Annotated in this window: 50 protein-coding genes and 3 pseudogenes (1 of these 53 cut by a window edge); 34 read left to right on the top strand and 19 right to left on the bottom strand. The window is 73.0% G+C overall.

Going from position 1 to position 52,752, the window contains the following annotated elements; translation table 11 throughout:
- The first annotated feature begins 204 nt into the window (after positions 1-204).
- The 3 genes from HF519_RS02405 (at position 205) to HF519_RS02395 (ending at position 3,005) form a co-directional block, all read left to right on the top strand.
- Positions 205-1,344, top strand: a complete 1,140-nt coding sequence (locus HF519_RS02405) for a glycerate kinase family protein (RefSeq protein WP_169409948.1) — start codon at positions 205-207, stop codon at positions 1,342-1,344.
- A 197-nt stretch (positions 1,345-1,541) separates the two neighbouring features.
- Entirely contained in the window at positions 1,542-1,910 is a 369-nt protein-coding gene (locus HF519_RS02400; protein WP_169409947.1) for a HesB/IscA family protein, read from the top strand.
- 159 nt (positions 1,911-2,069) lie between these two features.
- The gene (locus HF519_RS02395) at positions 2,070-3,005 is read left to right on the top strand and encodes a carbohydrate kinase family protein (RefSeq protein WP_169409958.1); all 936 of its coding nucleotides are present in this window, start codon (positions 2,070-2,072) and stop codon (positions 3,003-3,005) included.
- 290 nt (positions 3,006-3,295) lie between these two features.
- Here the strand turns inward: HF519_RS02395 and HF519_RS02390 are convergent, their stop codons facing one another.
- The 3 genes from HF519_RS02390 to asnB all read right to left on the bottom strand — a co-directional run bounded on the left by HF519_RS02390 (position 3,296) and on the right by asnB (position 6,452).
- The gene (locus HF519_RS02390; RefSeq protein WP_169409946.1) at positions 3,296-3,697 is read right to left on the bottom strand and encodes a helix-turn-helix domain-containing protein; all 402 of its coding nucleotides are present in this window, start codon (positions 3,695-3,697) and stop codon (positions 3,296-3,298) included.
- Between the two features lie 88 nt (positions 3,698-3,785).
- Entirely contained in the window at positions 3,786-4,223 is a 438-nt protein-coding gene (locus HF519_RS02385; protein WP_211169417.1) for an Hsp20/alpha crystallin family protein, read from the bottom strand.
- A 294-nt stretch (positions 4,224-4,517) separates the two neighbouring features.
- A complete protein-coding gene (asnB, locus tag HF519_RS02380) occupies positions 4,518-6,452 on the bottom strand; it encodes an asparagine synthase (glutamine-hydrolyzing) (RefSeq protein ID WP_169409945.1) in 1,935 nt (644 codons plus the stop codon).
- A 199-nt stretch (positions 6,453-6,651) separates the two neighbouring features.
- On the opposite strand from asnB, the gene ctaC reads away from it, so the two are divergent.
- Together ctaC and HF519_RS02370 are read left to right on the top strand one after the other, a co-directional pair.
- Positions 6,652-7,611: an aa3-type cytochrome oxidase subunit II gene (gene ctaC, locus HF519_RS02375; RefSeq protein WP_169409944.1), complete on the top strand. Its 960-nt coding sequence runs from the start codon at positions 6,652-6,654 to the stop codon at positions 7,609-7,611.
- Between the two features lie 24 nt (positions 7,612-7,635).
- The gene (locus HF519_RS02370; RefSeq protein WP_169409943.1) at positions 7,636-8,034 is read left to right on the top strand and encodes a cytochrome c oxidase subunit 4; all 399 of its coding nucleotides are present in this window, start codon (positions 7,636-7,638) and stop codon (positions 8,032-8,034) included.
- A gap of 286 nt (positions 8,035-8,320) precedes the next feature.
- Here HF519_RS02370 and HF519_RS02360 read toward each other — a convergent pair whose 3' ends face one another.
- Together HF519_RS02360 and HF519_RS02355 are read right to left on the bottom strand one after the other, a co-directional pair.
- On the bottom strand, positions 8,321-9,478 hold the full coding sequence (locus tag HF519_RS02360; protein WP_169409942.1) for an acyl-CoA dehydrogenase family protein: 1,158 nt from the start codon (positions 9,476-9,478) through the stop codon (positions 8,321-8,323).
- A gap of 99 nt (positions 9,479-9,577) precedes the next feature.
- Positions 9,578-10,255 (bottom strand): O-methyltransferase, encoded by a 678-nt coding sequence (locus tag HF519_RS02355; protein ID WP_169409941.1) that lies wholly within the window; start codon positions 10,253-10,255, stop codon positions 9,578-9,580.
- A 111-nt stretch (positions 10,256-10,366) separates the two neighbouring features.
- Between HF519_RS02355 and HF519_RS02350 the strand changes: the two genes are divergently transcribed.
- The 4 genes from HF519_RS02350 (at position 10,367) to HF519_RS02335 (ending at position 13,573) form a co-directional block, all read left to right on the top strand.
- Positions 10,367-11,170, top strand: a complete 804-nt coding sequence (locus tag HF519_RS02350; RefSeq protein WP_169409940.1) for an enoyl-CoA hydratase/isomerase family protein — start codon at positions 10,367-10,369, stop codon at positions 11,168-11,170.
- The gene (locus HF519_RS02345; RefSeq protein WP_169409939.1) at positions 11,167-12,036 is read left to right on the top strand and encodes an alpha/beta fold hydrolase; all 870 of its coding nucleotides are present in this window, start codon (positions 11,167-11,169) and stop codon (positions 12,034-12,036) included. The genes HF519_RS02350 and HF519_RS02345 overlap by 4 nt, the downstream gene beginning before the upstream one ends.
- Positions 12,037-12,145: 109 nt before the next feature.
- Positions 12,146-13,186 (top strand): S1C family serine protease, encoded by a 1,041-nt coding sequence (locus tag HF519_RS02340; RefSeq protein WP_169409938.1) that lies wholly within the window; start codon positions 12,146-12,148, stop codon positions 13,184-13,186.
- A 21-nt stretch (positions 13,187-13,207) separates the two neighbouring features.
- Positions 13,208-13,573, top strand: a complete 366-nt coding sequence (locus HF519_RS02335) for a hypothetical protein (RefSeq protein WP_169409937.1) — start codon at positions 13,208-13,210, stop codon at positions 13,571-13,573.
- Between the two features lie 9 nt (positions 13,574-13,582).
- Here the strand turns inward: HF519_RS02335 and HF519_RS02330 are convergent, their stop codons facing one another.
- Positions 13,583-14,176 carry a hypothetical protein gene (locus tag HF519_RS02330; protein WP_169409936.1) on the bottom strand — a complete coding sequence of 198 codons (594 nt, stop codon included), beginning with the start codon at positions 14,174-14,176 and terminating at the stop codon, positions 13,583-13,585.
- Between the two features lie 91 nt (positions 14,177-14,267).
- Here HF519_RS02330 and HF519_RS02325 point away from each other — a divergent pair, with 91 nt between their 5' ends.
- The 6 genes from HF519_RS02325 (at position 14,268) to HF519_RS02300 (ending at position 21,045) form a co-directional block, all read left to right on the top strand.
- A complete protein-coding gene (locus tag HF519_RS02325; protein ID WP_169409935.1) occupies positions 14,268-15,524 on the top strand; it encodes a CoA transferase in 1,257 nt (418 codons plus the stop codon).
- 168 nt (positions 15,525-15,692) lie between these two features.
- The gene (locus HF519_RS02320; RefSeq protein ID WP_169409934.1) at positions 15,693-17,423 is read left to right on the top strand and encodes an N-acyl-D-amino-acid deacylase family protein; all 1,731 of its coding nucleotides are present in this window, start codon (positions 15,693-15,695) and stop codon (positions 17,421-17,423) included.
- Between the two features lie 188 nt (positions 17,424-17,611).
- Positions 17,612-17,788, top strand: coding sequence for a putative endonuclease domain-containing protein (locus tag HF519_RS02315; RefSeq protein WP_169409933.1), 177 nt, complete (start codon positions 17,612-17,614; stop codon positions 17,786-17,788).
- A 244-nt stretch (positions 17,789-18,032) separates the two neighbouring features.
- Complete coding sequence (locus HF519_RS02310; RefSeq protein ID WP_169409932.1) at positions 18,033-19,652, top strand: AMP-binding protein; 1,620 nt, start codon at positions 18,033-18,035, stop codon at positions 19,650-19,652.
- A 173-nt stretch (positions 19,653-19,825) separates the two neighbouring features.
- The gene (locus tag HF519_RS02305) at positions 19,826-20,608 is read left to right on the top strand and encodes an N-acyl homoserine lactonase family protein (RefSeq protein ID WP_169409931.1); all 783 of its coding nucleotides are present in this window, start codon (positions 19,826-19,828) and stop codon (positions 20,606-20,608) included.
- Positions 20,608-21,045: a zinc ribbon domain-containing protein gene (locus tag HF519_RS02300; protein ID WP_169409930.1), complete on the top strand. Its 438-nt coding sequence runs from the start codon at positions 20,608-20,610 to the stop codon at positions 21,043-21,045. Before HF519_RS02305 ends, HF519_RS02300 begins: the two co-directional genes overlap by 1 nt.
- Here HF519_RS02300 and HF519_RS02295 read toward each other — a convergent pair.
- Together HF519_RS02295 and HF519_RS02285 are read right to left on the bottom strand one after the other, a co-directional pair.
- Positions 20,963-22,155: pseudogene (locus tag HF519_RS02295) on the bottom strand (LLM class flavin-dependent oxidoreductase). The gene HF519_RS02300 and the pseudogene HF519_RS02295 sit on opposite strands and share 83 nt — an antisense overlap.
- 198 nt (positions 22,156-22,353) lie before the next feature.
- On the bottom strand, positions 22,354-23,115 hold the full coding sequence (locus HF519_RS02285; protein WP_169409927.1) for an enoyl-CoA hydratase/isomerase family protein: 762 nt from the start codon (positions 23,113-23,115) through the stop codon (positions 22,354-22,356).
- A 633-nt stretch (positions 23,116-23,748) separates the two neighbouring features.
- Here HF519_RS02285 and HF519_RS33485 point away from each other — a divergent pair.
- Positions 23,749-24,087: pseudogene (locus tag HF519_RS33485) on the top strand (C40 family peptidase); the annotation flags it as partial.
- A gap of 1,122 nt (positions 24,088-25,209) precedes the next feature.
- On the opposite strand, the gene HF519_RS02275 reads toward HF519_RS33485, so the two are convergent.
- Positions 25,210-26,451: a glycoside hydrolase family 16 protein gene (locus HF519_RS02275; RefSeq protein WP_169409925.1), complete on the bottom strand. Its 1,242-nt coding sequence runs from the start codon at positions 26,449-26,451 to the stop codon at positions 25,210-25,212.
- A 167-nt stretch (positions 26,452-26,618) separates the two neighbouring features.
- Positions 26,619-27,371, bottom strand: a complete 753-nt coding sequence (locus HF519_RS02270) for an AfsR/SARP family transcriptional regulator (protein WP_169409924.1) — start codon at positions 27,369-27,371, stop codon at positions 26,619-26,621.
- A gap of 307 nt (positions 27,372-27,678) precedes the next feature.
- Here HF519_RS02270 and HF519_RS02265 point away from each other — a divergent pair, with 307 nt between their 5' ends.
- The 4 genes and pseudogenes from HF519_RS02265 to HF519_RS30840 all read left to right on the top strand — a co-directional run.
- Complete coding sequence (locus HF519_RS02265; RefSeq protein ID WP_169409923.1) at positions 27,679-29,040, top strand: sensor histidine kinase; 1,362 nt, start codon at positions 27,679-27,681, stop codon at positions 29,038-29,040.
- Complete coding sequence (locus HF519_RS02260; RefSeq protein WP_169409922.1) at positions 29,037-29,684, top strand: response regulator; 648 nt, start codon at positions 29,037-29,039, stop codon at positions 29,682-29,684. Before HF519_RS02265 ends, HF519_RS02260 begins: the two co-directional genes overlap by 4 nt.
- A gap of 329 nt (positions 29,685-30,013) precedes the next feature.
- Positions 30,014-30,799, top strand: coding sequence for a nucleotide sugar dehydrogenase (locus HF519_RS02255; RefSeq protein WP_169409921.1), 786 nt, complete (start codon positions 30,014-30,016; stop codon positions 30,797-30,799).
- A gap of 424 nt (positions 30,800-31,223) precedes the next feature.
- Positions 31,224-31,604, top strand: a pseudogene (locus tag HF519_RS30840) (C40 family peptidase); the annotation flags it as partial.
- Positions 31,605-32,680: 1,076 nt separating this feature from the next.
- On the opposite strand, the gene HF519_RS02245 reads toward HF519_RS30840, so the two are convergent.
- A complete protein-coding gene (locus HF519_RS02245) occupies positions 32,681-34,525 on the bottom strand; it encodes an NHL domain-containing thioredoxin family protein (RefSeq protein WP_169409956.1) in 1,845 nt (614 codons plus the stop codon).
- 114 nt (positions 34,526-34,639) lie between these two features.
- Between HF519_RS02245 and HF519_RS02240 the strand changes: the two genes are divergently transcribed.
- On the top strand, positions 34,640-35,446 hold the full coding sequence (locus HF519_RS02240; protein WP_169409920.1) for an Fpg/Nei family DNA glycosylase: 807 nt from the start codon (positions 34,640-34,642) through the stop codon (positions 35,444-35,446).
- Positions 35,447-35,489: 43 nt separating this feature from the next.
- On the opposite strand, the gene HF519_RS30835 is transcribed toward HF519_RS02240, so the two are convergent.
- Together HF519_RS30835 and pgi are read right to left on the bottom strand one after the other, a co-directional pair.
- Entirely contained in the window at positions 35,490-36,197 is a 708-nt protein-coding gene (locus HF519_RS30835) for a phosphatase PAP2 family protein (RefSeq protein ID WP_169409919.1), read from the bottom strand.
- Positions 36,198-36,238: 41 nt separating this feature from the next.
- Positions 36,239-37,924, bottom strand: coding sequence for a glucose-6-phosphate isomerase (gene pgi / locus HF519_RS02230; protein WP_312859848.1), 1,686 nt, complete (start codon positions 37,922-37,924; stop codon positions 36,239-36,241).
- Between the two features lie 675 nt (positions 37,925-38,599).
- On the opposite strand from pgi, the gene HF519_RS02225 reads away from it, so the two are divergent.
- From HF519_RS02225 to HF519_RS02180, 10 genes are all read left to right on the top strand, one after another.
- Positions 38,600-39,088: a DoxX family protein gene (locus tag HF519_RS02225; RefSeq protein ID WP_169409918.1), complete on the top strand. Its 489-nt coding sequence runs from the start codon at positions 38,600-38,602 to the stop codon at positions 39,086-39,088.
- 91 nt (positions 39,089-39,179) lie between these two features.
- Complete coding sequence (locus HF519_RS02220) at positions 39,180-39,635, top strand: DoxX family protein (RefSeq protein WP_169409917.1); 456 nt, start codon at positions 39,180-39,182, stop codon at positions 39,633-39,635.
- A 119-nt stretch (positions 39,636-39,754) separates the two neighbouring features.
- The gene (locus tag HF519_RS02215) at positions 39,755-40,192 is read left to right on the top strand and encodes a DoxX family protein (protein WP_169409916.1); all 438 of its coding nucleotides are present in this window, start codon (positions 39,755-39,757) and stop codon (positions 40,190-40,192) included.
- 169 nt (positions 40,193-40,361) lie between these two features.
- Positions 40,362-41,381, top strand: coding sequence for an iron ABC transporter substrate-binding protein (locus tag HF519_RS02210; protein ID WP_211169415.1), 1,020 nt, complete (start codon positions 40,362-40,364; stop codon positions 41,379-41,381).
- Positions 41,382-41,386: 5 nt separating this feature from the next.
- Positions 41,387-42,934 (top strand): ABC transporter permease, encoded by a 1,548-nt coding sequence (locus HF519_RS02205; RefSeq protein WP_211169414.1) that lies wholly within the window; start codon positions 41,387-41,389, stop codon positions 42,932-42,934.
- Positions 42,931-44,016, top strand: a complete 1,086-nt coding sequence (locus HF519_RS02200; RefSeq protein WP_169409914.1) for an ABC transporter ATP-binding protein — start codon at positions 42,931-42,933, stop codon at positions 44,014-44,016. Before HF519_RS02205 ends, HF519_RS02200 begins: the two co-directional genes overlap by 4 nt.
- 36 nt (positions 44,017-44,052) lie before the next feature.
- Positions 44,053-44,931 carry a HipA family kinase gene (locus tag HF519_RS02195; RefSeq protein WP_211169413.1) on the top strand — a complete coding sequence of 293 codons (879 nt, stop codon included), beginning with the start codon at positions 44,053-44,055 and terminating at the stop codon, positions 44,929-44,931.
- Positions 44,928-45,353: a DUF3037 domain-containing protein gene (locus tag HF519_RS02190; RefSeq protein WP_169409913.1), complete on the top strand. Its 426-nt coding sequence runs from the start codon at positions 44,928-44,930 to the stop codon at positions 45,351-45,353. The genes HF519_RS02195 and HF519_RS02190 overlap by 4 nt, the downstream gene beginning before the upstream one ends.
- A gap of 124 nt (positions 45,354-45,477) precedes the next feature.
- The gene (locus HF519_RS02185) at positions 45,478-46,539 is read left to right on the top strand and encodes a phosphotransferase family protein (RefSeq protein ID WP_169409912.1); all 1,062 of its coding nucleotides are present in this window, start codon (positions 45,478-45,480) and stop codon (positions 46,537-46,539) included.
- A gap of 206 nt (positions 46,540-46,745) precedes the next feature.
- On the top strand, positions 46,746-47,270 hold the full coding sequence (locus tag HF519_RS02180) for a DUF6069 family protein (RefSeq protein ID WP_246242185.1): 525 nt from the start codon (positions 46,746-46,748) through the stop codon (positions 47,268-47,270).
- Here the strand turns inward: HF519_RS02180 and HF519_RS02175 are convergent.
- Positions 47,267-48,067 carry a hypothetical protein gene (locus tag HF519_RS02175; RefSeq protein ID WP_312859847.1) on the bottom strand — a complete coding sequence of 267 codons (801 nt, stop codon included), beginning with the start codon at positions 48,065-48,067 and terminating at the stop codon, positions 47,267-47,269. The two genes, HF519_RS02180 and HF519_RS02175, sit on opposite strands and share 4 nt — an antisense overlap.
- Before the next feature lie 155 nt (positions 48,068-48,222).
- Between HF519_RS02175 and HF519_RS02170 the strand changes: the two genes are divergently transcribed.
- Positions 48,223-48,522, top strand: coding sequence for a hypothetical protein (locus HF519_RS02170; RefSeq protein ID WP_169409911.1), 300 nt, complete (start codon positions 48,223-48,225; stop codon positions 48,520-48,522).
- A gap of 29 nt (positions 48,523-48,551) precedes the next feature.
- Here HF519_RS02170 and HF519_RS02165 read toward each other — a convergent pair whose 3' ends face one another.
- Genes HF519_RS02165 through HF519_RS02155 form a run of 3 tightly spaced genes read right to left on the bottom strand, consistent with a single transcriptional unit; the run spans position 48,552 to position 50,949 of the window.
- Positions 48,552-49,223: a hypothetical protein gene (locus tag HF519_RS02165; RefSeq protein ID WP_169409910.1), complete on the bottom strand. Its 672-nt coding sequence runs from the start codon at positions 49,221-49,223 to the stop codon at positions 48,552-48,554.
- Positions 49,224-49,243: 20 nt separating this feature from the next.
- The gene (locus tag HF519_RS02160; protein ID WP_312859846.1) at positions 49,244-49,627 is read right to left on the bottom strand and encodes a PPOX class F420-dependent oxidoreductase; all 384 of its coding nucleotides are present in this window, start codon (positions 49,625-49,627) and stop codon (positions 49,244-49,246) included.
- Positions 49,624-50,949 (bottom strand): cytochrome P450, encoded by a 1,326-nt coding sequence (locus HF519_RS02155; RefSeq protein WP_169409909.1) that lies wholly within the window; start codon positions 50,947-50,949, stop codon positions 49,624-49,626. The genes HF519_RS02160 and HF519_RS02155 overlap by 4 nt, the downstream gene beginning before the upstream one ends.
- A gap of 138 nt (positions 50,950-51,087) precedes the next feature.
- Between HF519_RS02155 and HF519_RS02150 the strand changes: the two genes are divergently transcribed.
- Positions 51,088-51,984, top strand: coding sequence for a metallophosphoesterase family protein (locus tag HF519_RS02150; RefSeq protein WP_312859845.1), 897 nt, complete (start codon positions 51,088-51,090; stop codon positions 51,982-51,984).
- On the opposite strand, the gene HF519_RS02145 is transcribed toward HF519_RS02150, so the two are convergent.
- Positions 51,935-52,258, bottom strand: a complete 324-nt coding sequence (locus HF519_RS02145; protein WP_169409907.1) for a hypothetical protein — start codon at positions 52,256-52,258, stop codon at positions 51,935-51,937. The two genes, HF519_RS02150 and HF519_RS02145, sit on opposite strands and share 50 nt — an antisense overlap.
- A 57-nt stretch (positions 52,259-52,315) precedes the next feature.
- Positions 52,316-52,570, bottom strand: coding sequence for a type B 50S ribosomal protein L31 (locus HF519_RS02140; RefSeq protein ID WP_169409906.1), 255 nt, complete (start codon positions 52,568-52,570; stop codon positions 52,316-52,318).
- Positions 52,571-52,655: 85 nt separating this feature from the next.
- Here HF519_RS02140 and HF519_RS02135 point away from each other — a divergent pair, with 85 nt between their 5' ends.
- Positions 52,656-52,752 carry the 5' portion of a hypothetical protein gene (locus HF519_RS02135; protein ID WP_169409905.1) on the top strand. 299 nt of this gene lie beyond the right edge of the window, so 97 of the gene's 396 nt are visible here — the first part of the coding sequence; it begins with the start codon at positions 52,656-52,658; its stop codon lies beyond the right edge, outside the window.

Genomic DNA, 52,752 nt, shown 5'->3' with positions numbered 1-52,752 from the left:
GGCGGGGCCACGCCGCTTGGACTCCGCGTCGCGGCGCTTCGGCGTCGGACGGCCCTTGCCCACCGTGCGGGTGCCGTCGGTGGCCGGACCGGAGTCCGGGTTCTGCGCCGTGTCGGACCCGCCGGAGCCCACGGTGGCAGCGGTCTGTTCGGAGCGGCGCAGGAACCTCACGCGTTCCAGCGTACGGGCGATAGCCTCCGATGTGTGCAGGTGGTGGTGGCTCCGGACTCCTTCGGCGGGACGCTCAGCGCGCCCGCGGCGGCCGCCGCGATCGCCGAGGGGTGGCGCCGGGCCGCACCGGGCGACGAGCTGCACCTGCTCCCGCTGGCCGACGGCGGCACCGGTTTCGTCGAGGTGCTGCAGGCGGCGCTGGGCGGGGAGTTTCGCGAACGTACCGTGACCGGTCCCTTCGGCGACCCCGTTCCGGCCGGGTGGCTGCAGGTCGGGGACACCGCCTACCTCGAGTCGGCCGCGGCGTGCGGGCTGCATCTGGTGCCGCGCGAGCGGCGCACCCCGGCCACCGCCCGGCGGGTCACCACTCGCGGGGTCGGTGAGCTGATCACGGCGGCCCGCGACGCCGGGGCGGCGGAGATCGTCGTGGGGCTGGGCGGCTCGGCGACCACCGACGGCGGCGCCGGGATGCTGGCCGCGCTCGGCGCCGAGCCGGTCGACGGATCGGGGGCCCCGCTCCCGGATGGCGGCACCGCGCTGGCTCGCTGCGCCCGGCTGGACGGCCTGCCGAAGCTGGACGGGGTGCACCTGGTCGCCGCCGCCGACGTGGACAACCCGCTGCTCGGACGGCACGGCGCCGCTGCGGTCTTCGGGCCGCAGAAGGGCGCCGACGACGCTGCCGTCGCCGAGCTGGACGCCGCCCTCGCTGTGTTCGCCGACGTCCTGGCCGCGGCGGGACTGCCCGCGGGCGCCGACGTGCGCGACGAACCAGGCGCCGGAGCGGCCGGTGGGCTGGGCGCCGCACTCCTGGCGTGCGGGGCCCGCCGGGAGTCGGGTGCGGGGCTGGTCCGCCGGCTGGTCGGCCTGGACGCCGCGCTGGACCGGGTCGCCGCCGGTTCCGGACTGGCCGTGACGGGCGAGGGCAGCTTCGACTGGCAGTCCCTGCGTGGGAAGTTGATCACTGCGGTGGCCCGGGCGGCGGCCGATCGCGGGATACCGTGCCTGGTGCTGGCCGGCCAGGTGTCGGTCGGGCGCCGCGAGGCGGCCGCGGTCGGAGTGGACGCGGCCTACGCGGTGGCCGACGAGGCCGGCGGCGTCGAGGCGTCGATGGCCGATCCGGCCGGGACCCTCGCCGCGCTGGCCGAGCGGACCGCGGCACGCTGGAGCCGTTAGGGCGGCACGGACGGCCGGTGGTGCGGATCACCCCCGAAGGTGAGGCCGGGGCCTCTGCTGGGGGACCGGTGTCGGCCGGAGGGCCTACTATGGCGACAGCACGTGGGGCTCCCCGAGCGCTGCGATCGACCTGTGCGCCCGGGAATAAATCCACGGCATCTGGGAACAGCACTGCCCCGCCCGTTGTTGGGAGAGTCATGACCGTCGAGAACACCGTCCAGACCGACGCAGCGACCGAGACGCACGGCGTCGAGCTGACCGACGCTGCCGCACTCAAGGCCCGCGCGCTGCTGGACCAGGAGGGCCGCGACGACATGCACCTGCGTATCGCGGTTCAGCCGGGTGGTTGCGCCGGCCTGCGCTACCAGCTCTTCTTCGACGACCGCTCGCTGGACGGCGACCTGTTCCGCGACTTCCACGGTCTCAAGGTCGGGGTCGACCGGATGAGCGCGCCGTACCTGCAGGGCGCGGTCATCGACTTCGTGGACACGATCGAGAAGCAGGGCTTCACGATCGACAACCCGAACGCCGGCGGCTCCTGCGCCTGCGGCGACTCGTTCAACTGATCGGTGTCCCGCCGGTCTCCCGGCGGTCGTAGATCTTCGCTCCGGACCCCCGGTCCGCAAGGCCTGCGCGCCTTCGGACCGGGGGTCCGCTGCATGGCGCGGGTAAGGTGACGCTTCGTGCCTATCGCCGTCACCGGTTCCATCGCCACCGACCACCTGATGCACTTCCCCGGGAAGTTCAACGACCAGCTGGTGGCCGAGCAGCTGCAACGGGTCTCGCTGAGCTTCCTCGTCGACGACCTGGTGCTGCGCCGCGGCGGCGTGGCCGGCAACATCTCCTACGCCCTCGGCGTGCTCGGGCAGGCCCCGGTGCTGGTGGGTGCCGTCGGATCCGACTTCGCCGACTACCGGTCCTGGCTGGAGCGCCACGGCGTCGACTGCTCGGGCGTGCACGTGTGTGAGGACGTGCACACCGCCCGCTTCGTCTGCACCACCGACGACGACATGTGCCAGATCGCGACGTTCTACGCCGGCGCGATGTCCCGGGCCCGCGACATCGAGCTGGGTCCGGTGGCCGAGCGCGTCGGTGGCCTCGACCTGGTGCTGATCGGGGCCAACGATCCCGAGGCGATGCTGCGACACACCGACGAGTGCCGGCAGCGGGGGTACACGTTCGCCGCCGACCCGTCCCAGCAGCTCGCGCGCATGGAGGGTCCGGAGATCCGCCGGCTGGTCGAGGGCGCGAAGTACCTGCTCACGAACGACTACGAGTGGGAGCTGCTGCTCCGCAAGACCGGCTGGACCGCCGAGCAGGTCTCCGAGCTCGTCGACATCCGGATCACCACGCTCGGTGAGAACGGTGTGCACATCGTCGGGCGCGACGGCGTCGAGTTGAAGATCGGTGTCGTGCCGGAGACCGGCAAGGTCGACCCCACCGGCGTCGGCGACGCGTTCCGCGCCGGCTTCCTGGCCGGCGTCGCGGGCGGGCTGAGGCTGGAGCGCGCCGCGCAGCTCGGGTCGCTGATCGCGGTCAACGTGCTCGAGACCGACGGCCCGCAGGAGTGGACGTGGGACCGGGAGCAGGGCCTGGTGCGCCTGCGCGACGCGTACGGTCCCGAGGCTGCCGCCGAGATCGCCACCGTCCTACCCGCCTGACCCCGAAAGTCGCCCCCGAAGCCCCGCGAGTCGGGGTCCCCCCGCGCGCGAGTCGCGGCCTTCCCGTGCGCGAGTCGCGGTCCTTCGACCCGCGAGTCGGGGTATTCCCGTAGGCGAGTCGGGGTCCTCGCGCGCGTGTCGCGCTGTTCCGCGTGTGCGAGCCGCGGTCTCGGTGCGAGCCGGGGCGGTCCGTGGGCGGGCCGGCCCGCCTCGGCGTTCACCCGCGACCTGCCGTACGCCCTGCGGCCACGCGCGGCGTGGTGCGCGACGCCGGCGGGGGCCCCGGTTGCTCAATCGTCCCGGAGCGAGTCCAGCCGGCGGGTGAGGTCGGCGATATGTGTCTCGGCGTCGCGCAGTTCGCTGCGGGCCTGCGCCAGCTCGTCGGTGCGTTCGTCGAGATCGCTCTGCGCCTCGCGCAACTCGCGTCCGGCTCCGGCCAACTCGTCCTCCAGGGTGACGATCCGGTGCGCGGAGGCCAGCGTGTGTCCCTCGTCGAACAGGGCGCGCAGCCGCGCGGCGACGGACAGCTGGCGGCGCGAGTAGCGCCGGTGTCCACCGCCGGTGCGGTGCGGCCGGATCACGTCCCCGGCGTCCAGGCTGCGCAGGAAGGCAGGCTGGACGCCGAGGAGCTCCGCGGCCTGACCCATCGTCACGGCCGGGTAGTCCTCGTCGTCCAGCCTGTTCAGGTTCATCGGTGTCCTGCGATCTGTGATGTTGTCTCGTCTGCTGTCATCTGCCTCCCGATCGTCGACGGATCATGCCGGTCGGATCGCTCGGGGGTCAGGAATGCCCGGTCAAGGCCTGCTGCTCGCCCTCGTGGGAGATCGCGATGCGCCGGGGCTTGGCCCGCTCGGCCACCGGGATCGTGACGGTCAGGACGCCGTCGCGGTAGGTCGCGGCCAACTGATCGGTGTCCAGGCCACGGCCCAACATCAACTGCCGGCTGAAGGTGCCACGCGGTCGCTCGGCGACCAGCCAGTCCCCGGCCTCGTGCGGGGTGCTGCGCTCGGCGCGCACGGTCAAGTTGTTGCCCTCGACGGTGACGTCGATCGAGCCCGGGTCGACGCCCGGCAGATCGAAGGTGGCGATGAAGTGGTCGTCGAGCCGGTAGACGTCCATCGGCATGCCGGTGCGCGCAGGGTGTGCGGCCGAGCCGGCCAGCCGGTCCAGCAGGCGGAACGCGTCGACGTTCGCGAACGGCTCGTAGTTGAGCAGCATCGGGGCTTCTCCTCTCGTAGTGCTGCCAACCTGGCAGTGACCTGACGAGAAAAGTTATAGCGCTGACTTGAGATTGAGTCAAGCCCTGAATCAAGGTCGTGTGACGGTACTGCGTGACTCGCCCAGTCCTACGGAAACACGGCGCGATCGGGCCGGGACGAGGACGTGCTCGGGCCCGGAGCGGGCGTCGAGATCAGGCCACCCCGGACGAGCCGGCGGCGCCGGGCGCGGCGGCGCCCCGGACTCGTCCGAACCGGTGCGGAGGTCCCGCGACTCGCGTGGTGAGGGCGGGCCTCAGAGCCGGACCGGGTAGGCCGGCTCGGGGATCTCGGGACGGATCCGCTGCTCCACGAAGATGCCGTGCCAGAGCAGGAACACCAGCAGGGTCCAGATCCGCCGGCTGTGGTCGACCGGTCCGTCCCGGTGCGCGTCGAGCATCCGTTGCACCGCGAGCAGGTCCACGAGGTGGTCGGCCTGCGAGTCGCAGATGATGTCGCGCGCCCACGCGTACATCTCGTCGCGCAGCCAGTGCCGGATCGGCACCGGGAAGCCCAGCTTGCGGCGGTTCAGGACATGCGCCGGCACGATCCCGTCCAGCGCCCGGCGCAGTGCGTACTTCGTCGTGTTCTCGGTGATCTTCTGCGACAGCGGCAGTCCGGACGCGACGCCGAACACCTCGGGGTCGAGGAACGGCACCCGCAGCTCGAGCGAGTTGGCCATGGTCATCTTGTCGGCCTTGACCAGGATGTCGCCGCGCAGCCAGGTGAACAGGTCGACGTGCTGCATCCGGGCGACCGGGTCCCAGGCCGCCGAGTCGCGGTAGTGCGCTGCGGTGACGTCGGTGTGCGAGCGCCGCGGGTCGTAGCGGCGCAGCACCCCGGCCAGCTGGTCGTCGCGGAAGATCCGCGCGTTGCCGTAGTAGCGCTGCTCCAGCGACAACGCCCCCCGGCGCAGCAGGTCCTTGCCGCGCATCCCTTCCGGCAGCCGGGTCGACGCCCGCCCGAGCAGGCCGCGCAGCGCGCCCGGCACCTTCTCGAACGGAGCCAGCGACAACGGCTCGCGGTAGATCGTGTAGCCGCCGAACAGCTCGTCGGCGCCCTCCCCGGACAGCACGACCTTGACGTGCTGGCGCGCCTCGCGGGCGATGAACCAGAGCGGGACGAGCGCCGGGTCGGCCACCGGGTCGTCGAGGTACCAGACGATGAGCGGCAGCGCCTCCATCATCTCGTCGGGCTTGACGGTGCGGACGACGTGGCGCACCCCGATCGCGGCGGCCGACTCGGCGGCCACGTCGACCTCGGAGTAGCCCTCGCGCTCGAACCCGGTGGTGAACGTGATCAGGTCCGGGTTGTGCTCCTTGGCGAGCGCGGCGATCGCGGTGGAGTCGATACCTCCGGACAGGAACGCGCCGACCGTCACGTCCGCGCGCATGTGCTTGGCGACCGAGTCGCGCAGCACGTCGGCGATCCGCCCGTGCAGTGCGGCCACCGCGTGCGGGTTGGTGGGCGCCCCGGACGGAGGCGCGTCGAACGTCGGGACGAAGTAGCGCTCGTGGTCGATCTCGCCGCCGGGGCGCACCGTGACGTACGTGCCGGACTCGACCCGGCGGATCGCGCGGTGCAGCGTCGCCGGTTCGGGGACGTACTGCAGCAGCAGGTAGTGCTGCAGGGCCGCGGCGTCGAGGTCGCCGGTGGTCCCGTCGCCCAGCCCGAGGGCCGGGGCGATCTCGAGCAGGCTCTTCTTCTCGCTGGCGAACGCGACGCCCGCCGGGCCCGTCGCGAAGAACAGCGGCTTGATGCCGAACGGGTCGCGGGCGCCGAACAGCACCCGTTCCTGGCTGTCCCAGATCAGGAACGTGAACATCCCGCGCAGCCGGCGCACCGCGTCCGGGCCCCAGTGGTGGTAGGCCGCGACGATCGCCTCGGTGTCGCCCTCGGTGGCGAACGTCGCGCCGTGCCGGTCCGCGAGCTCGGCCCGCAGTTCCAGGTAGTTGTAGATCTCGCCGTTGAAGACGATGGTGTAGCGCCCGTCCGCGTAGTGCAGCGGCTGGTGCGAGTTCTCGACGTCGATGATCGACAACCGGTTGAACCCGAACACCACGTCGGCGTCGTTCCAGGTACCGCTCTCGTCCGGTCCGCGGTGCCGCTGGCAGCGCAGTGCGCGCGCCATCGGCTCGATCCGGTCGGCTGCGTCAGCCCCGGCGGTCAGCAGTCCCAGCAGTCCGCACACAGCGAGTCAGTATGCCGAGAGGGTGGGGGGAGCCCGAGCCACACCCGAGAGGCGATCCGGCGATCTGCTCGGCTAGGCTCTACGCCGGGTCGAAGACGTGTGCGCACGAGGTCGGCCCCGGCCCGTCCGGCGCTGTCGCCGTCGCGGCCGTTACGGGCGCACCACCACCACACGTACGAGGTCAGGGAGGCGGCGAGCAGTGGGCCGAGCACAGCGCGGGGGAGACCGCCGCCGCACCGGTTTCGGGCGGTCGGCGAAGCTGGCCGGGTTGTCCGCCCTGGTCATCCCGCTGACCACCGGCTGCTCGGTGGACGAGGTCCTCCGCTTCGGCTGGCCCGTCGGCGTCACGCCGCAGGCCGAGGCCATGCGCGAGCTGTGGACCTGGTCGGCCGTCGCGGCGCTGATCGTGGGTGTCATCACCTGGGGCGCGATGTTCTGGGCGGTGGCCTTCCACCGCAAGCGCAAGGGCGACGACGAGACCCCGCCACGCCAGACCCAGTACAACCTGCCGGTCGAGATCGTCTTCACGGTCGTGCCGACCATCATCGTGGCCGTTCTGTTCGGCTTCACGGTGAACGTGCAGCAGTACGTGGACAAGGGCAGCTCGACCCCCGACGTCCGGGTCGCGGTGACCGGCTTCCAGTGGAACTGGCAGTTCGACTACACCGGCACGCGCACCCCCGAGGGCGGGCCGATCGAGACGCTGGGCACGAGCTCCACCATCCCGATCCTGGTGCTGCCGACCGACCGCAGCATCGAGTTCACGATCGGGTCCAAGGACGTCATCCACAGCTTCTGGGTGCCGGAGTTCCTGTTCAAGCGCGACGTCTTCCCGATGCCGGAGAAGAACGACACCGACAACACCTTCGTGATCGACCGCATCGAGCGTGAGGGTGCGTTCGTCGGCCGGTGCGCCGAGCTGTGCGGTGCCTACCACGCAGCGATGAACTTCGAGGTCCGTGCACTGCAGCCGGCCCTCTACGACAGGTACATCGCGCTCCGCAGCCAGAACAACCCGCAGACGGGCGTCCCGTACACCGCGGGTGAGGCACTGCAGGCGCTGAACTGCGGTGAGTGGTGCGCGCCGGAGGCCATCACCACCTACCCGTTCGCCACCGACCGCACCCAGCGTGCGGCCACCCTGCCGACCAGCGGCTGACCGGGCGTAGAGGAGCATTCACCGATGAAGGTCGAGTCCCGGGTCTTCGAGATCTGCACCGCTTTCTTCTTCGTGGCGGCGATCGTCTACACGGTCCTGACCCAGGAGCCGGTCGGCGTGGCCGCGCTGTTCCTCACCGGCGGCCTGTCGCTGATCGTCGGCACCTACTTCCGGTTCGTCTCACGGCGGTTGGAGGAGCGCCCGGAGGACAACCCGGACGCCGAGGTCTCCGACGGGGCGGGCGAGGTCGGCTTCTTCTCGCCCGGCAGCTACTGGCCGGTGGCCGTCGCGGCGTCCGCGGCGCTGGTCGGTATCGGGCTGGCGTTCTTCTACGTCTGGCTGATCGTCATCGCCGTCGTGATCCTGCTGATCACGGTGGGCGGCCTGGTCTTCGAGTACCACATCCGGCCCGCCAACCACTGAGCTCACCCGAACGCCGGGTCCGCGCCATGTGCGCGGGCCCGGCGTTCTGCTGTCCCGGGGTGGTGTTCAGAGTTCGCGGTGCATGATGTGCAGCCCGACGGCCCCGGCCGTCGGATGCCGGAACGCGCGGGGCACCGTGCCGATCACCTCGAACCCGGGCGACCGCCACAGCCAGACCGCGCGTGTGGACCTCGACCACGGCGTTGAACTGCATCGCCCGGTAGCCGCGGCGGCGGGCCTCGTCGAGCACGTGCTCGGCGAGGCGCCGCCGGGAAAGGGGTGGAGGTCAGCCGCGCGCGGCCTTGCCCAGGGCGTGGCGGGCGATGATGACCTGCTGGATCTGGCTGGTGCCCTCGTAGATGCGGAACAGCCGGGCGTCGCGGTAGAACCGCTCGACGGCGACCCCGCGCATGTAGCCCGCGCCACCGTGCACCTGCACCGCCCGGTCGGCCACCCGGCCCACCATCTCGCTGCAGAAGTACTTGGCCGCCGACGGCCCGGCCACCTTGTCGGTGCCGGCGTCGAACGCCCGCGCGGTCTCCAGCACCAGTGCGCGGCCCGCGTAGTAGTCGGTCACCGAGTCCGCGATCAGGCCCTGCACCAGCTGGAACGTGGCGATCGGCTTACCGCCCGCCTGCCGGGTCTGGGCGAAGGCCACCGACTCCTCGACGAGCCGGTTCGCCATGCCGACGCACAGCGCGGCGATGTGCACCCGGCCGTGGGCCAGGCACTTGGCCGCGGTGAGGAACCCCTTGTCGATCCCGTCCTCGCCGCCGATGACGGCGTCGGCGGGGACGCGGACGTCATCGAGGTAGACGTCCGCGGTCCAGGCGCCGAACTGGCCCATCTTGTGGTCCTTGGGGCCGATGGAGAGCCCGGGGGTGTCGGCCGGGACCAGGAACGTGGAGATGCCGCGGTTGCCCGGGGCGTCGGGGTTGGTGCGGGCGAACACCATGATCACGTCGGCGACCGGGGCGTTGGTGATGTAGCGCTTCGAACCGTTGATCACCCAGTCCGAGCCGTCACGGCGGGCGGTGGTGGTGAGCGTGGACGGGTCGGAGCCGGCGTCGGCCTCGGTCAGCCCGAACGACGCGGTCACCTCGCCGCTGGCCAGCCGCGGGAGCCACGCCTTCTTCTGATCGTCGGTGGCGCCCTCGAGCAGCACGTGCCCGGCGATGCCGTTGTTCGTGCCGAACAGCGACCGCAGCGCCGGGGTGGTGTAGCCGAGCTCGAAGACGAGCTGGACCTCCTCGGCCGTGGTGAGCCCCAGGCCGCCGTACTCCTCGGGGATGGTGAAGCCGTAGAGGCCCATCGCCTTGCACTGCTCGACGAGCGAGGCCGGGATCTCATTCTGCTCGTCGATCTGCTCCTCGAGCGGCACGACCTCGGAGCGGATGAACTCGCGCACCGAGGACAGCACGTCGGCCAGGTCAGCGGGATCCACGTCGTTGTCTCACTCTCGTCGGGCGGTGGGCCGGTGGCGACGGTAGTCGGCGGCCCGCCAGGCCATAACCGTGATGGGGGTCGGGAACCGGCCGCCCGCTCAGGCCTCCAGGACCACGGCGAGGGCGAAGCCGTCGTGGCCCTTGCTGCCCACCGTCTGGATCTCGGTCGCGCTGACCCGGGTCTCGGCGGCGAGCACCTCGTTGAACCGGCGGGTGCCCTGCACCGCGGCGTCGTCGCTGTCCGCCTCGAGCACGCGCCCGCCGCGCACGACGTTGTCGACGATGATGACGCCCCGCGGCCGGGTCAGGCGCAGCGCCCACTTGAAGTAGTCGGCGTTCGACGGCTTGTCGGCGTCGATGAAGACCAGGTCGAAGGGCTCGTCGATGTCGTCGGCCACGCGGGGCAGCGTGTCGAGCGCGCGCCCCTGCCGGATCTCGACGATCTTGTCGAGCCCGGCGCGCGCGATGTTCGACGCGGCGACCTGGGCGTGCACGGGCGAGTACTCGAGAGTGATCAGCCGTCCGTCCGCGGGTAGCGCCCGGGCCAGCCAGATCGTGCTGTAGCCGCCGAGCGTCCCGATCTCCAGGATCTGGCGCGCGTCGATGGACCGGGCGAGCAGGTGCAGCAGCTTGCCCTGCGCGGGAGAGACGTCGATGGCCGGTAGGCCGGCCCGGGCGTTGGCCTCCAGCGCGGCGTCGAGCGCGGGATCAGGTCCGACGAGAAGATCGGTGATGTAGTCGTCGACCGCGCTCCACTGCGCCTGTCCGTCGCTCATGGCCTCCACCTTGTCACCGCGGGACCCGATGGTGACAAGGTGACGGGCGGCACGCACGCGGAGGGCTCGCCGGACAATCCGTTACCGAGGTCAGCGGTTAGGGTGCGACGCATGTCGGATGCTTACGCCAGGTTCTCCGCGCTGCGCTTCGAACGCCCGGAGGACGGGATCCTTCGGATCGTTCTCGACGGGCCCAACCTCAACGCGGTCGGTCCGGCCGAGCACGAGCAACTGGCGGACGTCTGGCCGGTGATCGATCGTGACGAGACCGTGCGTGTCGTGGTCGTCCAGGGCGCCGGCAAGGCGTTCTCCGCCGGCGGCTCGTTCGACCTGGTCACCGAGATGGCGAACGACCCGGTGGTGCGTACCCGGGCGCTGCGCGAGGCCCGCGACCTCGTCTACAACGTGATCAACTGCTCGAAGCCGATCGTGTCGGCGATCCACGGCCCCGCCGTCGGCGCCGGGCTCGCCGTCGCGCTGCTCGCCGACATCTCCATCGCCGGCCGCAAGGCCAAGATCGTCGACGGGCACACCCGGCTCGGCGTCGCCGCGGGCGACCACGCGGTGATCAACTGGCCGTTGCTGTGCGGGATGGCGAAGGCCAAGTACTACCTGCTCACCTGTGACGCGCTCTCCGGGGAGGAGGCCGAGCGGATCGGTCTCGTCTCGCTGTGCGTCGACGACGAGGAGGTGCACGACAAGGCCATGGAGGTCGCCCGCAAGCTCGTCGCCGGCGCACCGAGCGCGATCAGCTGGACGAAGTACGCGCTGAACAACTGGTACCGCGCCGCCGGCCCGTCCTTCGACGCGTCGCTCGCGCTGGAGTTCTACGGCTTCGGGCTGCCCGACGTGCAGGAGGGCATCGCCGCGCACCGGGAGAAGCGGGCCCCGAAGTTCACCGGGCCGACGGCGTGACGGAGGCGCCCGTCGCCGGTGAGAAGGTCGCGTTCGACGGCGCCGGGGTCCGGCTCGTCGGCGATCGTTGGCCGGCCGTGGGTGGCGCGTCGCAGGGCACCGTTCTGCTGCTGCACGGCGGTGGCCAGACCAGACACTCCTGGTTCCGCACCGCGGCGACACTCGCCTCCCGGGGCTGGAACTCGATCGCCCTCGACTCCCGTGGCCACGGCGACAGCGACTGGGCCCCCGACGGCGACTACTCGATCGGTGCGCTGGTCGCCGACCTCGCCGCGGTCGTGGCCGCGCTCGGGGAACGTCCGGTGCTGGTCGGCGCCTCGATGGGCGGGATGACCTCGCTCGTGGGGCAGGGCGAGCGGGGCGATCTGGCCCGGGCCCTGGTGCTCGTCGACATCGTGCCGAAGATCGAAGCGGCCGGCGTCGCCCGGATCACGGCGTTCATGCGGGCGCATCCCGACGGGTTCGGCTCCATCGAGGAGGTCGCGGAGGCGGTCCGCGCCTACAACCCGCACCGTACCCGGCCGTCCAGCCCGGAGGGCCTGCGCAAGAACGTGCGGCTGCGCGAGGACGGCCGGTGGTACTGGCACTGGGACCCGGCGTTCCTGCGGATCAGTGATGAGCCCACGCGGGAGGCGTCCTACGAGCGGGCCCGGGCGGCCGCTGCCCGGGTCCGGGTGCCGACCGTGGTCGTCCGCGGTGAGCAGTCCGACATCGTCAGCGACGACGGGGTGGCCGAACTGCTGGGGCTGATCCCCGGCTCCCGGTACGTCGACGTGTCCGCGACCGGGCACATGGTCGCCGGTGACGACAACGACGTGTTCACACGAAGGGTGCTGGAGTTCCTGACCGAGGTCACGGACGGCTGAGCCGCACGCCCCGGTGGGGCGAACGCCTCGGCCCAGGTCCGACCCGGCAGGACCAGGCCCGCCGCTGGCGGTGGGTGGCACGGTCGCCTCCGACCCGGGGAGGTGGGCGATGCGTCACTGGGGTGTGGTCGGACACGCGGTCCTCGCGATGGCGTTGGTGACCGGGCTGGCCACCGCATGCACCAGCAGCCCACCCGATCAGATATCTGCCGATCAGAGCGTCGGCGGGTCGCTCGAGCGGCAGTACACCGACGTCGTCAACAAGGTGCTGCCCTCCATCGTGGAGATCCAGAGCCCGGCGGGCACCGGGTCCGGTGTGGTCTTCGACTCCGACGGGCACATCGTGACCAACGCGCACGTGGTCGGCCGGGAGTCCCGGTTCAGCGTCCGGCTCTCCACGGGAACCCAGCAACTGCCGGCCACCCTGGTGTCCAGCTACCCGCCCGACGATCTCGCTGTCATCAAGATCGAGGGGGGCTCGAATCTGCGCCCCGCCCGGTTCGGGCGCTCCGCCGACCTGCAGGTCGGCGACATCGTGATGGCCATGGGCGCCCCGCTCGGCCTGGAGGCGAGTGTCACCGACGGCATCGTCTCGGCGGTGGGCCGCACGGTGCCCGAGCCGCCGAGCGAGGACTCGCCCGGCACCGTTCTGCGCCAGGCCATCCAGACCAGCGCTCCCATCAATCCGGGTAACAGCGGCGGCGCGCTCGTCTCCCTGGACAGCCAGGTGATCGGTATCCCGACGCTGGCGGCGACGTTGCCGCAGCTCGGCGGCACCGCACCGGGCATCGGGTTCGCGCTGCCCAGTGACCTCGTCACGGACCTGGCCACCCAGATCGTCGCCAACGGCCGGGTCGTGAACTCACACCGCGCCTCGCTCGGGGCGAGCGTGCAGACGGTCACCGATCCCGACGGCAAGCCGATCGGAGTGGGCATCGTCGCCGTCCAGGCGGGTGGTCCCGCGGCCACCGCCGGCCTGCAGCCCGGCGATGTCATCACCGCGATCGACGGCAACGCGGTCACCGACGTCATCACGTTGCAGGCCGTACTGGCCCAGCACGAACCGGGCGACACGGTGCAGGTCACGGTCCTGCGCACCGGCGGGGCGGTGACCGTCCCGGTCGTCCTCGGCGAACAGCCCGCGGCCTGACGGGAAGGAACGCCCCATCTCATGATCAGAGAGATCGCGCTGGACACGGTGGAGTTCCTGTGTCCGTGGGCCCATCCGAGATGGGTGGGTGAGTACCACGTCGTCCACTACGAGGACGCGGAGGGCGGCGAGTACGAGTTCTTCTCGGTCCAGGGGGTGCCGGTGCCCTCGCCCTACACCCTCGACGGTGCCCCGGCCTGCCCCCACTGCGGGGTGCTCGTGCCCGGCCGGCTGATCGCCCGACGCTATCTCGAGATGCCGAGCGAGGACCGCCGGCCGGACCGGAACCGCACGGGCGACGGCCGCGGCGGGCGTTCCACACCCGTCCCGGTCGACCGGCTCGGGACCTCGGAGCCGCCGCCGTACTGGCCGGGCCCGCCGAACTGAGGCGCCGGCTCAGATCCTGTCCAGCGCCACCTTCGCGATGGCGACCGCCGCGTCGCGCGTCCGGGCCTCGTCGCCGACGCCCTGCAGGGTGATGTCGATGGTGGAGCCGCCCCCGCTCACCAGCACTCCGCCGACGCCCTCGGGCAGGTCCGCGTCGCTGTAGAAGAACAGGGCGCGCTCGCCGAGGCCCGGGACCTCGGTGCCCGGGACTCCTACCGAGTTCCGCGAGGCCTCGGCCTTCGCGTCGAACCGGCTCGCGGGTTCGACGCCCACGCTCAGCCCGACGCCCCCGGAGGCCGTCGTGTCGAACGCACACACGCTGCGCCGTTCGTTGCCGGACGGGGACGGCTCGGCCAGGGCGAGCCCGCTCGCGGAGTTGATCTCGCCCGGGGGGACCAGGGAGCAGGCCTGCGGCAACCCACCGCCGGTGCCCACCGACCCCGCCGACCCGGTCGGTGCGGCCGGGTCCTGCGTCGCCGTCGCAGGACCCGGGGTGGCGGCGGTGTCCCCGCTCGCACAGGCCGTGGCCACGACCAGCAGAGCGGGTGCCAGTGCGAGACCGGCGAGCACACGGACCGAACGACGGACGGATCGGGCTGGCACGCGGGGACAGTAGCGTCGTATCCGAACGACGCCCGCGCCGGGGCCGTCCGTCCGGCCGAACCGCACCGGAGAGAGCCGAGGAGTGCATCGTATGAGCGCCGCGCAGAACCCCGATCCGCAGAGCCGGCCGCTGCCGCTGACCGGCATGCGTGTGGTCGAGGTGTCCTCCTTCGTCGCCGCACCCCTGGGCGGGATGACGCTTGCCCAGCTGGGGGCGGAGGTGATCCGGGTGGACCCGCTGGGCGGGGCGCCGGACCACCATCGCTGGCCGCTCGCGCCGTCCGGGACGTCGCTGTACTGGGCCGGGCTGAACAAGGGCAAGAAATCGGTGTCGGTCGACTTCCGGTCCGCGGAGGGCCAGGCACTGGTCACGCGGCTGGTCGCGGAGTCCGGCGCCGACGGCGGCATCGTGCTGACCAACGCGGTCGGTCGGGGCTGGCTGAGCTACGACGCGCTCGCCGAGCACCGCCCGGATCTCATCCACGTGCAGATCGAGGGCCACCACGACGGCACGCCTGCGGTCGACTACACCGTCAACGCCGCGGTCGGCTTCCCGATGGTCACCGGACCCGAGGGGCACGCCGACCCGGTCAACCACGTGCTCCCCGCGTGGGACATCGCCTGCGGGCTCTACTCCGCGCTCGGCATCCTCGGCGCCGACCGGCAGCGCCGGGTGACCGGTCGCGGGCAGCGGATGAGCGTGGCGCTCTACGACGTGGCGCTGGCCGCCGCCGGCAATCTCGGGTTCCTCGCCGAGGCCCAGGTAAATCGGGTGGTGCGCAAGCGCCTGGGCAACTACCTCTACGGCGGGTTCGCCCGCGACTTCAGCACCCGCGACGGCGGGCGGGTCATGGTCGTCGCCCTCACCCGGCGGCACTGGGCCGACCTGCTCGCCGCCACCGGCCTCGTCGAGGTGGTCGGCGCGCTGGAGCAGAGCCTGGGCGTCGACTTCTCGTCGGAGGACGATCGGTTCGAGTACCGCGAGGTGCTGGCCGGGCTGCTGTCGCGGTGGTTCTCGCACACCGATCTCGCCGAGGTGAAGACGAGCCTGGCCGGCACGTCGCTGCTGTGGTCGACCTACAACACCTTCAGCGATCTGGTCTCCGACGGCGGCGACGGGCGGGTCGTGATCGAGAAGAACCCGATGATGAGCGTGATCGACCAACCCGGGGTGGGCCGGCATCTCGCCCCGGGTCTCCCGGTGGCCCTCGCCGGCGCCCCGCGGGTGCCGGTCCGTGCGCCCGTGCTCGGTGAGCACACCGACGACGTGCTCACCGGTCTGGGGCTCTCCGCCGACGAGCTCGCCGGCCTGCACGAGCGGGGCGTCATCCGCGGCGCCGGCGCCTGACCGGCCCGGTGCACGCCGGGGTCCGCGGCCGGGCACCGGCCGGTGTCCACGGTCCCGGCGCGGCGGCGGACCGGCGGCCGAGTTGTGCACAGGTGTCGGGAGAGGACTGTCGGATCGTCGTGCGCCCGGTCAGGATGGGACGGCGGACCGCGACGGAGGGGGGCCGGCATGGCCGAGCACGACCTGGTGATCCGTGCCGGGACGGTGGTCGACGGGACGGGTGCGCCTCGGCGGACCGCCGACGTCGCGGTGCAGGGCGCACGGATCGTCGAGGTCGGCCGGGTGGCCGGCCGCGGACGCCGTGAGATCGATGCCGACGGGGCCGTGGTCGCACCCGGTTTCGTCGACATCCACACCCACTACGACGGGCAGGCCACCTGGGAGGAACGGCTGCAACCGTCGTCCTGGCACGGGGTGACCACCGTGGTCATGGGCAACTGCGGCGTGGGGTTCGCCCCCGTCGTTCCCGGCCACCGCGACCGGTTGATCGAGCTGATGGAAGGCGTCGAGGACATCCCGGGCAGCGCCCTGCACGAGGGCCTGAGCTGGGAGTGGCAGTCGTTCCCGGAGTACCTGACGGCCCTGGAGCGCCGCCCGCACGACGTCGACCTGGCCGCGCAGGTCCCGCACGCCGCCCTGCGGGTGCACGCGATGGGGGAGCGCGCCGTCGCCCACGCTGCGGCGACGCCCGAGGAGATCGCGCTGATGGCGCGGCTGGCCAAGGAGGCCGTGCAGGCCGGCGCGCTCGGGTTCACGACGTCGCGGACGCTCAACCACAAGAGCATCGACGGCGAGCTGATCCCGTCCTACGACGTCGGCGCCGACGAGCTGACCGCGATCGCCACGGCGATCGGTGAGACCGGTACGGGTGTCCTGCAACTGGTGTCGGACTTCCCGGACCCGGCCGCGGAGTTCGGGCTGCTGCGACGCATGGTGCGCGCCTCCGGGCGGCCGCTGTCGGTGTCGCTCGTGCAGTTCCCGCTCGCCCCGCAACGGCACCGGGAGGTGCTCGACCTGCTCGAGGCCGCGCACGCCGACGGGCCGCTGATCCGCGCGCAGGTCGCCGCACGCCCGGTCGGGATGCTGCTCGGGCTGCAGAACACGCTGCACCCGTTCCTGACGAACCCGGTGTGGCGGCGGCTCGCCGACCTCACGCCGGCCGGGCAGGCGGCCCGGATGGCCGAGCCCGCTGTGAAGCGCGAGATCCTCGCCGCGCAGACCCGGGAGAAGGACCGCAACCGGCTGGGCGGCAACCTGATCCACAAGTTCGAGCTGATGTACGAGCTGACCGACCCGCCGAACTACGAGCCGCCCGCGTCCGACTCGATCGCGGCGCGTGCGGCCCGGGCCGGGATCTCGCCGGTCGAGTTCGCCTACGACCTGATGATCGCCGACTCCGGTCGCGGCATGCTGTACCTGACCAGCGCGAACTACGCCGACGGCAACCTCGATGCGGTGCAGGAGATGCTCGCCCACCCGCACACCGTGCCGGGACTGTCCGACGGTGGCGCCCACGTGGGGACCATCTGCGACGCCAGCTTCCCGACCACGCTGCTGGTGCACTGGACCCGCGACCGTGACGGCGAGCGGTTCGACCTCCCGTTCGTCGTCCAGCGTCAGGCCCGCGACACCGCCCGCGCCGTGGGGCTGCGGGATCGCGGCGTACTGGCGCCGGGCTACCGCGCCGACCTGAACGTGATCGACGTCGACGGATTGCGGCTGCATCGCCCGGAGATGCGGTTCGACCTACCTGCGGGCGGGCGGCGGCTGGTGCAGCGGGCCGACGGCTACCGGCACACCGTCGTCGCCGGGCAGGAGACCTACCGCGACGGCGAGCCGACCGGCGCGCTGCCCGGTCGGCTGGTCCGGGGCCCGCAGCCGTCGCCTGCGGAGCCGTGATCGAGAACCGTCCGCCGAGGTCGCCACGGTCGTCGCGGTGCCTTCGGTGAGGTATCGGCGCTCGCCGCCACGGGCGCCGTCCGCGCCTGCCGCTACGGCGGTCCGGGTTGACGGGGCTGGGCGCTCGGCCGTCCCCTCGGGGCCTACCGGATCGACCGGGCCGTCCGGCGGCGGGCGTCGCGGTGGAGGTGGGCGGCTGGGCCTGGCACGTCGGCGCCGAACGGTTCCGGGCCGGCCGCCGCAAGGGCAACGCGCTGGTCCGGGGTGGCTGGGACCTGCTGCGGTTCACCTGGCACGACCTCGCAGGCGAACGCGGCAGGGTGCTCGAGGAGATCCGCGCGCCGCCGGCTGCGGCCGCCGCATGATCATCGGATGTGGGACATCAGACGCACGGTGCAGCGGATGTCCCGATCCCGCTGAGCACGGGGCCCAGCAGCGGTCGGCTGAGTACCCGGTCCCCGGGCCCCAGGCCCGGCCGGTGTCCCAGAACGCGGCACCGCAGACCGCGGCGGACTGGCTAGCGTCGACACCGGCGTCGGTGTCGACGTTCCGCGCACCGTGACGACGAGGAGGCCGGCAGTGGGTGGTCATCCGCCTGGGACGGGCCGCGTGATCGCTCCCACCCGGTTGACCCCGGAGATCATCGCCGCCGCGACCGGGCCCGACGGCTGGCGCGATCACCTGATCGACGCCGATCTCGCCGAGCACGCCCGCCGCGACCCCGGCCGGCTCGCGGTCGTCGACCGGCAGCGCTCGCTCACCTACGGCGAGCTCGACGCGCTGGTCGAGGCGACCGCGCGGGCGTTGCGGGCCCGCGGGATCGGCCGCGGGGACGTCGTTGCCTGGCAGCTGCCCAACTGGGTCGAGGCGTTCGCGGTGCACCACGGCGCCCTGCGGCTCGGCGCGGTCAGCAACCCGATCATCCCCATCTACCGCCACCGCGAGGTCGGCTTCATCCTGCGCCAGTCTCGGGCGTCGATCGTGGTGGTGCCCGGGGTGTTCCGCGGCTTCGACCACCCGGCGATGATCAGCGAGCTGCGCGGCGAGCTGCCGGACCTGCGCGACGTGGTCGTGGTGGCCGGGCAGGCCGGACCGGGCGAGCTCCGGTTCGACGCGTTCGTCGCGGAGGCGCCGGACGGCGCGCTGCCCGCGGTCGAGCGCGACCCGAACGACGTGGTGCTGCTGCTCTACACCTCCGGCACCACGTCCGATCCGAAGGGCGCGCTGCACACGCACAACACGCTCGACTACGAGAACCGCAGCATCGTCGACCTGTTCGGGCTCACGGGCCGGGACGTGGTGTTCATGCCGTCGCCGGTCGCCCACATCACCGGCGTGCTCTACGGGCTGCACCTGCCGTTCCTGCTGGGTTCGACGGTCGTGCTGCAGGACATCTGGGAACCCGGCCGCGCCCTTACGCTGCTGGAGCGCCATCGCGGCAGCTTCGTCGTGGGTGCGACCCCGTTCCTGCACGGGCTGACCCACCATCCCGACCGGGCGTCCCACGACCTGAGCGCGCTGCGGGTGTTCGGCTGCGGCGGCGCCGACGTGCCCCCGGAGCTGATCCGCCGTGCCGAGCGGGAACTGGGATGCCTGGCGACCCGGGTCTACGGCTCGACGGAGTTCCCGACCTTGTCCAGCGGGAACGCGGACGACCCGCTGGACAAGCGGGCGACCACCGACGGCCGGCCGATCAAGACCGCCCAGGCCCGCGTCGTCGATGAGGAGGGCACCCCGGTGCCGGCGGGCACCGGCGGGGAGCTGCTGGTGCGCGGGCCGGACCTGTTCGTCGGCTATCTCGATCCGACGCTCAACGACGCGGCGTTCGACGCCGAGGGCTGGTTCCACACCGGGGACCTCGCCGTCCTGGACGCCGCGGGCTACGTGACGATCACCGGACGGCGCAAGGACATCATCGTCCGCGGCGGGGAGAACATCTCAGCCAAGGAGATCGAGGACCTGCTGTTCACCCATCCCGGAGTCGCTGACGTGGCCGTGGTCGGGATGCCGGATCCGGTGATGGTGGAACGGATCTGCGCGTACGTGGTGCCGGCGGACGGCCCGGTGGCCCTCGAGGATCTCGTGGAGTTCCTGCGCGGACACCGGATCGCGAACCAGAAGCTGCCCGAGCGTCTCGAGACCGTCGACGCACTGCCCCGCACGGCGAGCGGGAAGATCCAGAAGTTCAAGCTGCGGGAGGACATCCGAGCCCGGCTCGCCACGACCTGAACCGTGACGCATGCCCGTGTCTGAATATGGGACGTGGTGCATGTGTGCGCTGTCACTAGCGTTCGCCCTACGACGGAATCACCGCACCGGCCCGGCCCGGCGGGGTCCACGATGGACCGTCGGCCGCTCCCGCTGTCCCGGCCGTCGCCCCCTGTCTGGAGAGAGGACGCCTCATGACAACTGGCACAGCGACGAAGCTGTGGGCACTCGACGGCGCGAAGTTCACATTGGACCGCGGGCTGCTCGTCGTCGGCGGTACCGGGAGCATCTACATCCCCGTCCCGACCTACGTCATCCAGCACCCCCGGGGCCTGGTCCTCGTCGACACCGGCATCGCGCCCGAGGCCGTCGACGACCCGGTGGGCACCTACGGCGAGCTCGCCACCCACCTCGGCCTCGAGTACACCTCCGACCTGCGGGTGGACAAGCAGCTGGAGGCCGTCGGCTTCAAGGCCGACGACATCACCCACGTGATCATCACGCACTCGCACTTCGACCACACCGGCGCGATCAAGCTGTTCCCGAACGCCAAGTTCTACATCGGGGCGCAGGACCTGCCCTACGCGTACTGGCCGATGCCCGCGGCGTCGGTGTTCTTCCGCACCGCCGACCTCGAGCCCGCCCGCGGCTTCGACTGGAACCCGCTCACCGGCGACCACGACCTGTTCGGGGACGGCAGCATCCAGATCCTGAGCCTGCCCGGCCACACCCCTGGCAACAGCAGCGTGCTGGTCCGGCTGCCGAACCAGAACGTCATGCTCACCGGCGACACCGTGCACGTGCCGGAGGCGCTGTCCGACGACCTGCCGATGCCCTCGGACTACAGCACCCTCGAGGCCGTGCACTCGATCCGCCGGCTCAAGCAGGTCGCGCACGCCAACGACGCCACGATCATCATCCAGCACGACCCGGACGACTGGGCGAAGCTGAAGGCCATCGGCGAGGCAATCGACTGATGGGCGTCCTCGTCGACTACCGCTGCCGCGACTGCGGGGTGCGCACCGAGCACTGGGTCGCGCGCCCGGTGCCGGACGAGGCCGCGTGCGGCCGGTGCGGGTCGCCGGCCCGCCGGCAGTTCGGCGGGGCGCTGCTCACCGGTGCGCCGGAGCCCAAGCTGGTCGAGCCGCAGATGAGCGGTACCGGTGCGTGTGGGCACGCACCCGGTGTGCCGGGGACCTGCACGCTGACCCCGACGGCCGCCCGGATGCTCACCGCGCGGGCGCGTGGCGACAACCGGGCGCTGGAGCGGGAGATCGCCTACCAGGAGAAGGCCATCAAGGCGGGCACGCTAGACCCGAACGCGTCGGTGGTCACCACGTACGCGGGCGGCCCGCTCGCGCCGACCCCGGCGCCCGCGGCGCCCGCCGCGGCGCCCCCGGCCGCCTCGTCCTGACCCGCCGGAGCGAGAAGGAGATCGGATGTCGTTCGTCGCCGTCGTCCGGCGACCCACCGGCAACGCGTCGGTGATCGGTGCAGCTCGCGGGCCGCACGGCGCCTACCCCGGACCGCCGGCGGCCTGACGAGACAGCAGCCCTTGTGGCCGGCCGGCGGAAGCGGCCGGCTGCCCGGGCGCCGATCTCACGCAGGTCCGCCGGCCGGGTCACCCGTCGAGGGTGCTGGCGCATCCTGGCCAGGCGTTCGTACTGGACCAGCGGGTCGGCGGCGGCGGGGAACAGCACGAAGCCCGCCGCGCCGGCCGCCCGCAGTGCCGCGAGACCCTCGGCGACCTCTCGCCCGTCGCCGATCAGGGACCAGCGCTCGACCGCCTCCAGCGCCAGCCCGTACTGCCCCGCGACGAACCGGGCCCTCTCCTCCCGTGCGGCCTCCCGGCTCTGTGCACCCGCGATGACGTGCGTGAACACCATCATCAGCGACGTGCACGGTGGGCGTCCGTACTCGGCCGCGTGTTCCTGGAGGCGTTCGCGGGCCCGGCGCAGCCGCCGCGGCGAGGTGCAGACGCCGAGCCAGCCCTCGGCCGTGCGGGCGGCCCGGCGCAGACCGGCGTCCGAACGCCCGCCGACGACCAGCGGAGGAACCGGGTCAGGTGCCGGTTCCAGGGCCGGCGAGCGGGTGGGCAGCAGCGAGCCGGGATGGTCGACGGCCTCACCGCGCAGCAGCGCCGCGACGATCTCCGGCGACTCGTCGAGGCGCGCGCCGCGTTCGGTCACCGGGGCACGCCCGCCGCCTCGAACTCGGCGGGGTCCACACCTCCGACCCCGGCTCCCAGCAGCACCCGGCCCGGTGCCGGCGACGCGACCGTCGCAACCTGTTTGGCCGTCCACACCGGACCACGCAGCGGGAGCAGCAGCCCTCCGGCGCCCAGGACCAGTCGCTCGGTGCAGGCGGCCGCGGCCGACAGCGCGCACAGGGCGTCGAGCACCGGCGGATGGAAGCTCAGGTGGTCGCCCACCCAGCCCGAGTCGAACCCGAGCTCCTCGGCGAGCCGCGCCCCGCGGACGAGCGGTGGCGCGCCGAGCCGGAAGGGGCCGAAGCTCGGAAGCATCACGCCGACCCCGGCGTCGGCGACTCGCAACGACATCCCCACCACCTCCGCGCACCGCCGCGACGCTGGGCGGCGCCGTCGGCCGGCACCAGCGTCGCCGGGGAACCATGAGATCGCGAAGCTGGTCGTCGCCTGGCAGTTGCCGGGACGCGAGTTCGCGCCCTGACGCGGGCCCGGGCGTCCCCGGCAGGCGGGCGATCAGGCGAACCGCGCGGGCCGCTTGTCGAAGAACGCCGCCCGGCCCTCGGCGAAGTCCGGCCCGGCCAGCAGCCGCAGCTGGGCCTGCGTCTCCTCGGCGAGCAGGGCCGGCAGGTCGGCGTGCGCGCCGCTGAGCGCGGACTTGTTCGCGGTCAGCGCGTCCCGCGACCGGGCGGCCAGCAACGCCGCTCGTTCCTGTGCGACCTGCAGCGCTGCGCCCGGCGACGCCAGGCGCTCGACGAGGCCGATGCGGTGCGCGTCCGCCGCGCCGACGACCTCCCCGAACATGATCATCTCGGTGGCTCGGCCACGCCCGATCCGCCGCGGCAGCGTCCATGCCAGGCCGCCGTCGGTACCGAGCCCGATGGTCCCGAAGGACGCGCAGAAGCGGGCGTCCTCGGCGGCGACCACGTGATCGGCGGCGGCCGCCAGCGACAGTCCCGCCCCGAACGCGCCGCCCTCGACGGCCGCGACCACCGGCGTCCCGCCCCCCGTGATCAGCTCGGTGACCTCGCCGAGCAGCCGCAGCCGATACTCGCCCATCTCCGGGTCGGCGCTCATCGAACTGATGTCGCCGCCGGCGCAGAAGAAGCCGGCCGCTCCGGCGAGGACGATCACCCGGCAATTCGGATCGTCCACCGCGGACCGCAATCCGTCCCGCAGCTCCGCTCGCATCTGGACCGACAGGGCGTTGCGCCGCTTCGGATCGGCGAGGGTCAGCGTTCGCACGCCATCGGCATCGGCCACGTCGACGAGATCCATGCGCTCAGCCAAGCACGGCGCCGTGCGCGGTAGGTGTCCGTCCTCGGCACAGCGGCCTGCCACCCGCGAGTCGGAACGGCCGACCTGGCCGGGTTCCTGACCCGTCCGGTTCACCCGACATGGGGGTTTCGACCGATGGCGTGATGACGACTACCGCTTGCGCCCGGCATGCTCGTTCGAGATCGACAGCCGACCGTTTCGGGGGGAGCGGGTATGACGGTGTGCGACGACCCGGATCTCGTGACCTCGTCACGCGCGCCGTCGAGCGGGGGCCGGGGTGGCCGCCACCGCGCCGATCCCCGCGATCCCGTGGCGTCACCGAGTGGCAACCCCCGGCCCGAATCCGGACGGCTCACCGCGACGTGGGTGCTCGCCGCGCTGCTCGGGATGGCGACGATCGGGACGCTCCCGTCGGCGGCGCCGATCACCTCGTCGTCGGCGCGAGCCGGCCGGGACGCCCCGCCACCCGCGGACGAGACGCGACTGCGCGCACTGCGGGCCGGTGAGGGCCTGAGCGGGCTCGTCGGGCTGCCGCCGGCGCCCCGGCCCGCGCCCGCAGAGGAGCTGAGACCGGCCGAGTTCACGACCAACCTGCCCGATGACCGCGCCCGGATCGCGGTGGACACCGCCATGGCGCAGCTCGGCCTGCCCTACCAGTGGGGCGGGAACGGGCCCGCGGCCGGCGACCCCGGCTTCGACTGTTCCGGCCTGACGACGTTCGCCTACGCCGCGGCCGGGATCACCCTGCCGCGGACCGCGCACACCCAGTACTACGCGGGACCGCACGTGTCCGACGGGGCGGCGCTACAACCCGGTGACCTGGTCTTCTACGGCACCGCGGCCAAGGTCCACCACGTAGGGATGTACATCGGTGAAGGCCGCATGGTCAACGCCCCCACGTTCGGCACGCCGGTCCGGACCTCGTACTACCGATGGCGCGGGGACGACTACCTGGGCGCGACCCGGCCTGCCGCGACCGGCGAGCCGAGCACCGGGCTGCTGCCCTACGTGGCGCCGCTCGCGCCACCCCTGATCTCGGCGTCGCCTCCGGCGTTCGAGGCGCCGCCGGCGCCGCTGCCTCCCGGTCCGCTGCCGCAGCCGAGCGACTCGCTACCGCCGGAACCGGTGACGGCGGCGGCGGCCATCGCCGCCTCGGACCTGCCGGCCGAGCTGTCTGCAACGGACACCGGGCCGCCGGTCGGCGGAGAGACGCCCGGGCTCGTGGGTCCGGGCGCCGGCGACCTACCACCGGGTGTGGCCACCCCGTCCGCTCCCGATGGGGCGACGCCGCCGGACGGAGCCGGCATCGGCCCGGCGGCGGGCCAGGGTGCAGGATTCGTGGGTCCACCAGGCGTCGGAACGCCGGACGTGCCCGAGCCGAGGGCCCCCGCCGCCGGCCCGAGCGCGGGAGAGCCCACCCCGAGCGCCGCACCCGTCCCCGACACCGCTCCAGTCGCGGCATTCAGCGCGGAGTCTCCGTCGGCCGGACGTTCGACGGCTGCTGCGGGCCCGGGCTCTGTTGCGGGTTCGGCGCCTGCTGCGGGCCCGGGGTCGGCTGCGGGTTCGGCACCAGCCGCGGGCCCGGGATCGGCTGCCGCTCCCGCCTCGGGTTCTGAACCGTCCACGGGTCCCGGAGCGGCACCAGATCCCGCGGCCCCTCGGGACCCGGCGGCCACACCCGCGCCGCCGGTTCCACGAGAGCTGACCCTCCCCGGCGGCCCCGTCGCTCTCACCCCGGTCGAGCAGCGGGCCTCGGGAGTGCCGGCGCTGCCCGCCGCAGGCGGGGGAGTCTGGACCGACGGCGGGTGCACCGTCATCACGCTGGACTCACCCACGGTCGTCGACACGGCCGGTCCCGGAACATCGATCACGGTGGGCTACCGGGACGGGACCACGCAGTCGTTCACCGTGCGGTACCGCGCCACCATGACGACCGCCGAGGCCGCGCGGCTGCTCGCCGATGCACCGGCGGGCCAGCTGCTCGTGCTGGCGCAGGCGGGCCCGGACAGCTGGGTCGTGCTCACCGCGAGCTGACCGCGTCCGTGAAGCCGGACGCCCCGCGCCGGAGCACGGCGGCGCGGGGCGCGGGGGCGATCAGCGGGTGCTGCTCGCCGCGTCGGCGTTGTTCTCCTGCGGCGACGGACCCGCACCGGTCGCCGGGTAGAACCGCACCCAGTCCACGACCATCTCCGAAGGCTGGACGTCGCCGTCGCCCTGCGAGAACCAATCGAGCTGGATGGTCATGTGCATCGGGCGAGGCGGGAAGGCGTCGGTCTCGGTGGTCGACCACCACTCCCGGCCGTCGACGAACATGGTGATCCTCGCCGGCGTCCACTCGACGGCCCAGTTGTGCCACCGGGTCGCGTCGATGCAGATCTCGCCACCGATCTGGGCGTTGTCCGGCCCGTAGTGGATGAACGCGTTCGTCCTCTGCCGGGTGGGGTCGGCCATCTCCATGAAGTCGATCTCGCCGCCGGTGGGGAAGTCCTGCGCGTCCGGCCACAAGAGCATGAGGGCGGTGTAGCTAGGGTCGCTGACCGGGGCCCTGACCCGGCCTTCCCACCGGCCGTACTGCGAGCCGAAGTCCCAGGCCAGGCCCCCTGTGGTGCCCCTCGCGTCGCCGGTGATCGTCAACAGCCCGTCCGTCACGGAGACCGCGTCCGGGCTGCGACGACCCTTCCCGTCGAACCCGGTGCCGGAGTAGAGCTCCCACTGAGCGAGCTCGGCGTCATCGAACTCCTCGACGCGTTCCGGCGTGCCCCATCCGTTCAGTTGCGCGGCGGAGGAGCTGCCGTCGCTCTGCAGAGGGGTGCAGCTCGGCAGGCCGCCGTTGTCCGACGTGCGGTCGCCGTCGCCGGAGGATGCGCCGTCCTCGGACCCGGTGCCGGACGAGCCGCCGTCCGACGACCCGGAGTCCGACGAGCCCGAATCCGACGACCCGGAGTCCGACGAGCCCGAACCGGAGGTTCCCGAGTCCGTGGCTCCCGAATCCGACGAGCCCGCATCCGCTGCTCCCGGCCCGGACCCGTCCTCCACGGACGGGCTCTCCACCGAGAGGGAGTCACTGTCGGGGGAGGTGCCGGAGTCGCTGTGCGTGGCGAAACCACCGCTGAGGTCGTCGGAGCCCGGCTCGAGGCCGGGATCAAGGGCGTAGCCCGGGTCGACCGGATCGCCACCCGGCAGGCAGCCGACGTCATCAGGGGCGACGGCGCAGTCGACCACGGCCGGCGGCGTCCCACCGGACAGAATCGCACCCGCGCCGCCGGCGGGCAGGCTGGTGGCGGCCAGCATCACGGCGGCCGCCAGATAGCGACCGGCCTCCAGGCCGACGAACATGGCGCGATCCCCTCATCGACGGGCCCGGCGATCCGACGGCCGGGCGGTGCGCTCGCCGGTTCCCGACCGGCCTCGCGAGCGTCCCGGGTCCGGCCCCGGGCCCGGCAGCCCGAGCCGGGGGAACGCCGGCCCCCACAACATGGGGGGCGTCCCGCCGTTCCGGTCAGCTACCGGTCACGGCCCGCCTGCTGCGGACCGGCCGCCAGGACGGCCGACCGGAGGGTGTGCGCATCGGGCTCGGTACCCGCCTCGCGCAGCCGGTGCCGGCACGCACGGGCCGCGTCGAGATGCCGCCCGGCCCGGCCGAGCCCCTCGATCAACACCTGCCATCCCTCCTCGTTCTGTGGGTCGGCCAGCGTGGCGCGGCGGGCCAGATCGGCCGCGACGAGGGGGACGCCCAGATCCAGGGCCGTCCGTGCCCCCGCGAGCGCAGCGTCGACGACGCGTGCCCGGTGCTCCGCGCGCGCCCGTACCGCCCACGACACGCCGGACTCGTGTTCCAGCAGGTCGCGCGCGGCGAGGCCGCAGGCCTGCTGCCAGAGCGGCAGGGCGATCGCCGGTGGGCTGCCGCCGGCCTCGTCGACCAGCCGGTCGAACCGGTGCAGGTCGACCTCGACCCCCCGCGGATCGAGCCGGTATCCGGCCTCCGTGGTCCGGACGACGGTGTGCCGGCCGGGGATGCCCGGCTGCAGCACCCGGCGCAGCAGGGCCACGTAGCTGTACATGGTGGCCGGCCAGCTGCGCGGCGGTCGGCCCTCCCAGAGCAGGTCGGCCAGCGCGGGGGTGGCGACGGGCCCCCCGCCCCGCAGACACAGGATCTCCAGGATGTGCCGGGGCTTGGCCCCGCCGAAGTCGGTGAACTCCAGGACCCGGTGGGGCGTCTGCACCCGGGTGCGGCCGAACAACCGGATGTCGATCACGATGATGCTCCCTCCGCTCCGTGCGACACTTCGCCGTCCTCGCGGGACCAGACTCTGCGACCGTCGGGCCGTGTCCGGTAGCCGTGACCTGGGGGAGTGGCGGCCCCGCGTTTGCAGGGTCAGCCGATCGGACCCTCAGGTTCGGGGGGTGATTCCCCCTTCGATGTGGCTCCGAGCGGCGGCACCAGGACCGCACACTCAGTGCTGCTGTTGCGCGCCCGTTCCACACTTCGACGTCACCCGGCTACCGCCGCGGCCGTGACCCGATCTCCAGGAGCCCGTCCATGACCCCGGTTCGCGAGCCGTCATGGCGCTGAGGACACCCGTCGGAGGCTGGCCCGCCGCGGTGCGTGCGCGGGTGCCGGCCCCGTCCGCGTCGGTCGACAGCGAGCGGTTGACCGGGCGGGGGCTCGCTCTGAGGTACGCGGGAACCGCGGTGGTCACGCTGCTCCTCGTGGCGCTCGGCGCCGCGTACGTGAGCCGCGCGCTCGGCATCGAGGAGGCGATCGACGACGCCCGGCGGATGACCCGGGGCCTCGCCCAGATCGCGGTCGAGCCGGTGCTGCGCGACGGTCTGCTGACCGGTGATCCGGAGGCGATCGCCGCGCTCGACGCGGTCGTGCGCGGCCAGGTGATGCCCGACCTGCAGGTTCGGGTGAAGCTCTGGGACCGCAGCGGCACGGTCCTGTACTCCGACGAGCCGCGGCTGATCGGCGAGCACTTCGGCTTGGGCGCCGACCAGCTCGAGTCGTTCGCCACCGGCACGGTCAAGGCCGAGCTGAGCAACCTTTCAGAGCCGGAGAACCGTTTCGAGGAGCCGGCCAACGAGCTGCTCGAGGTGTACCTGCCGGTGCGGACGCCGAACGGCACGATGCTGCTGCTGGAGTGCTACTACGGCTACGAGAGCGTGACCCAGGCCGGGCAGAAGATCTGGTTCCGGTTCGCCCCGTACACCCTCGGCTCGCTGGTCCTGCTCTCGCTCGCCCAGGCCCCGATCGCCGTCGCGCTGGCCCGGCGGCTGCGGCGCAACCAGCGCCAGCGCGAGGCGCTGCTACGCCAGGCCATCGAGGCCACGGACACCGAACGCAGGCGCATCGCCGCCGACCTGCACGACGGTGTCGTGCAGGACCTCGCGGGCGTGGCGTTCTCGCTCGGGGCCGCCACCCGAAGCGGCGGGGCCGACGTACAGCAGTCCCGCGAGGCCGCGGACCGGGTGCGTCAAGCCGTCAAGGCGCTGCGCTCGCTGCTCGTCGAGATCTATCCGCCGAACCTCTACGAGGAGGGGCTCGCCGCCGCGCTGGCCGACCTGGCCGCCGGGCCGGGGCCTCGTGGCATCCGGACCGAGCTCGCGATCGAGACGCCCCTGGACGACCTGGGGGTCGACGAGACCGAACTCATCTACCGGGTGGCCCAGGAGGGGCTGCGCAACGTCGTCGCGCATGCCCGTGCGTCCCGAGTGGACATTCGCGTCCACCGCCGCGACCGTGTGCTGGTGCTGAGCGTCGCCGACGACGGGAGCGGGATGGACCTCGAGCATCTACCCGTGCGCCCGGGCCACCTCGGCCTGCGCGCGCTGGCGGACCTGGCTCACGGGATCGGCGCCGGCCTCACGGTGGAGTCCGCCCTCGGGGCCGGGACCACACTGCGGCTCGAGGTGCCGGTCCCGTGATCAGGGTGTTGGTGGTCGACGATCATGCGATCGTCCGCCAGGGGCTCGAACAGTTGCTGGGCACGGCCGCCGACGTCGAACTGGTGGGCTCCGCCGGCGACGGCGGACGGGCGGTCGAGCTGGCCGTCGAGCTGCGCCCGGACGTGGTGCTGATGGATCTGGCCATGCCGGTCCTCGACGGTGTGCAGGCCACCGCGCAGATCACCGCCGAGCTGCCGGGCACCCGGGTGATCATCCTGACGTCCTACGGCGACGAGTCGCGGATCGTGGCGGCCCTCGACGCCGGTGCGCAGGGCTACCTGCTCAAGCACACCGACCCGGACGCACTCCTGGACGGCGTGCGGGCCGCACACAACGGCGGGGCCCCCTTGGACCCCCGTGCCGGAAGGGTGCTGCTCGACCGCCGGAACCGTGCACCCGGCGTCCGTGACCTCACCCAGCGGGAGACCGAGGTGCTCGAGCTGGTCGCCGAGGGGTTGGCCAACAAGCAGATCGCGCGCCGGCTGGGGATCAGCGAGCGCACCGTCAAGGCGCACCTGACGAACGTGTTCCAGGCCACCGGGGCCCAGGATCGTGTGCAGGCGGCGCTGTGGGCACGAGATCACCTACACCCGATACACCCGATACACCCGACCGATGGGTGACCGGCACGCGGGCGCTGCGGTTCGGGTGATGCCGTGCGCGGCCACGGTGTCCGGCGCAGGCCCGCGGCGGCCGTCGCCGCCGGGCGAGTTCGGACGATGGGGCTACTACCAGAAGGCAGGTACTAGCACCAGGGTCTTATTGCCCACCGGGATCGGCGGACCGCAGAGTTCAGGGCGGAACCCCTCGGCATCGACGCCGGTCGTCGGCGAGGGCATCCCCGTCCGATCCCGGGCGTGCCGATCAGCCCCGAGGAGTTCGTTGTGCCCTCAGCCCCCCACCAGCTCCCCGCGCCGGCCGGTCCCCTCCCGGTCGGTGCGGGGTCCCCGTCGTGACCGGCGCGGCGCGGCCTCGCGTCGTCGTGGTCGGACGGGGCCGCGCCGGCGCGGCCTCCGCCCGCCGGGTCGCCCTGGCCGGATACGACGCGGTCCGCTTCGACCCATGGGGCGGGCGGGTCGAGGATCTCGCCGACCGCGCACGGTCCGCGGACGGGCCTCGGATCGTCGACGACCCGGCACGGTGTGCCGGGTTCGAGGTCGCCCTGCTGGCCGTGCCGACGGGCCCGGACCGCGGACCGGTCCGCAACGCCCTCGACACCGCCGTGGCCCTTCTCGGCCCGTACATGCGCCCAGGCGTGCTCGTCGTGCTGGAGTCACCGGCCGCACCGGGCACCACCGAGCAGGTCGTCCTCCCGACCCTCGAGCTCGTCTCCGGTCTGCGTGCCGGGGCCGACTTCGGGCTCGGTTACAGCGTGGAGATCAGCGGAGATCCCCCGCGACTGGTCGCCGGTGTCGATGCGGCCTCCCGGGAGCGCGTCGCGGGGTTCTACCGCTCGATCGGTCTCGGCTCGCTCGGCGTGTCCGGGCCTCGGGTCGCCGAACTGGTCTCGCTGCTCCAGCGTGACGGGCGTGAGGTGGATGCCACCGTCGTCGATCAGCTCGCGGTGCTGGCGGCCGACAACGGCGTGCTCATCCGCACCCTGGTGCGGGCACTGACCGGGGGCGGGGCGAGGGCCGTGGACCTGATGCACCCCGACGAGCCGCCACCGGCCGGCCGGCCGGTGCGCGGGATCGTCAGGTGGGTCGCTTCCCCGCGTCGCGCCGCCGCCTGCCACTGACGCGAACCCCCAGGTTGAGGGGACGGTCCTCCCCCCTCGCCGCGGCTGCCGGCCTCCCGTCGTCCCCAGCACGATCAGCCTCGTGACATCACGCCGACCGTCGAAGGGGATCACGATCATGGCGTTCGGCAACGCGCAGGCCCCGCGCAGGAGCGTGTCCACAGCGGATCGACGCAGGGGTTCTGCAGGACGCACCGCCGCCACCGGCTGGGTCGTCGCGGCGATGCTCGGCGCGGTCTCCGTTGGTAGCGCCCCGGCCGTGCTGCCGGGGCCGACGGGACCGGGAAGCGCCACCGGCGCCACGTCCGTGTCCTTCCCGCCCGTCCTGAGCGGGACGACCACCGACCTGCTGCCCACTGCGGACCCGCGCAGTGGGGGCGCCCTGGCGGGCGCCGAACTGCGGCCCGCCTCGTTCACCACCGACGCACCCGACGACCGCGCCCGGGTCGCCATCGCCACGGCTCTGGCGCAGCTCGGTCTGCCCTACGTCTGGGGCGGCAACGGGCCCACCGCCGGTCACGCCGGATTCGACTGCTCCGGGCTGACGAAGTTCTCCTACGGCGCCGCCGGCATCGACCTGCCCAGGACCGCGCACACCCAGTTCTACGCCGGACCGCACGTTCCCGAGGGTGCCCCGCTGCAGCCCGGGGACCTGGTCTTCTACGGCAATGCCGCGAAGATCCACCATGTCGCGCTGTATCTCGGCGAGAGCCGCATCGTCCACGCGCCGACATTCGGCGAGCCCGTGCAGGTCGCCTACTACCGGTGGCGTGGTGACGACTACTTCGGTGCCACCCGCCCGGCTGCGCGCCCGGGTTCGCTCACCCCGGGCGTGCTGCCCTACGTGCCTCCGCCGGTGCTGGCCGTGCCGTCGCCGTCCGGTCCGCCGCCGCGGCTGGACGCGCCGCCGGCGCCGCTGCCCGAGGTGCTGCCCCAGCCGGGCGAGCCGCAGCCGTCGGAAGCCGAGTCGGCCGCCGCCGCGATCGAGGCGACCGACAAGCTGCGAAACGACGGCAGGCAGCAGACGGCCGCCCCGCAGGCGGGCCAGGTAGTCCAGGAGGGTGCGCCCGACCGGGACCAGCCGACTCCGGCCGCCCCGGCGCCGGAGGCGCCGCTTCCGGGTACGCCGTCGCCGACGACCGCACCCGCCGGCCCCTCGACGACCCCGCCGTCGACCCCGCCGTCGACCTCGCCCGCTACGCCGTCGACCTCGCCCGCTACGCCGTCGACCTCGCCGACGACCCCGTCGAGCCTGCCCACGACCCCGGCGACGGTCTCTCCGACGACCACGCCGACCACCACCGCACCGGCCGCCGTGAACCCGGCGCCCACCGGCGCTCCGCCGGCCCCGCAGGCGAAGCCGGTCGCACCCGCCCCGACCACGACGGTGAAGCCCCCGCCCCGGGCCAGCACACCGACCACGACCAGCGCGGCCCCGGTGACGCCGAAGTCGGTCGGGCTGGGCGGCGGGACACTGCCGGTGTCGTCCGTGAGAGGCAACGGACGGATCGTCGTCCGCACGGCGTCGACGGCACTGGTGAGCGGAAGCGGTGTCGGTTCTCCGGTCACCGTCACCTACTCCGACGGGACGACCAAGACGTTCACTGTCACGGCCGTACGCACGGCGACCGCCGCCGAACTCCCAACCCTGCTGGGCAGCGGCAAGGTGGTCGTGGTGGCCGCCGCCGACGGCGGTCTCACGGTCCTGACCGCTTCCTGACCCGAGCGATCCCCTCCCCCGTCCGGCCGCGCCGTGTGCCCACGGCGCGGCCGGACTGTTCTGTGCCGGCCCCCGCGGGTTCGCCCGCGGCGCGCCGGCTGGCTCCGGCGGGTGACGGCGTCTGGACGGTCGTCACCGCCGCGTGATACTCCGCGTAGCCGTCAGACGGCACGCAGATCGAGCACCAGCTCCCCGGGGGCGCCCGGCACCAGCCGGACCGGGATGCCCCAGTCCTGCTGGTAGCGGTGGCACGCGGCGAAGATGCCGGCCTCGCCGTCGCCCCCGTCGCACGTGGCCGCGGCCACACTCACCTGCAGCACACCCTCGACCGGCCCGCCCGCGCCGGGGTCGGTCAGCCGCAGCGTCCGGACCAGCCCCGGCGCGGTGCCCCCGCCGTCGAGCAGCAGTTCCGGCGGGAAAGCCGCGACGGTCAGCGACGTCGGGTCGCCGAACCGGCCGTCGAGGTGCTGGCCGGTGGGCGGGGTGAACGCGATCGTCAGTTCCAGCGAGCCGGGGGACAGATCGGTGCGGGCCCGGCGGACCCGGTGCGCCCCGGCGTCCACCCGGGCACCGGCCGGGATCGGCACCCGGACCAGCCGGTGCGCGGCGGACTCCACGACGACGAGGTCCGTGCCGTCGACGAGTACGTCGCTGGGTTCGCGCAGATCGCGGGCGAGCGTGGTGACCTCGCGCGTCTGCGGGGAGTAGCGACGGATCGCGCCGTTGTAGGTGTCGGCGACGGCGATCGAGCCGTCCGGCAGCACGGCGACGCCCAGCGGGTGCTGCAGCAGCGCCGGGACGTCGGGGGAGGAGGCGGGTCCGTCACGGAACCCGAAGTCGAACAGGCCCTGCCCGACCGCCGTGCTCACCGCGGCGCCGACCACCGGCTCGGCGACCACCGAGCGGACCGCCGAGGTCTCCGAGTCGGCGACCCACAGCGTCCCGGCGTCGTCGACGGCGAGTCCGGAGGGCTGGGCGAAGAACGCCTCGTGAGGCGCCCCGTCGCGGAGCCCCTCATTGGTCGTGCCCGCGAGCACCGTCACGGCCCCGCCGACGGGGTCGAACGACCACAACTGGTGGCTGCCGGCCATGGCGACGACGATCCGGTCGCGCCACCACGCGACGTCCCACGGTGTGGACAGCTCGGCACCGGCCGCGCCGACGTCGACCCGGGCCCGCAGCTGCTCGCCGGTCCCGGCCACCGTGGTCACGCGCCCGTCGGCCAGCCGCACCCCGCGCAGTGCGTGGTTCACGCTGTCAGCCACGACGACGTCGTAGCCCACCGCGGCGGCCACCTCCGGCGGCAGCGCGGCGAGGCCCTGTGGTTCGGAGAACCGGGCCGGGACGCCGTCCGCGCTGTCGATGAGCCCGCGGGCGCCGTCGCCGATGCGCCGGCGTTCGGTGGCCAGGTCGGCGTCGAGCTCGACGAGCTGGTGGTGCGCGGTGTCGGAGACGAGGAAGCCCCCGCCGGACAGCGCGATGATCTTGCCCGGGAACCGCAGCGTCGTCGTCGGCTCGGGCGGCGCGACGTAGGGCCCGTCGCCGCGGTGCAGCGTTCCCGCCCCGTCGTGCTCGGCGATCAACTCCTCGATCAGCACACCGAGCCCGTGCGCGTGGCCCTCGCCGGCCATCTGCGCCACCACGTATCCCTGCGGGTCGACGACGACGAGCGTCGGCCAGGCGCGCGCGGCGTAGGCGTCCCAGGTGATGAGCTCGGGGTCGTCGAGCACCGCGTGGTGGACGCCGTAGCGCTCGACGGCGGCCTCGACGGCGTGCGGGTGGGCCTCGTGGACGAACTTCGGGGAGTGCACGCCGATCGTCACCAGGACGTCGGCGAACCGCTCCTCGAGCGGGCGCAGTTCGTCGAGCACGTGCAGGCAGTTGACACAGCAGAACGTCCAGAAGTCCAGCAGCACGATCCTGCCGCGCAGGTCGGTCAGCGACAGCTCGCGCCCGCCCGTGTTCAGCCAGCGCCGTCCGCGCAGCTCCGGCGCTCGTACCCGCATCCGTCCCGTGCCCACACCGGCGATCAACGCGGCCCGCCCCGGCACTGTTCCGGTGATCGGCTGCCGCGATCGGTCCGGTGCGCGGCGCGGGCTCCCGGGCCTGAGACTGAAACCGTGCCCGAACTGCCCGAGGTGGAGCGCGCGCGCCAGGTCCTGCTGGGCGCCCTGGATCGCGAGATCGCCGACATCGACGACACCGACGACTGGGTGTGCCGCCCGCATCGGCCAGGTGACATCGCGAACGCCCTGGCCGGAGGCCGTCTCGTCGAGGCGCACCGGCGGGGCAAGGCGATGTGGTGCGAGACCGAGACCGCCGACGGCAGTGCCGGGCCGCGGCTCGGGATCCACCTCGGCATGGGCGGGCGCCTGATCGTCTCCGGGGACGACGGCGAGCAGGCCGGAGGTGAGCCCGACCGTCCCGACCGCTCACCGCGCAAGCCCGAGTGGGACCGGTTCACCGTGACCTTCGCCGACGGCGGGCAGTTGCGGTTGTTCGACAAGCGCCGGCTCGGCCGGGTCCGGCTCGAACCCGACATCGACGCGCTCGGCCCGGACGCCGAGGACATCACCCCGGCCCAGTTCCGCGAACGCATCGCCCGCGGGCGTTCCGCGGTCAAGGCCCGGCTGCTCGATCAGAGCGTGCTGGCCGGGGTGGGCAACCTGCTGGCCGACGAGACGCTGTGGCAGGCGAGGATCCGGCCGTCGGTTCCGGCCGACGAGCTGACCCGCACCGAACTGGACCGGCTCCACCGCGCCCTGGAGAGCTCACTCCGGGCGGCCATCGAGAAGGGCGGGGTGCACACCGGCGAGGTGATCGGCGAGCGCAACGCGGACGGGGCGTGTCCCCGTTGCGGGGCACCCATGCTCCACGGCACCGTCGGCGGCCGCTCCACCTGGTGGTGCTCGGCGGAGCAGCAGTAGTAGCCCCGCGCCCCACGGGTTTCGCCACGAACGGCACTTTCGGTCAAACCTGTTGGCCGAAAGTGCCGTTCGTGGCACGTGGGGTGGCGGAGCGGGCGGCCGCGGGGCGGCGGCGCCACCATGCCCAGACCGTCACGCACACCGCGAGCCAGGCGGCGCCCACCAGCCAGCCGGCCAGCACGTCGCTGAACCAGTGCACGCCGAGATAGAGCCGGGTGGCTCCGACCGTGCCGACCCACAGCGTGGCGGCAACGAGGAGCCCGACCCGGGTCGCGATCCGGCGCCTGCCCCACGCGAGCGCCACGAGCGCCCCGATCACCACGATCGACATGGTTGCGTGCCCCGACGGCAACGACTCGTTGGTCTCGTTCACCAACCGGTCGACCGCCGGCGGCCGGGGCCGGTCGAAGGCCAGCTTGAGCAGCCGGAACACCACGCTCGCCCCGGCCATCGCCACCACGAGGAACACGGCGTCCAGGCGCCGGCCCCGAACCCACAGCCACCCGCCCACCAGCACCGAGAGGACCGCCATGGCCGCCGTGCTGCCGATCGTGGTGACGGTGACGGCGAGCGTCGTCGCGTCGACGGAGCGCACCTCGAGGAACTCGGTGAGCACCGGTACGTCCGCGGTGCCCGGCCCGGTGCCGGTGGCTCCGGCGTACAGCAGGAAACCGGCGGCCGCGGCGAGCACGACGGTCGCCGCCAGCCCCGCCGCCACGACAGCGCGTACTCCCGACGACTCGTCGTCCACTCGTCCATCCTCGTTCCGTGCAGGCGGACGCGCAGGTCCGCTCAGGCCTTGCGGCCCCGCAGCTGCCGGTACCGGCGGACCAGCGCGGCCGTCGAGGCGTCGAGCCCGCTGACATCCGGCTCGTCGCCGCTGAGCACCGGCACCAACTGCTGCGCCAGCACCTTGCCCAGCTCCACACCCCACTGGTCGAACGAGTCGATGCCCCAGATCGTGCCCTCCACGAACGTCACGTGCTCGTAGAAGGCGATGATCTGGCCGAAGGTGGACGGGGTCAGCTTCGGCGCGAGGATCGTCGAGCTCGGCCGGTTACCCGGCATCACCTTGTGCGGCACGAGGTGCGACGGGGTGCCCTCCGCCGAGATCTCCGCGGCGGTCTTGCCGAAGGCGAGTGCGGCGGTCTGGGCGAACAGGTTGGCCGCGAACAGGTCGTGCATGTCGGCGTCGCCCTCGCCGGGCAGCACGTCGATCGGCTCCGCGAACCCGATGAAGTCGCACGGCACGAGCCGGGTGCCCTGGTGCAGCAGCTGGTAGAAGGCGTGCTGGCCGTTCGTGCCCGGCTCGCCCCAGTAGATCTCGCCGGTGTCGGTGGCGACCGGGGTGCCGTCCTCGCGGACCGACTTGCCGTTGCTCTCCATCGTCAGCTGCTGCAGGTAGGCGGGCAGCCGGTGCAGGTACTGGGCGTAGGGCAGTACAGCGTGGGTTTCCGCGCCGAAGAAGTCGTCGTACCAGATCCCGAGCAGCCCGGCGATCACCGGCAGGTTCCGCTCCAGCGGCGTGGTGCGAAAGTGCACGTCCATCGCGTGCATCCCGTCGAGCATCTCGCGGAAGCGTTCCTTACCGATGGCCACCATGACCGACAGCCCGATCGCCGAGGGCAGCGAGTAGCGGCCACCGACCCAGTCCCAGAAGCCGAACATGTTGGCCTCGTCGATGCCGAACCCGCGCACCTTCTCGGCGTTCGTGGACACCGCGACGAAGTGCTTCGCGACGGCCTTCTGGTCCCCGCCCAGCCCGTCGAGCAGCCACTGCCGCGCGTTGCGGGCGTTGGTCAGCGTCTCCAGGGTCGTGAACGTCTTGGACGCGACGATGAACAGCGTGGTCGCCGGGTCCAGGTCACGCAGCGTCTCGGCCAGGTCGGCGGGATCGATGTTGGACACGAACCGGAAGGTGAGCTCGCGGTCGGAGTAGGCCCTGAGCGCCTCGTAGGCCATCACCGGACCGAGATCGGAGCCGCCGATGCCGATGTTGACCACCGTCCGGATCCGCTGACCGGTGTGGCCGGTCCACTCCCCGGAGCGGACCCTGTCGGAGAACTCGCCCATCCGGTCCAGCACCGCGTGCACGTCGGCGACGACGTCCTGACCGTCGACGACGAGCGTCGCGTCGCGGGGCAGCCGCAGCGCGGTGTGCAGCACGGCACGGTCCTCGCTGGTGTTGATGTGGTCCCCGCGGAACATCGCCTCGATCCGCTCGGGCAGCCGCGCCCGCCGCGCCAGCGCCACGAGCAGGGGCAGCGTCTCCCGGGTGATGCGATGTTTGGAGTGATCCAGCGTGAGGTCGGCACCCGTTGCGGTCAGCGCCTCGACCCGGCCCGGGTCGTCGGCGAACAGTTCCCGCAGGTGCAGCGGCGCGACGGCGTCATGGTGCGTGACCAGCGCGGCCCACTCGGGGGTCGCGGTGATGTCGGCGTGCTCGGTCGGGGCGCTACTTGATCTGCTCTCGGACACGGGCTCATCATGCCCACTCTCCGGGCCGGTCAGGCAGCTCGGAGCGGCAGTTGCCGCAGATCGGCACCTGGGGCCACGGCCGGCCGGGCTCGCCAGGCGGACGACCGTGGCGTCGGGTGCTGCCGGCGCCCCCCAGAACCCGCCGGCTGACGTCAACGATGCCGTCCGGGCCGTCGCCGAGGACGGCCCGGTGTTCGCCGTGCCGATCACGCGGGTCACGGACGTGACGTGGCCGTGGCACTGGTTCGGTGGCGGCGTCAAGCTCCGCGCGGCGGGGAGCAGTACAAGATCACTTTCGTGCGGCCGAACGGGGCGCCCGACCCGTCGCCCTCGCTGCTCGACACCGGCGCTGCGGTGCTGTTCGCCGCCGCGCGCGACCGAGCACGTGCGTGGGTCACCCGATGCGGGTGCGGGCGTCGACGACGGGTGGGGAGCTCGTCGTCGGGGCCGGTCAGGTGGAGGTGCCAGGGCGGTGGAGCCGGTCACTCGGCGAATCGGCCGTCACTCTGATGAGGCGCGGTCGTTGACCGTTCGAGTGATTCACGGTGTCGTTCGTCGCTCTGAGAGGGTTCGTCACCGAATGATGCGCCGATCGGCATAGATCGCCACGCCCTTCGGTCTAGCGTTCGTTCACCCACTGAGGTACTCCCACCCCAGACTGTTCGGAGGACTTGCATGACCCGCTCCCTTCCCGGGCCCTCCCGCGACGCCGCGCTCCTCGTCGCCCGCCTGGTGCTCGGCGTGGTGCTGATCGCGCACGGATGGCAGAAGCTCGTTATCAACGGGATCTCCGGCACGGCCGAGGTGTTCCACAACTTCGGCATCCCGCTGGCCATCCTCGCCACGTCGTTCACGGTTGTGGTCGAGCTCGTGGGCGGCGCGATGTTGATCTTCGGTGTGCTGGTCCCGGTGGCCAGCTCCTTCATCATGGTGGTCATGGTCGGAGCCATCGGTTTCGTGCACGCCCCGCACGGGATCTTCGCCAGCAAGGGCGGCTGGGAGCTCGTCGCGGTCATCGCCGCCGGCATCCTGGCGCTCTCGGCGACCGGTCCCGGCCGGTACAGCATCGAGCACCTGCTGCGGTCGCGGAAGCCGGAGGTGCCGGCCCCCGTCGTGGTCCCCGAGCAGATCACCACCTCGCCGTTCCTGGTCCAGGGACGCTGACGCGGCAGCGGGCGGCCGCGCGGCGCCGGGGCGGCCCGGTTAGCGTGAACGTGACTTTTGTTCAACGTTCATCTACCGGAGGTCCTCCCGCATGTCCCGCTCCCTGCCCGGCTCCGCCCGCGACGTCGCCCTGCTCGCCGCGCGCCTGGTGCTCGGCGCCGTCCTGATTGCCCACGGCTGGCAGAAGCTCGCCACGAACGGAATCGCCGCAACAACCGAGGCGTTCGCCGGGGTGGGAGTCCCGCTCGCCCCGTTGGCCGCCATCGTCGCCACGCTGGTCGAGCTGGTCGGCGGTGTCCTGCTCGTGGTCGGAGCGGCGACGGCGGTGGCCGGCATCCTGGTCGTACTCACCATGCTCGGCGCGGCCCTGCTGGTGCACGCCGGGAACGGGATCTTCGCTGCGGACGGCGGATGGGAACTGGTCGGCGTCATCGCCGTGACGGCCCTCGTCCTCGCGGCGACCGGGGCCGGCCGGTTCAGCGTCGACCATGCGCTGGCCTCCCGAGGCGCGAAGGCGCAGGTCGAGCCGTCCCGGTCGGCGGCCTGACGGCCCTTCCCCGGACTTCGCGGCCGAGGGCCTCCCGCTTGAAGGACGTCATCGAGGGGTACCCGGCGGGCCGGCGACCGCGAGCGTGGTCGCCGGCCCTACTCGGCGGAGACCCACCGATGTTCAGTGCACTGCCCGCTCCTGCGCGCGACGTCGCGCTTCTCGTCGCCCGCATCGTGTTGGGGGTGATCCTCATCGCGCACGGGGCGCAGAAGTTCTTCACCTTCGGCATCGGCGGGACGGCCGCCGCCTTCGAGGGCATGGGCATCCCGTTGCCGGCCGTCTCCGCCGCTGTCGCGGCCACCGTCGAACTGGTCGGCGGTGCGTTGCTGATCCTGGGTGTCGCGACGGCGGTCGTCGGCCTGCTCGTCGTGCTCGAGATGCTCGGCGCGGCCCTGCTGGTGCATGTCGGCAACGGCATCTTCATCGCGAACGGAGGCTGGGAACTCACCGGCGCGATCGGAGCGGCCGCGCTGACGCTGGCCGCCGTGGGGCCCGGCCGGTTCAGCGTCGACCACGCGCTGGGCGCCCGCCGGGATCCGGCCGGGGCGCGCTAGTACCCGTTCCGCCGGAACCGGGAATCCAGCGTCGTTGTCCGTTTGTTCCGGTCGGTCCCGAAAGTTCCCTGTTTCGCATTCTCGGTACGGCCAGAACGTTTGCCTTGCCGATCTGTAGGAAATGCTAACCTCCGCTCGTCCGCAATTCCGGACCGAAGCAGGAGGACCCGTGTGGCACGGTAGGCGTGGGGCGCTGGTCGCCGCCATTCTGGTCGTCTCGGGGCTGGCGGCATCGCTGACGGGCTGCAGTGGGAACTCCGGACCCACGCTGACGCTCTACAACGCCCAGCACCAGGACCTCGCGCAGGCATGGATCGACGGCTTCACCGCCGAGACCGGCATCGAGGTCGAGGTGCGCCGCGGCGGCGACTTCGAACTGGCGAACCAGATCCTCGCCGAAGGCGACGCCTCGCCCGCGGACGTGTTCATCACCGAGAACTCCCCGGCGCTGTCGCTGCTCTCCAGCAAGGGCCGGCTGGCGCCGCTCGATCCGGCGACGCTCGCGCAGGTCCCGGCCCGGTTCTCCTCCGGCGCGGGTGACTGGGTCGGTATCGCGGCCCGGTCCACCGTGCTGGTCTACAACCCGTCGCTGATCCCGGCCGGCCAGCTGCCGGACTCGATCATGGAACTGTCCGGGCCGCAGTGGAAGGACCGGATCGCCGTCGCGGCCAACGGCGCCGACTTCCAGGCCATCGCGAGCGCCGTGTTCGCGGTCAACGGCGACGCCGCCGCCGGAGACTGGCTGGCGGGGCTCAAGCAGAACGCGAAGATCTACCCGAGCAACGTCGCCATCATGAAGGCGGTGAACGCCGGCGAGGTGCCGGCCGGGGTGATCTACCACTACTACTGGTACAAGGACCGCGCGGAATCGGGGCAGGACAGCAGGAACACGGAGCTGGAATTCTTCGACCATGGTGACGCCGGCGCTTTCGTGTCCGTTTCCGGTGGTGGCGTGCTGGCCTCCAGCAACAATTCCGCCGAGGCGCAGAGGTTCGTCGCCTACATGAGTGGGAAGGCCGGCCAGGAGGTGCTGGCGCGGACCGACGCCCTGGAGTACACGGTGGGCGAGGGAGTGGCACCCAACCCCGCGCTCAGGCCGTTCTCCGAGCTCGACCCACCCGCCGTCGACCTGAACACGCTCAACGGCCCGAAGGTGGTCGCGGAGATGCAACGGGTCGGCCTGCTGTGACGCGCGTGGCTGCACGGCCCCTACCGGCGGTGCGGCACGTCCCGCCGGTGCGGCTGGCGGTGGCGGTGGCGGTGGCCGCGCTGACCTTGGTCCCGCTCGCCTACGTGCTGGTCTCCGTGGTCGCGGTGGGGCCGGCGGAGGCCGCGCGGCTGTTGTGGCGGCCGCGCGTCGGCGAACTGCTGCGCAACACCGTCGGACTGACCGTGGCCGGCTGCGTCGCCTCCGCGGTGATCGGCACCGGGGCGGCCTGGCTGGTGGAGCGCACGACGCTGCCCGGGCGTCGGCTGTGGACCATGCTGATGGCGGCTCCGCTGGCGGTGCCCGCGTTCGTCAACAGCTACGGCTGGGTGTCGGTCACGAGCGCCGTCGAGGGGTTCGCGGGGGCGGTCCTGATCACGACCCTGTCCTACTTCCCGCTCGTCTACCTCCCGGTGGCCGCCGTGCTGCGCGGCATGGACCCGGCGTTCGAGGACATGTCCCGTGCGCTGGGCAACGGCCCGTGGCGGACCTTCTTCCGGGTCGTCCTCCCGCAGCTGCGGCCCGCGGTGCTGGGCGGGACCATGCTGGTCGGGCTGCACCTGCTCGCCGAGTTCGGCGCCCTGCAGTCGTTGCGCTTCCCGACCTTCACCACCGCGATCTACGACCAGTTCGAGTCGACGTTCAACGGACCGGCCGCGACGATGCTGGCCGGTGTCCTGGTGCTGAGCTGCCTGCTGCTGCTCGTCGCGGAGTTGCGGTTCGTCGGTCGCGCCCGGGTGGCCCGGGTCGGGGCCGGGGTGGCGCGCGCGGCGGTACCGCACCCGCTCGGGTCGGCGCTGCCCGTCACCGTGCTCGGGATGGCCGCGCTCGCGGTGCTGGCGCTGGGCGTCCCGCTCGGCAGCCTCGCCTACTGGCTGGTCGTGGGCAGCTCGACGGCGTTCCCGCTGGGCATGCTCGCGGCCGCCACCGCGACCTCGATCGGGCTGGGGGCCGCCGGCGCGGTGGCGACGTGCGTGCTCGCGGTGCCGGTGGCGTGGTTGTCGCTGCGCCGCCCCGGGCTGGTGAGCCGGGTGCTCGAGCGCAGCACCTACATCGCCGGGTCGCTGCCGGGAGTCGTCGTCGCGCTGTCGCTGGTGACGCTGTCCATCGCCTACCTGCCGACGGTCTACCAGACCACGGCGCTGCTGGTCGCGGCGTACGCCGTGCTGTTCATGCCGCGGGCGATGGTGAGCCTGCGGTCGGCACTGGCCCAGGTGCCGCCCGAGTTCGACGACACCGCCCGGGTACTCGGCGCGCGGCCGGCCGGCGTGCTGTGGCGGGTCACGCTGCCGCTGGTCGTCCGCGGACTCGGAGCGGGTGCGGCGCTGGTGTTCCTCGCGGTCGTCACCGAGCTGACGGCGACCCTGCTGCTCGCCCCGATCGGCACCACGACGCTGGCCACCGAGTTCTGGTCCAACACCTACGGTCTCGCCTACGGTGCGGCGGCCCCCTACGCGCTACTGATGATCGTCATCTCGGCACCGGCGGCCTACCTGCTGACCCGGGAGAGCCGCCGGACGGTGCCGGGCCGATGACCGAGATCAGGGACCGGGTCCGCGCGGCCGGGAAGGACGAGAACGTGGCCGGTGGGCTGCGCGTGGCCGGGGTGAGCAAGTCCTACGGGGCGGTCCCCGTGCTGCGCGGCGTCGACCTCGACGTCGAGGAGGGCAGCCTGACCGCCGTGCTCGGCCGCTCCGGGTGCGGCAAGACGACCCTGTTGCGGCTCATCGCCGGGTTCGACCGGCCGGACGCCGGCACGATCCACCTGGCCGGTCGCCCGGTCGCCGGGCCCGGTCTGGTCCTGGCGCCCGAGGAGCGCCGGATCGGTTACGTGACGCAGGAGGGCAACCTCTTCCCGCACCTGACCGTGGCCGCCAACATCGCGTTCGGGTTGCCGCGTCGCGCGCGACGCGCCCGGCACCGGGTGTCCGCGCTGCTGGAGATGGTCGGGCTCGACGGCGGGTACGCGCGCCGCTACCCGCACGAGCTGTCCGGCGGCCAGCAGCAACGCGTTGCGCTGGCCCGGGCCCTCGCCCCCGAACCCGGCATCGTGCTGCTCGACGAGCCGTTCGCCGCTCTCGACGTCGAGCTGCGGGAGAGCACCCGGCGGGCCGTCGTCGACGTGCTCGCCGCAGCCGGCGCCACGACCGTGCTGGTCACCCACGACCAGGCCGAGGCGCTGTCGCTGGCCTCGCGTGTCGCGGTGATGCGCGACGGCGCCGTCGTGCAGGTGGCGAGCCCTGCCGAGCTGTACCGGAACCCGGTCGACAGAGCGGTGGCCGCGTTCGTCGGGGACGTCGTCGCGCTCCCGGCCACCCTGCGCGGCGGGATCGCGGAATGCGCGCTCGGCGGGCTGCCGATCGCCGGCGACGGCGGGGCCGGGGACGGCCCGGTGACGGTCCTGGTCCGCCCCGAACAGATCGCCCTCGACGGGGACGACGGTGACGTCCCGGCACAGGTCCTGGAGATCGAGTACTACGGCCACGACGCGGTGGTACGGCTCGGGCTCGGGGGAGCGGTGACCGTGCGCGCGCGCTGCCCCGGCTACGCCCTGCCCGCGGTGGGGAGCCACGTGCGGCTCGTCGTCCGCGGCGAGGTGGGCGTCGACCGCTCCTGACCCGCACCCCATGGGGCGGCGGACCGTGGTGCGATCATGGGGGCCGGAGGGGAAGAGGTGACGGTGCTGCGACACGTGACGGCGATCCGCTACGTCACGCCCCTGCGCGAGGGCGGCTCGCTGCCCGGCCTGATGGAGGCCGACGACCTGGGCACCTACGTCGTGAAGTTCCACGGCGCGGGGCAGGGCCGCAAGGTGCTCGTCGCGGAGATCATCAGCGGTGAGCTGGCCCGCGGGCTGGGGCTTCCGGTTCCCGAGCTGACCACCGTCGACCTGGACCCGGAGCTCGGCCGTGCGGAGCCCGACCAGGAGGTGCAGGAGCTGCTCCGCAACTCACCGGGGCTCAACCTCGGACTGGACTTCCTGCCCGGCGCGCTGGACTTCGACCCCGTCGCCTTCTCCCCGGGCCCGGAGTTCGCCGGCCGGGTGCTGTGGTTCGACGGACTGGTCGGCAACGTCGACCGGTCCTGGCGGAACACCAACATGCTGTTGTGGCACCGTTCGCCCTACCTGATCGACCACGGCGCCACGCTCATCTTCCACCACAACTGGGCCGGCGCGCTGGCGAACCCGGCCGCGTTCGCGACCCGCGCCTACGACGCCGCGGACCACGTACTACTCACCGCCGGACCCGATCTCGACGCCGCCGACACCGAGCTCGCGCACCTGGTCACCGGTGAGCTGCTGGGCGCCGCCGTCGCCGCCGTCCCCGACGCGTGGCTCGCCGGCGAGCTCGGGTTCGACGGCCCTGACGAGGTGCGCGAGGCCTACGTCCGGCAGCTCACCGCGCGCCTCGACGCCCGTGACGCGTGGCTGCCCGGGATCCGCGCGGCCGCCGCGGGGGCGGACGGGAACCGCCAGGTGACGCGCGCACCGAACCCGCCCTTCACGCTGACCTGGCCACCGCGGTCATGACCCGCCACGTGTTCGAGTACGCGCTGCTGCGGGTGGTCCCGCGGGTGGAGCGTGGAGAGATGGTCAACGCCGGGGTGATCGTGTACTGCCGCGCCGTGGACTACCTGGGTGCGCGCGTCCACCTGGACGCCGCCCGGCTGCATGCGATCGACCCGGGCGCCGACCACGAGGCGATCGCCCGGGTGCTCGACGCCGTGGCCGGCGTCTGCGCGGTGGCCGAGGCGCCGCGCTCGGACCGGCGGACCGACGGTGCGCTGGCCGCGGTCGGACCGGCGGCGGGGGAGGACATCGGTCGCCGGTTCCGCCGGCTGACCGCTCCCCGCAGCACCGTCGTCCAGCCCGGGCCGGTGCACACCGGGCTGACCACCGACCCGGCCGCGGAGGCCGATCGGCTGCTCCGCGAGCTGGTCCTCCCGTTGTGAGCGGTGAGTGGTGCCCGGGGCACCACTCACCGCTCGGTTCCGGGCGACGGTGGTGAGTCACACATACGACGCGCACCGACGTCGACATCTGGTTCCGGGACGGCGCCCCCACTTGAATGGGGCCATGAGTCGATCACCGGAGATCGTCGCGCCCGAACCCGTGCCGGCCGACGCGTTGTCCAGGTGGCTCGCCGCGGAGGTCCCCGAGGTGAGCGTGGGACCGGCACCCGTGTCGGTCGAGCGGATCTCCGGGGGCCATTCGAACCTGACCTACCGGATCGTCGACGCCGCCGGCGTGCCGTGGGCACTGCGGCGCCCCCCGACCGGCGGGGTGCTCGCCACCGCTCACGACATGAGCCGGGAGTGGCGCTTCATCACCGCGCTCGCCCCGACCCCGGTCCCGGTGCCGCGCCCGGTCGCCTACTGCGCGGATACCGACGTGATCGGCGCCGAGTTCTATCTGATGGGCTTCGTCGACGGCATGGTGCTCGGCGACCAGGACGCCGGGGAGCGGTTCCCGCCCGCCCACCGGCACGCGGCCGGGCTCGCCGTCGTCGACGTGCTGGCGGACCTGCACGCCGTCGACCCGGACGCGGTCGGGCTGGGCGAGCTGCGCCGTCCCGGTAGCTATCTGGAGCGGCAGCTGCGGCGCTGGCACCGGCAGGTGCATGCCTCGGCGGTGCCGGACCTGTCGGTGATCGACGCCGTGCACGAGCGGCTGAATGCGCGGATGCCGGCGATGTCGGAGGTGCGGATCGCGCACGGCGACTTTCGGCCCGGCAACCTGTCGTTCTTCCGGGACGGCGGAATCGGCGCGATCTTCGACTGGGAGCTGGCCACCCTCGGTGACCCGCTCGCCGATCTGGGCTGGGTGCTGGCGTCCTGGGCCCGGCCGGGCGACACCGAGCCGCCGACCACGCCGGGCCCGACCGCGCTCGAGGGCTTCCCCGACCGCGACGAGCTGATCGCCCGGTACGCCGCCCGCTCCGGCCGCGATCTCACCGAGCTGCCCTACTACCTGGCGTTCGCCCGCTGGCGCTCGGCCTGTATCGGGGCCGGGGTCTACACCCGGTACGCGTCCGGCGTGATGGGCTCGGACGCCGCCGAGGCGGGTGACGTCGTCGTCGCGCGGCTGGATGCGGTGCAGGCGCAGGCCCGAACGGCGCTGGCCGCGCTCGAAGGCTGAGCGGAGCCCGCGCTTCCGGGCTGAAGCCCGGGTCGTGCCAGCAGCGCGGGCCGGCTGCGCCCGGTTCCGTCACCCCGCCGGGCGGTTTCTGCGGCCGGGCCGCGTCGGCGACGGCGGGAACGCCTCGGCTGCGCGACAATCGCCCGTCGCACACCGGCCCCGGCCGGGTGCGGAGACCGGGATCACGGCAGGACGGGGTGCAGACGATGGCCAGCGGGTACAACGAGCGGGGCGGCTCCGACCCCGACTACCCGGACTACGCAGAGCCCACCCGTCAACTGGGCCGGCGTCCGGCGGGCGCGACACCTGCCCTCAACGCCGGCCGGCTGTGGTCCGGCGGGGTGGCGACCGCGGTGGTCGCGGCGCTGATCGGACTCGTCGGGCTGCTCGTCGTGCGGGCCCTGCTGCAGATCCCGTACTTGGCCCCGGCCGGCGCGGGCGCGCTCGGCGACTCGCGGACCATCGTGCTGTGCATGTCCGCCGCGATCGCGGCGCTGGCTGCCACCGGGCTGGCCCACCTCCTGCTGGTGAGCACTCCGCGGCCGATGGCCTATTTCGGCTGGATCGTCGGTCTGCTCACCGCGGTGGCCGTGGTGCTGCCGTTCCTGGATTCCGAACCGCTGACCGTGCGGGTGGCGACCGCGATCATCCACCTCGTCGTCGGCATCGCGATCGGCAGCCTGGTGACGGGCGCGGCGGTCTCTGCGACCGGGGGCCGGGCCGCCGCCTAGCTATCGGTCCGGCCGGACCGGTGGGGGACCGGGACCTCGTCGGGGGCGGAGCGGGGCGTGGCGAACAGGTCGACGATCCGATCCCAGCGGTTGCGTCGTCCCGGAGGGAAGCGGCGGGACGACCGGGCAAGGCGCCGCGACCCCGGCCGGTACATCCGGCGCGCCCACGGCGAGCCGGGCCGCGCGAGCCGCATCGCGGCGACGAGGGCGACCAGCGGGATGAACACACCGATGATGCCCAGCAGCGTCCTGCCTTTGCCGATCGCGATCACTGCGAAGAGTAGGTTCGACGCGATCGCCAGCGCGGCCGCCGGGGCGCTCTCCTCGCTGCTGTCGGCCAGCGGGTTGGCTCCGATGAGCAGCAGCGCGCCGACCACCAGTGCGACCAGCACCGCGTCCACCGACCGGCGGCCCTCGGCGCTCCAGTAGACGTCATCGAGGTGCAGCCACAGGGCGAACTCGTCGAGGGTGAGGGCCGCTCCGATGCCGAACAGCACCGCGATGACCTGCACCCAGGGGCTTCCGGGACGGTAGGTCAGTTCGGCGGTGCCCGCGCCCAGCAGCAGGAAGATGCCGTAGACCTGGTGGTGCACGTGTACCCCACCGAGCGTGGTGTCACGGAACGGCCCGCGGCCGTCGCGGATCATGGACGTGATCAGCCGGGTGACGAGGAAGGTGACCAGGTAGGCGCCGAGCATCCAGGCGACCACGACGCGATGGTGCTGGAACGCCAGCCGAAACTCGAACCCGCTGTCCTGCACGATGGTGTCCTCCCGGCCGCTGCGCGGGTCGGCCACTGTCCCACCGGCTCGGGGAACGGCGCCAGCCCCTGACCCCCGGTCGTGCCGGCCGAAGCGGACGACGGCGGGCGAGGCGGGGCGTTTCGCCTCGGTGTCCGCGGGTAGCCGAGGCGGTCCGCCCCGCAGGGCCGCCGACCAGGAAGGAATCGACGATGACCACGGCCGGAGCCGCCGGCCACCCGGGCGCAGTGGGCGTCACGAGGTATGCCGCGACAGATGCGACGTCCACCGAGACCAGGCCCTCGTACCGGACCACCGAGTTCTTCGCGTACATCGCCGCTGCCGCCGCCATCGTGCTGACAGCGCTGGTGGTCGGCGACGACGGTGCCGGTGCCGACCCCTTCGGGGCGGACCAGGCCATTCGCTATCTCACGTTCCTGACCATCGGCTACATGGTCAGCAGAGGACTGGCCAAGGCCGGTTGCCGCGACTCCCGGGCCGCCGACCGGTGATCGCCGCGCGGGCGTCATACGCAGCCCGGTCACCGGCGCCGGGCGGCTCGCCGATCGGTCATCAGGAACACGCCCGCAGCCAGGATGACGGCCGGGACCCAGAGCCACCGTGACGTGGCCGCGCCGAGGCACTCGGCTTCCGCGGTCCGCCCGGTCTCGGCGGCGGCGGTCCGCAGCGTCCCGTCATCGGGAACGGCCGGGTCACCGGGGCGGAACCGGCCGGCGGCCACCGCGGCGGCGAGCCGTTCACGGCCCGTGTCCAGCGCGACGGCGTCGGCCACGGCCCCTGCTGCCGCGCATGTCCGCCCGACCGGGGTGAACCACTGCAGGGCCGACTGCACCGGGGCGGCCACGACGAGGGTCGCGCACAGCGCCGCGACCGCGGCGAAGGCGGCCAGCTCGGCCCGCCGGACCGGCGCGGCGCGGCCGTCGAGCCGGAAGAACACCGTGATCACGGTGAGCAGCGCGAGCCCCACGGCTGTCGCGAGCCAGTCCCACTCGCCGGCGCTGCCGAAGCTCAGCGCGACGACCGCGGCCAGCGCCGCACCGAGAAGCGCCGCCCGGTCCACGTCGGGGGCCGGCACCGCGTCACGCCGGCCCGGGCCCGGGGCCTCGGGCGGACCAGCCGGGGCGTCCCCGCTCACCGGCATCTCCGCATCCCGCTTCTCTACGGGGTCGGAGGTGTCCAGGGCAATGCCCATCGCGGGCGACCGTGTGCGGGTCAGCGCAGGGTGATCGCGAGCCCGGCGGTGCCGGCCGTCCCCCTGCGTAGCCGGCTGAGCGCGGTCAGCACCTGTCCGACGATGCCGTACTTGCGCCGGATCGCGGTCAGCACCCGCCGGGTGCCGGCCTCGTCCAGCACCCGGGCGGTACCGGCGACGGCGGGGCCGAGCGGCCGGCCGCGGCTGTCGGACTCGGCCAGCTCGACGCGCCCGTCGTGGCGGATCCGCTTGACCTTTCCGGAGCCGGTGGCCGTCCAGACGCCCAGTCCGTCCTCGAGCGGGGCGACCCAGACCGCGGTGGGCACCGGGGTGCCGTCGCGGCGGAACGTCGTCAGCACCACGTATCGGGCAGCGCCGAGCCGGTCGGTCGCCGAGTCGATCACGCCGGCACGCTGGCGCGGGTCAGCGTGACGGGCAGCGCCTCGTAGCCGCGCAGCACCCGCGTCGGGCGCCGGTGCGCCGGGCCGGCCGGGGCGAGGTCGGGGAACCGGTCGAACAGCGCGCGCAGCGCGACCTCGCCCTCCATGCGTGCCAGAGCAGCGCCGAGGCAGTAGTGGATGCCGCTGGAGAACGCGATGTTCTCCCCGGCCTCGGCACGGGTGACGTCGAAGCGGTGCGGGTCGGTGAAGACCTCGGGGTCCCGGTTCGCCCCTCCGATCAGCAGGACGACCACGGTGCCCGCCGCGACGGGGATGCCGCACACCTCGGTGTCGCGATGTGCGATCCGGCCGGTGCGCTGCACGGGCGACTCGACGCGCAGCATCTCCTCGACGGCGTTGCCCCACCGGTCCGGCTCGGCCTGCAGCACCGCGAGCTGGTCGGGGTGCTCCATCAGCAGGGCCGCGCCGCTGCCGATGAGGTTCACCGTGGTCTCGAAGCCGGCGGCGAGCAGCAGCATCGCGATGCTGATCAGCTCGTCCTCGGTGAGACGGTCGCCCTGGTCGTAAGCGGTGACGAGCGCGCTGAGGATGTTGTCGCCGGGATTGCGCCGGAGCGTCTCGAAGTGGCCGAGCATCCAGCTGTTCAACGCTTCGAGGTCCAGTTCGGAGCGCTTGAAGTCGGGGTAGCTCAGTCCCGCGTCCAGCGACAGCGCAGCGCCCGCGCCCCACTCGAGGAACTGCCGGCTCATCTCGACCGGCGCGCCGAGCATCTCCGCGATCACCGTGGCGGGCAGCAGGCTGGCGTAGTCCTCGATCAGGTCTGCCGTGTCACCCGGCTTCGCGGCCATCCCGTCGAGTAGGTCGGTGGCGATCTCCTCGGTCCGGGTGCGCAGCGCCGCGACGGCCCGCGCGCTGAACGCGCGGGTGACGAGCTTGCGGTAGCGGGTGTGGTCCGGCGGGTCCACCGCGAGCATCGACGGCGGCTGCACCGGCCCGAGCGTCCACCGCCCGCCGGCCTTGACGGCCAGGCCCATGACACCGGCCAGATTCTCGGGCATCCGCATCCCGACGCCGAAGTCCTGGCTGCGCAGGACCGCAGTCGCGACGTCGTGGTGCGCGGACGCGAGCGCGATCCCGGAGTCCACCAACCGGCCCTGCGCGCGCAGGGCGTCGTAGTGGGGGAACGGCTCGGCGAGGACGTCCGGGTCGACCATCAGACGGGCGCCGAGGTCGCCCTCCTGGGCGCGCTTGCCCACCACCCGGCGGATGATCCCGTGCCGCAGCGCCCACCGGATCCTGCGCCGCACTCCCCTCGAACCGGCCATGCCCGACCTCCCGTGCCGTCTTCCGCTCCGGTCGAAGCTACCGACGAGTAGCCAACGTGACCAGAGGCGGGCCTCAGCGATCGCTCAGCACGTCCGGCCGGGCGTGCGCCGTGACGGCCGGCCGGGTACGACTTGTCCGTGCCGTCTGCGTCGCCGTCCGTGTCGCCCCTCGGGCCCCCGTCCCGGTCGTCCCCGCGCCTGCTCGCCGTCAGCGACCTGCACGTGCGCTACCCGGAGAACCGCGCCATCGCCGAGGACCTGCGACCGGCCTCGGACGGGGACTGGCTGGTCGTCGCCGGTGACGTCGGAGAGCGCGTCGATACGGTGGTCAGCACGCTCGAGCGGCTACGGAGCCGGTTCGCCCGCGTGATCTGGGTGCCGGGTAACCACGAGCTGTGGACGCGGAGCAAGGACCCGGTCCAGCTGCGCGGCGAGCACCGCTACCGATACCTGGTCTCCGAGTGTCGCCGCATCGATGTCCTGACCCCGGAGGACCCGTTCCCGATCTGGACCGGCGACGGCGGCCCGGTGGTGATCGCGCCGCTGTTCCTGCTCTACGACTACTCGTTCTGGCCCGAGGGCACGTCGTCGCCGGAGGAGGCGATGGCCGCAGCCCGCCGCGCGGGCATCGTGTGCACCGATGAGCACCTGCTCCACCCCGATCCGTACCCGAGCCGGGAGGCCTGGTGCGACGCCCGGGTGGCCGAGACCGAGAAGCGCCTCGCCGCACTCGATCCGTCCCTGCCGACGGTCCTGGTCAACCACTGGCCGCTGACCCGCTTCCCGACCCGGGTGCTGCGCTACCCGGAGTTCGCGCTGTGGTGCGGCACCGAGCGCACCGCCGACTGGCACGTCCGGTTCCGTGCCGTCTCGGTGGTCTACGGCCACCTGCACATTCCCCGGGTGACCTGGGAGGACGGCGTGCGGTTCGTCGAGGCGTCGCTGGGCTACCCGCGCGAGCGGCGCTCCCGCGACGCCCGCGGAATCACCGTGGACCCGCTGCCTCGCCAGGTGCTGCCCGTTCCGCAGGGGTGAGCGCGCGTCGCCGCCGGTCGACCGGGACGCGCGGGCCCGGCGCCGCGCGCTGCCCGGTCAGGAAGACCGCCAGCCACAGCACCGGACCGGTGACCACGAGGATCAGGATGGCCAACCAGCCGGTCCGGTAGACGAAGCCGGTCGCGGCCCATCCCAGGATCCAGATCGCCATCAGCACCACCCGGGTGCGGATCATTCGCCGATGCACGGCGATCAGCGGCTCCCGCAGGTCGGTGACGACGACCGCGGGCGCGGGCCGGCTGCGACGGCGCACGGCGACCTCCTGGCGTGCGGCTGCGCGCCCGACGCTACGCCGCTGCCCCGACGCCGGTCAGCGCGCGCCGCGGCCACCGTAGCGACGACGGAACTTCTCGACCTGGCCTGCGGAGTCCAGAACGCGGGCCGCACCCGTCCAGAACGGGTGGGAGTACGCGGTCATGTCGACGCGGATCAGTGGGTAGGTGTTGCCGTCGGTCCACTCGATGGTGTCCGACGAGGTCTCGGTCGAGCGGGTCAGGAAGGCGTCGCCGGAGGAGCGGTCCTGGTAGACGACCGGGCCGTAGGCGGGGTGGATGTCAGGGCGCACTGGTTCCTCGCAGGGGTTGTGGGGGCTGTCGCTTCTGCTAGCGTCAGCATAGACGAAAACGGTTTTCGTTAACAGGAGGGTTGCGATGTCCGTCTCCGATGTCGACGCCGTCACCGCGGGGTTCACGGTCGTCGCGTGCACCGCGGACGGATGCAGGGCTACCCCCGCCGAGACGTCCCGAA

The sequence above is a fragment of the Pseudonocardia bannensis genome, assembly GCF_012911875.1.
GTDB lineage: Bacteria > Actinomycetota > Actinomycetes > Mycobacteriales > Pseudonocardiaceae > Pseudonocardia > Pseudonocardia bannensis.
Note: the sequence above shows the minus strand (reverse complement) of the source record. Positions and strands in the feature narration are given on the sequence as shown.

Coding starts and splice junctions, on each gene's coding strand:
- HF519_RS02400 (WP_169409947.1), top strand. CDS start 1,542: ATGACCGTCGAGAACACCGTCCAGACCGACGCAGCGACCGAGACGCAC.
- HF519_RS02395 (WP_169409958.1), top strand. CDS start 2,070: ATGCACTTCCCCGGGAAGTTCAACGACCAGCTGGTGGCCGAGCAGCTG.
- HF519_RS02390 (WP_169409946.1), bottom strand. CDS start 3,697: ATGAACCTGAACAGGCTGGACGACGAGGACTACCCGGCCGTGACGATG.
- HF519_RS02385 (WP_211169417.1), bottom strand. CDS start 4,223: ATGCTGCTCAACTACGAGCCGTTCGCGAACGTCGACGCGTTCCGCCTG.
- HF519_RS02370 (WP_169409943.1), top strand. CDS start 7,636: ATGAAGGTCGAGTCCCGGGTCTTCGAGATCTGCACCGCTTTCTTCTTC.
- HF519_RS02355 (WP_169409941.1), bottom strand. CDS start 10,255: ATGAGCGACGGACAGGCGCAGTGGAGCGCGGTCGACGACTACATCACC.
- HF519_RS02350 (WP_169409940.1), top strand. CDS start 10,367: ATGTCGGATGCTTACGCCAGGTTCTCCGCGCTGCGCTTCGAACGCCCG.
- HF519_RS02340 (WP_169409938.1), top strand. CDS start 12,146: ATGCGTCACTGGGGTGTGGTCGGACACGCGGTCCTCGCGATGGCGTTG.
- HF519_RS02335 (WP_169409937.1), top strand. CDS start 13,208: ATGATCAGAGAGATCGCGCTGGACACGGTGGAGTTCCTGTGTCCGTGG.
- HF519_RS02325 (WP_169409935.1), top strand. CDS start 14,268: ATGAGCGCCGCGCAGAACCCCGATCCGCAGAGCCGGCCGCTGCCGCTG.
- HF519_RS02320 (WP_169409934.1), top strand. CDS start 15,693: ATGGCCGAGCACGACCTGGTGATCCGTGCCGGGACGGTGGTCGACGGG.
- HF519_RS02305 (WP_169409931.1), top strand. CDS start 19,826: ATGACAACTGGCACAGCGACGAAGCTGTGGGCACTCGACGGCGCGAAG.
- HF519_RS02300 (WP_169409930.1), top strand. CDS start 20,608: ATGGGCGTCCTCGTCGACTACCGCTGCCGCGACTGCGGGGTGCGCACC.
- HF519_RS02285 (WP_169409927.1), bottom strand. CDS start 23,115: ATGGATCTCGTCGACGTGGCCGATGCCGATGGCGTGCGAACGCTGACC.
- HF519_RS02275 (WP_169409925.1), bottom strand. CDS start 26,451: ATGTTCGTCGGCCTGGAGGCCGGTCGCTATCTGGCGGCCGCCGTGATG.
- HF519_RS02265 (WP_169409923.1), top strand. CDS start 27,679: ATGGCGCTGAGGACACCCGTCGGAGGCTGGCCCGCCGCGGTGCGTGCG.
- HF519_RS02245 (WP_169409956.1), bottom strand. CDS start 34,525: ATGCGGGTACGAGCGCCGGAGCTGCGCGGACGGCGCTGGCTGAACACG.
- HF519_RS02225 (WP_169409918.1), top strand. CDS start 38,600: ATGACCCGCTCCCTTCCCGGGCCCTCCCGCGACGCCGCGCTCCTCGTC.
- HF519_RS02220 (WP_169409917.1), top strand. CDS start 39,180: ATGTCCCGCTCCCTGCCCGGCTCCGCCCGCGACGTCGCCCTGCTCGCC.
- HF519_RS02215 (WP_169409916.1), top strand. CDS start 39,755: ATGTTCAGTGCACTGCCCGCTCCTGCGCGCGACGTCGCGCTTCTCGTC.
- HF519_RS02200 (WP_169409914.1), top strand. CDS start 42,931: ATGACCGAGATCAGGGACCGGGTCCGCGCGGCCGGGAAGGACGAGAAC.
- HF519_RS02195 (WP_211169413.1), top strand. CDS start 44,053: ATGGGGGCCGGAGGGGAAGAGGTGACGGTGCTGCGACACGTGACGGCG.
- HF519_RS02190 (WP_169409913.1), top strand. CDS start 44,928: ATGACCCGCCACGTGTTCGAGTACGCGCTGCTGCGGGTGGTCCCGCGG.
- HF519_RS02185 (WP_169409912.1), top strand. CDS start 45,478: ATGAGTCGATCACCGGAGATCGTCGCGCCCGAACCCGTGCCGGCCGAC.
- HF519_RS02180 (WP_246242185.1), top strand. CDS start 46,746: ATGGCCAGCGGGTACAACGAGCGGGGCGGCTCCGACCCCGACTACCCG.
- HF519_RS02170 (WP_169409911.1), top strand. CDS start 48,223: ATGACCACGGCCGGAGCCGCCGGCCACCCGGGCGCAGTGGGCGTCACG.
- HF519_RS02165 (WP_169409910.1), bottom strand. CDS start 49,223: ATGGGCATTGCCCTGGACACCTCCGACCCCGTAGAGAAGCGGGATGCG.
- HF519_RS02155 (WP_169409909.1), bottom strand. CDS start 50,949: ATGGCCGGTTCGAGGGGAGTGCGGCGCAGGATCCGGTGGGCGCTGCGG.